Here is a 57,671-nt window from a genome sequence, read left to right on the forward strand (position 1 = left end):
GGTTACTTTTCTGGGCAGCGAATACCTGACGTATCCGATCTGGCAGGACGGAACGCTGGAATCGGGCGATCCGAAAAAACCGATTCCGTGTCAGATTGCCTTCAACATTGCGACCAACGTGGTCAAATGCCGGTTTGAAGGGGACGAGCAGGAATATGAAGTGCAGCCGGAAGCGTTCACCATCCATGACATGCGGTTTACCAGCCAGCTCCGCGACAAAGGCAGCAAGACCAGCCGCGTGTATTACATGGTTTTGTATGCCGGAAAAACCCGGTTATTGAAACAAATTCGCAGCAATCTGAGCGTCGTAAAAAGAGATGCCTACTCCCTGGAGCAATCATTCGACGGGACTTTTATCAACAGCAAAACCTACTTTATTCAGCGGAACAATGAACGACTCCGGGTCGTGAACCTGTCCCGAAAATCCGTCCTCGGCGTTCTGAAAGACCCTACCAGCCAGTTAGATAACTATATTACCCAGCGTAAACTCGATGTCAATCAATTGGTTGATGTGGTAGCGTATTATGATGGGTTTCAAAAGTGAGCACAAAGAGTAGAGCCAAGAGACATAGAGACGGTTTTCGGGTATCAGTGCCTTATTCTGCCATAGCGAGTGCAAAAGCAGGAAAGGCCCGATTTTATTGACGGATCGTTTACGCTTCTGCTTCAAACAACTCCACATTCGTAACGGCCCATTCGCCCGCAATCATGGGCATGCCACGCAGCACCCCCCGGTTATTGGTGCAAATCAGGTACAGATCACCGGATTGGAAAATGGCGACAATCGTTTCGCCGGACGTCTCCGACGGTTTGCCGACGGTTTCGGTCAGGCTGAATCCGTTGTCGTCGAACGTAATCGAATAAATGCGCAGATCCGTGGTTTCGTAGCGGTGTTTCAGCATGGACTTCCGCAAAATGCCATGCACTTTCTCAGCCTCTTCGGGATTTTTGGTAGACGGAACAAAGAATTTCATTGGTTGAAATAAGTTTACAGTTTTCAGTTTACGGTTCTCGGTTTACGGTGGCTAACGCGTCAGTCCTGGCGGGGAACCGCACCGAAAACCGTAAACTGAAAACCGTACACCTTAATTAGGTCTCTTCCACATCAGCGTACTGCGCTCCTGATCGACGAAGCCGATCGATTCGTACAGTCGTTTGGCGCGGGGATTGTATTTTTCCGTTTGTAATAGAATGACCGAAACGCCCAGTTCGTCGGCGGTTTGCTGAATCTGCTGCAAAACCGTGCGTCCCTTCCCTCCTCCCCGGTGGCCTTCTTCAATAAACAATTCATCCACCAGAGCGGTTTTTCCGCCGAACTCCAGGGCAAAACCATACGTCAGCACCACATACCCCACCGGGCGGTTTTCGTCCACCACCAGCCAGAGCGAGCCCAGCGACGGATTTTCCAGCATTTGCCGAATAAGTTGTTGCCGGAGCGGACGGTCGAACGGATAGCTGAAATGGTGGCAAAACGTTTCCATCATCTGCAGTAACGTGTCAACATCGGCGGTTGTGGTGGCCAGTCGAATCAGGTCGGGAATGGGGGTGCGGTTTTCCAATGGCGTCAATAACTGCGGTAAAATACGGCAAAGTTTAAAAAAACTTCATTTTTTTCTTGACTCTCCCCTTACGTCATAGCCTACATTTACAACGTCAACAGCAGTAACGCAATGAGTATGAGAACCTATTCGGTCAAACAACTGGCAAAACTGGCGGGAGTCAGCGTGCGCACGCTGCATCATTACGACCGCCTGGGTTTGCTAAAACCGTCCGTTCGCACGGAAGCCCGGTACCGGCTTTACGGCGAGAAAGAGTTAATCCGACTGCAGCAGATTCTCTTTTACAAGGAACTGGATTTTCCGTTGCTGGAAATCCGGCAGGTTCTCGACGACCCCGATTTCGATCTGGTGGTTGCGCTGAAAAGTCACAAAACCGCCCTGAAAGATCGTCGGGACCGGCTCACAACCTTGCTGAGTACGATTGACAAAACCATTTCAAAACTAAAAGGAGAACAAATCATGGTAACAGACGAAGAATTATACGCCGGTTTCCCGAAAGAAACCGCGGAAGCTTACCGGCAGGAAGCCGTCGCCAAATACGGCGAAAAGGTCGTGGTAGAATCGGAAAACAAGCTCCGTAAATTAAGCAAAGACGAACTGGCGCAGGTCAAAGCCGAGGGCGAGGAAATTGCCGGTACGCTGGCCGGACTCATGCACAAAGATCCAACCGACCCGGCCGTTCAGCAACAGATTGCCCGGCACTATGCTTTCATTCGGAAAATGTGGGGGCCATCCGTCGGCAACGGCGACCCGCTGGCGGCTTACCGCGGACTCGGTCAGTTGTATGTCGATGACCCGCGCTACACCAGCCAGAACGGCGTGCCCAATCCCGACTTCGCCCGGTTTTTGTGCCAGGCGATGCAGCATTTTGTAGACGGGCAATAAGTTATAGTATACGGTTTTCAGTTTACCGAAAACCGTATACCCTCACCCCTTCTTATCAAAATACGCCCGCATGAACAGCAGCTGGTAGTTGATGGCGTTGTTCCAGTAATTCCAGTTGTGGGCGCCAGGGCGGGTGATGAAGTCGTGGGCGATGTTCATGTCCAGCATTTTCTGGTGCAGATTTGAGTTGACCCGAAAGAAAAAATCCTCCGTTCCGCAGTCGATGATCAGTGCCTGGGAGTTGGGCGTCAGCAGATGGAGCAGGTTGATAACGGTATTCTGGTTCCAGCGTTCGGGATTCTGGGCGTAGGTGCCCAGCCATTTCGCCATGTTCCAGTTGTTCGGGAAAGGGCGAATATCGACGCCCCCGCTCATACTGCCCGCGGCCCCAAACACATCCTGATGCCGGAATCCCAGGTACAATGCTCCGTGACCACCCATGCTCAAACCGGTAATCGCCCGGCCCGTGCGGTTTTTGATGGTTTTGTAGTGACTATCCACCCACGACACCAGTTCGCCGGAAACATAGGTTTCGTACCGCGACGACGGATCGACGGGGCTGTCGAAATACCAGCTGGAGACATTGCCATCGGGGCAAACAATGATCGATTGATAGGTGTCGGCGGCTTTGTGAATGGAGGGCGCTTTTTTCACCCAATCGCTGTAGTTACCACCGTGGCCGTGCAGGACATAGACCACCGGAAACTCCTGCCCACTCGAATACGAATCCGGCGTAATTACCACCGCTTTGATGGTTTTCTTCATGGACGCGCTGTACGTTTCCACGGTATCCACTTTGGACGCCCGAACGGTTTGGTGAATCAAAAAGAAAAGGATACAGATTTGGAAGAAGCGAGTCGTAGTCATTGAACGGTCAGGAATGTTTCTCGATTTGTGGGGTAATGGCTGCAAAATAAAACCATTTCCAAACTTTTTGTATCTTCATGGGCTTATTCCTCTTCAAAACAAACCATGAAATCCATTTTCCTCGGCCTGTTCCTGACCGGCTCTGTGCTGGCTCAACCTCCCGTCAAACGCCCGATTCAACCCTCCGACATTCTGAGATTGCAGAACATCGCCGATCCGCAGGTTTCGCCCGAAGGATCGTGGGTGGCGTTTACGCTTTCGACGGTCGATAAAGAGAAAGACAAACGAAATACGGATATCTGGATGGTGAGTTGGGACGGCAAGCAGACGGTTCAACTGACGAGCAGCCCCGACGGCGAGTCGTCGCCCCGCTGGAGTCCGGACGGCCGCTATCTATCGTTTGTGGCCACCCGCAACGGCGATAAAGACGGCCAGTTGTGGCTCCTCGACCGGCGCGGTGGCGAAGGCAAAAAACTGACCGACCTGAAAAGCGATCTGGAAGCTTACGAGTGGGCGCCCAATGGTAAATCCATTGCACTCGTCATCCGCGATAAAGATTATTCAGACTCCGCGAAAACCAAAATCCGAAAACCGTACGTCATCGATCGCTATCATTTCAAGGAAGACACCAAAGGTTACCTCGACCGCCGGGCGGCCCACCTGTATCTGTTCAACGTTGAAACCAAAAAACTCGATACGCTCACGACCGGCAGTTACGACGAAACCTCGCCGGTTTGGTCGCCCGACAGCAGGCAGATTGCGTTTGTCAGCAACCGGACTTCCGATCCGGACAAGAACGAAAATACCGATCTGTACGTGATCGAAGCCCGTGCCAAAGCCCCAATGAAGCAACTGACGACCTGGGGCGGTTCCGATAATAACCCGGTCTGGAGCCCGGATGGTGCCCAAATTGCCTATCTGCGCTCGACGGCTGCGACCAATTTTATCATGTACGACCAGCCGGTTTTGTCGGTGATTTCGGCCAGTGGCGGTGAGCCCAAACTGGTATCCGTTGCCCTGGATCGGCCGGTTCGAAACCCGCGCTGGTCGCCCGATGGCAAATCGATAGCGGTTTTGGTCGACGACGACCGCCGGACTTACGTCGGCGCGTACGATCTGGCATCGGGCAAACTAAACCGCCTGGCCGGTGGCGACCTCGCTTTTGCCGACCTGGAACAAAATTCCAAGGGCGGCTGGGCAACGCTGATGAGCAAACCGCAACTGCCGACGGAAATTTACGCCGTCGAAAACGGTGAAACCCGCCGGTTGACCACCTTTCAGGATGCTTTCGTGGCTCCCTTAACACTGGCTTCGGTTGAAGGATTTACGTCCCGGAGCAAAGACGGCACGCAGGTCGAAAACATGCTGTTCCGCCCCGCCAACGTTCCGGCCGGGCAGAAATCCCCGACGATTCTGTTCATCCACGGCGGTCCGGTTGGGCAGGACAATTTTGGTTTCGATCTTTCCCGGCAGTTGCTGGCCGGTGGCGGGTATGTGGTTGCGGGCGTCAATTACCGGGGCAGCAGTGGACGAGGTCTGGCGTTTTGCAAAGCCATTTATGGCGATTGGGGCAACAAGGAAGTAGCTGATATTCTGGGCGCTACCGACTATCTGGTGGCCAACGGTATTGCCGATCCGGCGAAGCTGGGCATCGGCGGCTGGAGCTACGGCGGCATTCTGACCAATTACACCATCGCCACCGATCAGCGGTTTAAGGCGGCCGCGAGCGGAGCCGGAAGTTCGCTGCAACTGACCATGTACGGTTCCGATCAGTACGTTACACAATACGAAAGCGAACTGGGGCTCCCCTGGAAGAATACCGATAAGTGGCTGAAAGTTTCTTATCCGTTCCTGAAAGCCGACCGCATCAAAACGCCGACGTTGTTTATGGGCGGAGAAAAGGATTTTAACGTGCCGATTGCCGGAAGTGAGCAGATGTATCAGGCACTCAAGTCATTGGGTGTTCCGGCACAACTGATTGTGTATCCCGGCCAGTTTCACGGTCTTTCGGTGCCGAGTTACCAAACCGACCGGTTCGACCGGTATCTGAAGTGGTTCGATCAGTATTTGAAGACGTCGGTAGCGGTTTTGGGAACCGGAAAATAACCAATGAAAATTCCGGTTTCCCGTTCAAAGACGCTAGAAATTGGAACTATACACGTAAAATTAGTACAAATCCAACAAGCTGATCGTGCAATTGTTCCGTTTGCCTAAAAACCCCTAAGTTCGGGCGGATTTTGCCAACTAACAGGAAATCTGTCGTATGAAAACTTTAGATTCTTATAATTTTTCCGGTAAACGCGCCCTGATTCGGGTGGATTTCAATGTTCCACTGAACAGTAAGTTCGAAATTACGGACGACACCCGTATGAAAGCCACTCTGCCGACGATCAACAAAATTCTGAAAGATGGTGGCTCGTGCGTGTTGATGTCGCATTTGGGTCGGCCCAAAGGCGGTCCTGAAGATAAATTTTCACTAAAACACCTGGTTGGCCCCTTATCCATTATGCTGGGCGTTTCGGTGAAATTCGCCGACGATTGCATTGGCGAATCCGCCAAAGAACAGGCCGATGCGTTAAAACCGGGCGAAGTATTGCTGCTCGAAAATTTGCGGTTTTATAAGGAAGAGGAAAAAGGAGACGTTGCCTTTGCCGAAAAATTGTCAAAACTCGGCGATGTCTGGGTAAATGATGCGTTCGGAACGGCCCACCGCGCCCACGCATCCACGGCGGTCATTGCGCAGTTTTTTACGGATAAAGTCTGCGGTTACGTCATGCAGGCCGAACTGGACAACGCCCAGCGCGTTCTGGAAGATGCGGATCGCCCGTTCACGGCCATCATGGGAGGTGCCAAGATTTCGGATAAAATCCTGATCATCGAGAAGTTACTGGATAAAGTCGATAACCTGATCATCGGCGGTGGCATGGCCTACACCTTCACGAAGGCTCAAGGTGGTAAAATCGGTAAATCCCTGCTCGAAGCCGACAAACAGGATCTGGCGCTCGAACTGCTTGAAAAGGCCAAAGCCAAAGGCGTTCAGGTGTATTTGCCGGTCGATAACGTCATTGCCGACGGTTTTTCCAACGATGCAAACCGCCAGACGGTGAAAACCGGTGAGATTCCGGACGACTGGGAAGGGTTGGATATCGGTCCTGAATCCGTTGCCTTATTCAGCGATGTGCTGTCTAAATCGAAAACCATCCTCTGGAACGGACCGATGGGCGTGTTCGAATTCCCGAATTTCGCGATCGGTACCAACGCCATTGCGGATGTGGTGGTAAAAGCGACGGAAGAAAACGATGCATTCTCGCTGATCGGCGGTGGCGACTCGGCATCGGCGGTCAACAACGCCGGTTATGGCGACCGCGTGAGTTACGTTTCTACGGGTGGTGGAGCTTTGCTGGAGTACATGGAAGGCAAAACCTTGCCGGGAGTGGCGGCTTTGGGCTAATCATTGCAATTAGTTGGATACTAAATATCATTTAGATAATCACAAAAAAGGTCACAAAAAGTGACCTTTTTTTATGACTTTTCAATAAATACCCTTCATGTGATGCAAATTTATTAAATGTATCTACACGATGTCACCAAATAGTATTTTGAATTTGGAGAATGTTACCGTATTTTTAAAAATCAAAAAAGCCACTCCTCAATGTGGGAATGGCTTTCTGCTTTCTTAACCTAAACTAATTATCTATTAAAGTAACGGCGGGTGAACGGAAATTCATCCGCCGTTTGCTTTATTTAACTTTTATTTAATTGTTGCCCCCACCGGCCCGGTTTCGCTCGGCCTCCGTGCTGGTGCTCCGCTGACGGGCGGCTTTCACGTTCTGGTTCCCGAACCGATACGTAAACGTCAGTCGGGCAATCCGGCTTTCCCAACGCGCCCGAACCCGGAAATTAATATCCTGATACGTGGCTTTCCCTTCGAATTTATTCAGCCAGAACGGGTCATTTACATTCAGTTTCAAGGTTGCTTTCCGGTTCATCAACGTCTTTTGAACACCGAGACTAAAAGCGCCCATCGGCTGCGTCCGGTAAAAACCGTACACATTTTTTGAATTATACCACCCTGCCAGTTCCGCGCTGAAACCTTTCGGTAACACAAAGTTCTGGGAAGTATACACGTTGTAAGACGCGAAACTAACGTTGTACTGTGCTCCTAAATACGGCGAATCGTACTTGTTGTAATTCACGCCGATATTGTTCTGCATGTTCCACCACTTGGTCACCGTCACCGGGAAACTCATCGTCAGGTTCACATTGTCCTGCGTGGCCAGGTTGTCGGTGGTAACAAACGTGATGTTGTCTTCGGCAATCTGACCCGGCACCTCATTCACAATCACGTCAGTCGTCCGGCTGTACCCCAACGTGGTGGAGAATCTACCTTTGTACACGTGAGTCAACTGAAACGAATTCGTAAACTGCGGTTTCAGGTACGGATTTCCCTGTTGGTACGTATAGGGATCCAGATAAAACCGGAATGGATTCAGATTTTGATAATTCGGGCGATCAATCCGGCGGCTGTAGGACAGGTTCAGCACGTTGTTTGTATCGAGCTGTTGTGATAAGAACAGCGTCGGGAACAGATTAGTATAGTTTCGGTCCACAATTTTATTAAGCGTAACGGAATTACCCCGCGAGTGCGTATTCTCCAGCCGCAGCCCCGCCTGAATAGTGGTTTTTCGGTACAGTTTCCCGGAAAAATTCGCGTAAACCGCGTTGATATTTTCGGTGTATTTAAACTGGTTGCTTTGCTTCGGATTAAAAACCCAGCGACCATCGACGTAATCTTCGTAGGTCAGGTTGTTGTCTGAATTGACAAAGCTGGTTTTGATACCGGTTTCAAACTTCCCGATCTTTGTGGGATGGACATAATCCGACTTGAAGGCCCAGATGTCGATCGTCGAAGGCATGTTGTTGCGAACAATGGCCGTTGGCTGAACTATGCTGTCGTTGGCATTGGTGTAGGTCGTGCTCAGGTTATTATCCGATTGCCCGATAAACCGGGAGTAGTCCAGGTCGCTGGTAAATTCGCGCCCTTTGCCGTCAAAATCATACTTGTAGTTTACGTTCCCCGTCACGTTCGACCACTTGTTTTTTACCGTAACTTCGGTTGTTGGCTTCAGCGTAATCTGGTGTAGCTCATTGCTGATCACCGAGTGATTCACCCCGTTGGGTTGTTCCCAGTCGTTGATAAAACCGGTCGCCAGCACACCGATCGTGCTTTTCTTATTGATGAAATAATCAACACCCGTCCGGAACGTGTGCCCGTCGAAGCGGTTTGGACGGTACGATGACTGATCGAAATAGGTGATTTTTCCGTTGTAGGGAATGATCCGATCCAGGCTGTTTTCCTGAAAACGACGGTTGTGAAAGTAGCTGTAATTGCCAAATGCGTTGATTTTTCCGACGCGGTGGTTCAGGTTCAGGCTGGCGTTGGCTTTCTCAAACCGGCCGTACCCCACCCCGGCAATCGCCGTTCCGTTGGTACCGAAATTCTTGTTCTTCTTCATCCGGATGTTGATGATTCCCACATTGCCAGCTGCGTCGTATTTGGATGATGGATTGGTGATGATCTCGATTTTCTCGATGTTATCACTCGGGGTGTTTTTCAGCAGATTGGCCACTTCCTGACCCGAAAGGTAGGTCTGCTTGCCGTCGATCATGACGATAACACCCCCTTTTCCCTTTAACTGAATGTTGTCGCTCTGGCGATCGATGGTTACACCCGGCGCTTTTTCCAGCACTTCAAGGGCGGTGCTCCCACTCGCTACGATGCTGTTTTCGACATTGACAACCGTTCGGTCGATTTCCTGCTCAATGAACGGTTTTTTAGCCACCACCTTCACCTCGTTCAGGCTTTTAGCTTCCTCGACCATCGTTAACGTTTTCACCTGAACCTCAGCATTTACCGCGTCAACTGCGAACGTTTCGGAGTATACTTTCTTGAAACCAACCAGTGAAGTGGCCACCCGATAACCGCCATCGGCCACGTTGTCGAACTCATATTGCCCCTTGTCGTTGGTGATAACGCCCTTGACCAGGGTCGAGTCTTTGGCCTTCAGCAGCAGGATCGTAACAAATTCCGACGGTTTTTGAGTGGGATCGATAACCAGTCCGCGAATCTTGCCTTTGGGTGGGGTTTGGGCCATGGCTGCAGTCATAACCAGCCACGTACACACTGCGGTGATAAACGTTTTCATGAGATCTATTAGTAGGTTGTTGTTTACTTATTACTGTCAAAATCGTTGTTTACTGTCCGGTTTCGCCTGGAGTACGCAGCAAAATTAAGTAGTATGCATTACATAGAACCTGATCTTACATAGATGGTAATTTTTCCGGGATGACTGGCAGGAAAGGCATGTTTCAGGTGTATAGGTTGTTTACAGTCGGTGATTGGGAGATGCAAAGATGGTTCACAAGGTTGCATGAGTTCAATCAAAAAGGGGTAAATGGGTGTTATAGGGGTTTAAACGGGCGTTCCGATCGCGTGAACCGTTAAAATCCCCGAGACGTTATTTTATTACGGATCGGATTTTATCCTGAACCGAAAAAGTTGTTGTTTGCCGAATGAATTGAAAACCGATCAACCAGACATCCCTTTTACATGAAACTCATAAAAGTTGCCGCCGGTGTTGTCAACCAGATCCCGATGGCCTGGGAACACAACCGCCGGACTATTGTCGATGCCATTGAAGAAGCAAAGAACCAGAATGTCAGCATATTATGCCTGCCTGAATTGTGTATCACCGGTTACGGCTGCGAAGACATGTTCTTCTCGCACGAACTGATCGAGCAGGCCAAGCAAAGTTTGCTGGAAATTGTACCGCACACCGCCGACATTATTGTGGCCGTCAGTTTGCCGCTGCGGCTGGCCAATAACCGCACCTACGACACCGCCTGCCTGATCGCCAACAAACGCATTCTCGGTTTTGTCTGCAAGCAGGTACTCGCCAACAACGGTATTCATTACGAAACCCGCTGGTTTCAACCCTGGACACCCGGTGTTCGCGACGAAATTCAGATCGGTGAATTTTCCTATCCGGTTGGCGACCTCTTGTTCGATGTATCGGGCGTGAAAATCGGTTTTGAGATTTGCGAAGACGCCTGGATTTCGAACCGACCCGGCCGCAGTCTCCACGAACGGGGCGTCGATATTATCCTGAATCCGAGTGCCAGCCATTTTTCTTTTTATAAATCGCACGTTCGCGAACGGTTTGTGATCGATGGTTCCCGGGCATTCGGTGTCAGTTACATTTACTGTAACCTGGTGGGCAACGAATCCGGGCGTGCTATTTTCGACGGGGATGCCATGATTGCGTCCAACGGCCAGTTGCTGGTATCCGGACCGCGTTTCAGTTACGCCGACCAGCTGATCATCACCGCCGTGATCGATATCGACGATACGCGGCTGAGTCAGACCCAGAACAAGGTCAATCTGGCGTATTTGTTTCCCAATCTGCGGGTAGCGGCTCAGTTTGATTTTCCGTTTGTCAAACCGGTCGTGCAAAAAGCCGAACTGGAATACTGGGAAAACGGCAATCACCTGAAAGAAGAGGAATTTGCGCGGGCCGTTGCACTGGCGTTGTTTGATTATTTGCGCAAAAGTCGCTCCCACGGTTTTGTGCTGTCGCTGAGCGGGGGCGCGGATTCGTCGGCCATTGCGGCTCTGGTTTCGCTCATGATCCGAATGGCGGACGAAAGCATTGGGTTGGACGGTTTTAAAAAGAAACTGGGCCACATCAAGTCAATCCAGAAACTAAAAACCGCCGACGAAATCTGCGGAGCTTTGCTGACCACCATCTACCAGGGGACCGAAAACAGCTCCACCGACACCTACGAATCGGCGGAATCGCTGGCGAAATCCATTGGTGCAACGTTTTACAACATCAATATCAACGGTTTGGTGGAGACGTATACCAAACTGATTGAAGACCAGTTAGGTCGTCCATTGAGCTGGGAAACCGACGACGTGGCCCTGCAAAACATTCAGGCACGGGTACGCGCCCCGAGCGCGTGGCTCCTCGCCAACATTCAGAACGCCCTGCTGCTCTCGACCTCGAACCGCTCGGAAGCGTCGGTGGGTTATGCCACGATGGACGGCGACACGGCGGGCAGCATCTCCCCCATTGCCGGCATCGACAAACATTACCTGCGCGGCTGGCTCCGCTGGCTCGAAACCGTGGGCGTGGGTGGCACGATTAAAGTAGCCGGTTTACAAAAAGTGAATAATCTGCAGCCCACCGCCGAACTCCGCCCACTCGACCAAAAGCAGACCGACGAGGAGGATCTGATGCCGTACGATGTCCTGAACGCCATCGAAAAATTCGGCATTCGGGACAAACTGTCGCCGAAAGAAGTCATGCAGCAGGTGGAAGTGGTGTTTGAAAATCAGTATAACCGGGCTCAATTGTACACCTCCGTCGACCGGTTTTTCCGGCTCTGGAGCCGCAACCAGTGGAAGCGCGAGCGGTATGCGCCCTCGTTCCACGTTGACGACGAAAACGTGGACCCCAAAACCTGGTGCCGCTTCCCGATCTTAAGCAGTGGTTTTGAAAAGGAACTGGCCGAGTTGAAGGAATACGTTGATGGCAAAGACGGCCAGGGCCGGAAAGGAAAAATCGGGTTTTAACGTACCCACGGACTTTAGTCCGTGTTTTGATTCACTCAATGAGTAGCTAGAATTCCACGGGCAAAAGTCCGTGGGTACGTTAACCGACAAAAAAACCGCATTAACCTCAAAAATCCGGACCACAGCAACGTTTGCCCGGTTGTCAGCGTATTGCCCAGTAAATAACCGGGTAAACTACGACACCACCATGAATTTCAACCAACCTTTCACGAAGAAGCTGAACCGAACGTCAATTGCCCTGCTCACCATCCAGTTACTGGTAGCGGCTTCCTTGCTTTCCTGTTCCAAAGAAAGCGACGATTTGACGCCGGGCGGCACCACCACGCCCGGCAGTTCAACGACCACCGGCAGCTCCGTTTCCATCGACACCGTGAAGACAACGACCAGCAAAGCCGAAGGCAACACCGGCACAGCAGCCGACACGGAGGACCTTGTCGCCAATTCGACCTTTTCGTCCACAATCACCATTGCCTTCGGCAGTTCTGTCAACATTTCCAATCCGCTGGCGGGCAAGGGCGTTACGGTTACCGAAACCAACGGTGATGTCGTTATTAATGCCACCGTTGCGGAAGTGGCCTATGTGGTGTCGGGTACGACAACAAATGGTTCATTGAAAATCTACAGCGAAAAGAAATTCAAACTAACGCTGAACGGAGTCGCCATCACGAATGCCGACGGCCCCGCCATTAACATTCAATCGGGTAAACGAGCCTTCGTGGTGCTGGCCGATAACACGACCAATTCCCTGACCGATGGTTCGAAATATACGGCCAGTGGCACGGAAGACATGAAAGGTGCTTTCTTCAGCGAAGGGCAACTCATTTTCAGCGGAACCGGAGCACTCAACGTCAAAGGCAATTTCAAACACGCCATTGCTTCCGACGACTACGTCCGGGTGATCAGCGGAACGATCACCGTAACCGGTGCGGTCACCGACGGTATCCATACGAACGACGCCTTCATCGCCGACGGCGGTACAATCAACCTCACCGCCACGGACGACGGTATTCAGTGTGAAGAAGGCTATATTGTGATCAACAACGGGGCATTTACGATCAACGTGGCCGGGAAAGGAATCACGGCTTCGTATGACACCGACGCTACCATTGACCCGTATCTGACCATCAACGGCGGCACTTTTATTGTCAATTCGAGCAAAGGCGAGGGCATCGAGAGCAAAAGTACGCTGACGATCAACAACGGAAACTTCACCATCAAAACCGCCGACGACGGCATCAACGCCGGCAAGGCGATCTACATCAACGGCGGAACCATTTATTCGTACGCAACCTCCAACGACGGCATCGACTCCAACGGTCCCCTCACGGTGACAGGCGGGAAAATCGTGTCCGTTGGGGCGGCTTCTCCCGAAGAAGGCTTTGACTGCGACCGGAATACGTTCAAAATAACCGGTGGTATCATGGTCGGCATTGGCGGGGCCACCAGTGTTCCAACGGCCAGCGTCAGCACGCAGCCATCCGTCGTTCTCGGCGGAGGAACGGCCAATCAGTTGTTCCACATTCAGTCCAACGACGGCGCCGAAGTCCTGACGTTCCTGATTCCGCGGACGTACACCACGATGTTATTTTCCAGTCCGAAACTGAAAACCAGCCAGACCTACAAGATTTTCACGGGCGGCAGCGTCGCCACCGGAACCAACCTGAATGGGTTATACACCGCCGGAACGTACACCGTCGGCACGCAATCGTCCAGTTTCACTGCCAGCAGCATGGTTACCCAGATCGGCGGCAGTTCAGGACCGGGCCGCTAATTCCGGAAATGACTCAATGCAAAAACCGTATTCCGAAAAGGGTGACAGTCCCCTTTTCGGAATACGGTTTTTTTGTATAGCACTGGTTTTCAGATCAATTCCCCAACCCGGCTAAACGCTCCGGCGTGTTCGCGAACGAAGTCGGTATAAGACCGGGGGGCTCTTCCCAATAGGTTGGTTAACAAGTCGAGTTGTTCTGACGACGCTTTTAATCCCTTCGTTTGAAAAAACCGGTACATATGGACCCAGTCGTCGACCATCCAGCCGGGCAGCCACTGTTTCGCATTCGTCGCCCAAACCTCCAGATCATTCCCGGCGTAGCGAACCTCATAGCCCAGTTGTTCCGTCAGGATTTGCGCGGTCGAATCGCCTGTCAACGCATCCGGCCCCGCCAGGGCAACCCGTTGCCCGTCGAATTCGTCGGTCATCAACACCCGGGCGGTGGCCTCAGCAATATCCCGCACATCGACCCGGCTCAACCCTCCGCTACCGATCGGCTGGGTATAAAGCCCGTGGTTCACAATCCCGTCTTTAAACCAGAAATCGTTCTGATAAAAATTATTGGGGCAAATAAACGCATACGTCAGTCCCGACCAGATGACGGCTTTTTCAATTGCTACTTTGGTATGAAAGTGCGGAATGTGATCGCCCGTGTGCACATTGTGAATACTTTGGTATACGATTTTACGGACGCCCGCCCGTTTGGCCGACGCCACGGCAAACGTTCCCTGAGCCACTTCAGCAGGACTCTGGCGATTGAGCAGAAAAACCTGGTCGATGCCTTCAAATGCCTTTGGCAGGGTCCCTGGTTCGTCCATATCGCCGATGGCGGCTTCCACGCCGTCGGGCAATAAAGCGGCCTTTTCGGCGGTTTTTACCAATACCCGCACATCCTGCCGGTGGCGCAGCAATTCCTGAACAATTTGACTTCCAACGGTACCGGTACCGCCAATCACAAGTGTTTTCATGGTTAATCAGATGAGTGTTGTTTACCGGATCAAAATTGAATGAACCCGCCAAGGAACCCAACTTCCACCTCCATGAAACGGAAAAAGCAAGCGGTGAAACGCCACAGACGACCTTCCCGGCGACGAGCGGTTTTTTGGCTCAAAAGCCGAAAATAAGAGGTTCAGCTGGGACAAACGGCTGCTTCGCCGTACCTTTGCGGCATGAAATCCCTCCTCCTCGGCCTACTCTTTGCCGCCTTGTGGGCCTCGGCTTCCGCAGCTACCAAATTTGGTGTTCTGTCGGCAGATCCGCTCGTACTGGCCAACATCCGGTTTTTAATTGCGGGCCCGCTCATGCTGGCCGTAGCCTACGGAATTCAGCGCGGCCCGTTGCCCAACCACACCGAATTCAAACGCCTGACCATTTTTGCCCTGCTCAATACGACCATTTACCTCGGCGCTTTCGTGCTGGCCATCCGGCAGGTGTCCGCCGGAATTGGCAGTTTGTCAACCGCCACCAGCCCGCTTTTCATTACATTATTTTCGGCCTTATGGCTCAAAAGGCCCGTCCGCTGGTACGAATTGGCTGGAATCAGCATCGGGATGCTGGGTGTTCTGGTGGCCACCTACCCGCTGCTTCAACAAAGTTTTGCCACGATCCCCGGTTTGCTCATTCTGTTGGGCGGCATGATTTCCGTCTCGCTCGCAACCGTTTATTACACGCGGTTCCGGTGGAAACTGCCGAATCTGGTCATCAACGGCTGGCAGGTGTTGATCGGCGGTTTTCTGTTGATGCCCATTACGTTCCTCTTCGGCAATTTTGAACAGACTCATTTCGACGCCCGGTTCTGGGGATCGGTTTTCTGGCTTATTATTCCCGTTTCCGTCATCTCGCTGCAAATCTGGTTCTACCTCGTTCGCCAGGACGCGGTCAAGGCGTCGCTCTGGCTATTCCTTTGCCCGATTTTTGGCTTCACCTACTCTTCCATTCTGCTGGACGAACCGCTCTCGGTTTACACCTTTTTAGGCACGGCGCTGGTTCTGGTCGGATTATACTTAGGGCAACGGGATAAGTTCAAACGCAAGTCCTGACAGCGCCGGGCCGTCGGTCGATACGGTTGAAAACCCAGCCAGTCGATTGTTGCTTATTTTTCAACCAGCACGTATTCCAGATCAACGGTTTTAGCTTGATGATTCGGAATCGGATTAATCCCAACTTTTGTCGGATTAAATGGCCCCATTTCGGCAAGAATCTGCTGCGATTTAATCAGCTTGGAGCGGCTAAATAAATCGCCCGGCTGGATGGGAAGGGCTGCGAGAATTTTAGCGGCAGATATTTTTTTATTGCCTTTCACAGTCACTTTCCCGATGGTGGCCGGGGCGCCTTCAAAAACCGTCAGCTTCAGATTTACCAGTTTGCCCATCCGGTTTTCTTTCACTTCGACGTTGAAGTACAAATACCCTTTGTCCATGTAAAGCGAAGCAACATCCGTCCCGACGTGATTATAAAGGCGATCAGTAAAATCTTTTTTATTGTACAAATCACCCGGTTTTACGTCCAGCGCTTTGTTTAGCTCCGTTGTCGAATAAACCGTATTGCCTTTCCAGCTAATGCTGCCAATAGGTATGCCATTAAGGGGTTTTCCCGTGCGGGATTGACTGCCAAGCCGGTTTTCGGCGGGTTGTAAGAAAGAACATAAAACCGTTACAAGGGCCAGAACGGGCAAAATCAGCAGAAAAATTAGCTTGTGCATGGGTTTGGAAGGATTTTGGGTGAGCATGTGAATACGCAGAAAAATGGGTTTCGTCGAGAAGGAATGCACCAGCGAATTCGGGCCTTGTTGCCGGGTTAATTTCACTAACAAATACCCGTACGTCCGGACATTTTTCCCGCTACGCGTCATCAGGGCATCGACGACATATTCGTGTACCAGCCGAATCGATCGGCTGAGATAACCCACCAATGGATTGAACCAGAAGACGATGCCAAGGATTTCAAAAAAAAGCAGATCCAGTGTATGCCGATGCCGGACATGAAACCGCTCATGCTGCAGGACCTGCGCCCGTTCTTCCTCCGTCAAAGAGTGCTCATCGAAGTTGAGAAAAATGCCGTTCAGAAAAGAGAAGGTCGTTAACCGCGACTGGCAGTAAACGGAATAACAATGTCCCGATTCTATTTTCCGGCTGGTTCGAATGACGTTGAAAATTGCCCTCAGATTCTGGCCGAAACGTGCGGCCTTATACAGGCAGCCAATCCCATACAAAACCAGCAGAATCGTGCCCATATCACTTGCAGAAAACCCCGTCGGCGCGGTGGTTTCCGATAGGAGCAGTTCCCCGACTGCCTGGCTGGCCCCAACCCGACTTAGGCCAAAAACCGCTCCTGTGGCTACGCCGGAATTCACCAGTTCGGGCATCGAAACGAAGGGAATCAACAGGCTCAGCAGGGCGCTACCCACCAAATAGAAGCGGTTCCACTGAAAGGTGGTCAGGCGGCTGAAGAAAAACCGGTAAGGCAGGGCAAAAACCGTCAGAGAAACCGTTCCCTGAGCCAGATAGGTGAATAGATCAGTCAGCATGGCCGGTTTGGGTCGGATCGGTTTTTTCCTTATCCAGCATGTCCACGATTCGCTGAATGTCCGAAGGGCTCAGTTTTTCTTCGTTCACCATAAACGACACGACCTTTTCCGGCGACCCTTCGAAGTAATTCGTCAGAAAATGGGTGAAGGTAAACCGCCGGTACGCCAGCTTCGAAACCGTCGGAAAATACTCGTGGGTTTTGCCGTAGGCTTTATGCCCCACAAATCCCTTCTTCTCCAGAATCCGGATGAGCGAGGAAATCGTGTTGTAGGGCGGTTTGGGGTCAGGCATGCCATCGATGACGTCCTTAACAAATCCTTTTTTGATAGCCCAAAGAATCTGCATTACTTTTTCCTCCGTTTTGGTCAACTGTTCCATGAAACAAAGCTATAACGTATTTTTCAGTTAAACAACGTATTTTACAGTTAAATAACGTTAAAATACGTTAAAGGATCAAAAACCGGGTTAGACGGAGCTGAAAACCGCATCGGCAAAAGCTATTTATATCGAATAAGAAGCGACTTCTCAGGCACCATTTCCACAAGCCTGGATGTAGTCAAAAAATAGATCATAAACTACTGAATTTCAGCACAATAACTTCGCAAAATAATTCTGCTTTTTTGAACAAACCGGACGGTATTTTCGTTCTAATTGTATGAACGAGAACACAGAAAAGTCGACAACTCAAGAGGGTAAACTGGTACCGTTTTCACCGGCCCAACCCGTGGACGAAACATGGCGGAAATCCATTCCGGCGCAGGTGTTTCTGAATCACTTCTTCGCTATTGATTTTCACCTTCAACGGCAGGACGACCTGTTCGATCTGCGCCGTTTTCCGTTGTTCCAGGATTTTGCGCCCGCCGTTTCCGACGAGCAGCGCAAGGCATTGGAAAAGTTGTTGCTGAATAGCTGGAGTGCCGAGTATGCCCTTCGGATTACGCCGGTGGTCAACGATAACCAGTATTTGCAAAGTTCGTTGCACTGGACGTTCCCGCAGGCGTATTACAGCGTATTGTTCAGTGTGCGGGCTTTTCTGCACACGATGGGCGAACCGGTGAGTAATGAAGAGATCATTCGCCGGCGAATCGGCAACATGGTCGTGCGCGGGTATTACCCGGCTTCGATCGGTTTTTACGCGTCCGGACCCTTGAACGGATACCGCACGATGCGGCTTCCGTTGGCGAAATTCGATATTGCCAAACCGGATCTGACCTTGCCTTCGCGGGAATCAGCCGCGCAGATTGAGATTGCTCAGTTTCTGAAAACTTCCCGCGACCGGCGAATCAAAGCCTTGCGGCAGGCGATTCAAAACAACCCGAAGACGGCATTGCGAAGCGCCAAAACCGGCAAAGTTCTGCAGAAGTTCGGCCTTGACCAATACAAGCAACTGGGCAAACAGATCGGTTATACGACTTATTTCGACGCCCTGAGTCGTCTGCGGATTTCGTCGACCAATCGCGAGATCGAGCGGTTTGTGGAGTCGGAGATCGACGTTCGGTTGTTCCACGAGAGTCTGGTCAATATTGTGTCGCACATCAATGCCGTTCATGAAGCCTATATTGCCAAAGCGTTGGGGATTCAGGGCTATAAACAGCTGATTGCCAAACTGCCCTCGTATTTGCAGGAAGGTTTTCTCCGCGAACGGCTGAACAAAGTCATTGAGCCGATGCTGCTTCCTGAACAATCAGAACTGCGGATTGCAGCGTAATGGAAGGTGAATATCGAAGGCCTGTGATTTCACTATTCGCAGTTACTTCTTTATAAACGAAAGGCCCCGGTGATGAAGCCGGGGCTTTTCTTATTTGCTACGTTCCAGGTAGTTTCGGGTTATTTCCAGGTACTTCCCAACCGGCGGCATTTTCAGATCGGTTTCCTTCGCCAGTTCATCCCAGCCACGTACCTGCAAAATGCCCCGGAAATACGGATTATTCTCAAACGCCTGCGCTTCGTTGGCCGACATCGGCCCGCCCTGAAATTCCAGTGTTTTCAGACTTGCTTCCGACAATTTGTCGAAATACGCCGGATGCTTGAACGTCAAATACCGTTTGGCATTCACATGGTGTTCAATAAGTTGCGCCACTTTTTCCGAAAAACCGCGTTCGCGCAGCCAGTCGGCCCCCAGCTTTTCGTGATCGACCCGACCGTAATCATCCATGTGATCCTCTGCCAGATCCGACGGCAGCAAATGCCCAATGTCGTGCAGAAAAGCCGCAATGATCGTTTCATCATCGGCCCCGGCGCGTTCGGCCAGCATGGCCGACTGCAACATGTGTTCCAGTTGCGACACGGGTTCGCCGTAGTAATCATCGGACCCATGCTGCTCAAACAGCTCGGTTAGTTCGGAAATAATTTGCTCAGTTGTCATACTTATAGGAGTGATTGTGTGAATGAGTGATTGAGTAAATAGAAAATAAGGCATCCGTTTTTATTCACTCAATCACTCATTCACACAATCACTAATTATTACTTGTCCCACCAAACCAGGGTGTTGATGTCATTGGCGCCCTGGCGGGTGATGGCTTCTTCGGTGGCGGCTTTGTTCAGGCTGAGTTCTGAACTCGGGTATTGGAACCGCACCGGAATGCGGTTTTGGTTCAGGTTCGAAACGCCCGGTTTGAGGGCGGGATAGCCCGTCCGGCGCCAGTCGAACCACCCTTCCAGACCACTGTAAAATAACGCAATCCATTTCTGAGTTCCAATCAGCTCCAGCGCTTTTGTGTCGGAAAACGCCACATCGGGCTGCGTCAGGTAACCCGCCGGAACATCCAGTCCGTAAAAGCCAAACGAAGCCGTGATGCCTTTTTCGTAATAGCTTTTAGCATCACCGGTAATGAGCTTTTTCTGAGCGGCTTCAGCCAGCAGGAACTGCAACTCGGCGTAGTTCATGATAATTCCTTTCGCAATGTTCAGGTTGGCGTCCGTCGGCGTACCAAAACCGTCAATATAATAGGTTGCGCCCACGCGGGACACGTTCTGAGCCCCCCCGTTGTAGGTCAATGCCGAGACGTCATCCAACCCGTTCGGAACACCCACATACGCCGGTTTTCCGGCCGCAACCGATGCCACTGTCGGGCGGGCGAAGATCATCAGACGCGGGTCGTTCAATTGAGCCAGTTTGTCACCCAGGGTTTTACCCAGCCGGAACTCGTCGAACGAACCCACCCGCGAGGTATACAACGGAAACTGGTTTGGGACCGTCGGCAAATAACGCAAGGCCGCGTTGTCGGCGTTCGCGGTGAAAACCGGCGTTGCCGTCGCATTGCTGACGATCGCCTGCAAATCTGCCTTCACATCGCGCCGGTTCGAAATCCGCATCAGATACCGCACCCGGAGTGAATTGGCCATTTTTTTCCACTTCGACACATCGCCACCGTACAGAATATCGCCGTTTACCACCCCATTTTCGGGCGCCAGCAGCGCATTGGCATCTGTCAGATCTTTCAGAATTCCGTTGTAAATGGCTTCCTGCGTATCGTATTTCGGAAAGAAATTTTTATCCTTTCCTTTGGTTGCTTCCGAATACGGTGCATCACCGTAGGCATCCGTCACCAGCGACATCATCCACGACTTCATGACCAGCGCAATTCCCTGGTAATTCTTCTGAACCGGATTGGTCGACGACGCGATGTTGTACATGTTCTGCACTTCACGGAGCGTCGAGTACGTCGTGCCCCAGATACCGTTTTGCTCTCCCCACAAATACCGGTCTTCGTTAACGAACTGAATTTTAGCCGTATACTGCATAACAATGTTGCCGATGCCCCAGGCCGTTCCCATGTTTTCGTTCACCGTCGACCGGATGATGTTCGGCAAAAGCAGATCCGGCGTCACGGTATTCGGGACGTTCGGATTGGTGTTGACTTCCTCAAAATTATTGTCGCAGGACGTACTGGCTGCGATCAAAAGTGCCAGACAGGCGATGAGTTGGATGTATGTTTTTTTCATTAGAATGCTATGATTTGATGATCAGAGGCTTACTGGGCAAATGGTTTTATTGATCAGTTGGGTGAATTATACCGGCGTACCCGGCCATTCAACCATCGATAACCATCCAATCCTTAAAGCCATCCAACAATTATAAGTTAAACGACAGGTTGACACCGTAGTTACGCGCCGACGGAATGGCCACTGACTCCGAACCCGGAATGACCGTTCCGCCCGAAACGGAGGAAGTTTCGGGATCGATGTGCGGCACTTTGGTCCACAAAAACAGGTTGCGGCCCACCAGCGAAACCGTTACGTTGCGGAAGGGCAGTTTCTTACCCAGCACCGAATTGGGCAGTGAATACCCAAACTTCACTTCCCGAAGCTTGGTGAATGAGGCATCGAAAATGGCGTCTTCCAATACCCGGCGACCAAGCGTAAAGGCCGTGTGCCACTCCCGGGCCGAAATCCGGCGGCTATTGGCAACAAACTGTCCCTCACCGGTTTTTACCACCCCCGGAACCACATAGTACGTTCCGGCTGGTGCATTTTTGAACTCCTTATCAACCGAGTTATCGTAGTACCCATTTTCGCGGCCCTGCAACGTTTCAACCAATTGACCACCTTCACGTCCTACGACATACGTGTGCGAATAAACTTCTCCGCCTTTCCGGATATCAAACAGGAAACTGAGGTTAAATCCTTTGTATTTGAAGGAATTACTGATACCGGCCAACCAGTCGGGGTTGTAATTCCCGAGTTTCTTCAGGTCATTGGTCGACACCGGCCGACCGTCCGTCGTGATCACCAGCTTACCCACATTCTGGCCCGTTGGGTCGTAATAAGCACTTTTCGGATCGCTGCTCACCCGCTCATACGCATAGCCGTACATGTCGCCCATCCGCTCGTTGACCCGCGCCTGAACCGAGAAATACCGGTTAGCCAGTTCGTAGGTCGAAACCCCATTGGCCAGTTCCAGCACCTTGCTGCGGTTGCGCGAGAAGTTGACATTCACATCCCAACGGAAACCGGTATTGTCCCACCGGATCGGCGTCAGGTTCAGCATCACTTCGATACCGCTGTTCTGAATTCGACCGGCATTCTGAACAATCTGGCTATAACCTGTTGTTCCCGATAACGGCAAAAAGATAATCTGGTTTCTACTGACCGTGTTGTAATAGGTAACATCCAAACCGACCCGGTTTTTCAGAAAACGAAGATCAAACCCGTATTCCTGCGAACTGCTGATCTCCGGTTTCAGAGCCAGGTTCGGAATCCGGGTCGATTCGCTGAATGTTGGCGTCGTTCCCCAGGGCGTTCCCGGATTATACGGCTGCGAGAACTGGTACGGTTCGGTGTCATTTCCGACCTGGGCGTAACCCGCCCGAAGTTTGGCAAACGAAACCCACTCCGGCAGTTTTACCCAGTCGCTCACCACGGCGCTGAGCGTTCCCGACCAATAGAAATACGAATTATCGGCGGTTCCGGCAACGCCCTGTGGCAACGTCAGCGTACTCGACCAGTCGTTCCGACCGGTCATTTCCAGCGTCAGTTTGTCTTTGTAGGTCAATTGTCCCGACGCAAACGCGCTGTTGATCCGGCGGTTGGAGATGTTCTGCGAATATTCCAGCGGCACCCGGCTGTTGTTCAGGCTATAAACGCCCGGAACCGTCAATTGAGGGGCAAAATTGTCGATGTAATCGTATTTGTTCAACCGTTGGTTACCACCCAGTGTACCGCTGAGGGTAAAGGCATCGTTCAGTCGCTTGTCGACCAAAAACAGCAAATCCGTGTTGCGTTCCAGGGTTTTTACGGCTTCCCGACGGTATGAACCGTACGGATACCGCTGCGTACTGAACGCCCGCTGGCGCACCCGCAGTTCGTCCTGGTAATCGACCTGCGTCCGGCCTTGCACCGACAGCCAATCCGTCAACTGATACGACAGCGTGACGTTCCCGATCACCCGGTTGATGTCCTGTCCGTTCGTGTTTTCGTACAGGTTAAAATACGGGTTGTCGTGGTAGTTATAGTTGAAGTTAAACTGCTGAATGCCTTCCAGACCCGGCTGCCAGTAGTTTTTCATCGACGCCATGTCGATCTGGCGGCCCCACCAGCAATTGAGCAGATACATGATATTTTCGGTTCCGTAGCTCAGGTTGGGGCGGTTATCGCTGTGGTTTCGGATATAGCTCACGTTGGTCCGCGCGGTAAACCGGTCGGTTAGTTTGTAACCGGCATTCACATTGAATGTATTCCGGGTTAAATCCGTGTTCGGAACGTAGCCTTTCTGTTCCAGATTGGTATACGACAGCCGGAAATCACCCTTATCGTTGCTTCCAGTCACGGCGACGTTATTCGTAACAATCCGGCCGGTTTCAAAGAAATCGCGAACACTGTTGGGATGGGCGATAAACGGCGTTGGCGTGGCAACGCCGGGGCCGCCTGGCACTTTCGAATCGCCCGCCCGGTAACCTTTGTCCGTCGGTGAATCGTGCTGAACGAGCAGGCGGCCATCCATTTTTGGCCCCCAGCTTTCATCCACACCGTCGCGCAAACCGCCCCCGGAACCGTCTTTAAACGTAAATTCACCGTTCAAGCCCTGACCGTAAACATTCTGGTAATCAGGCAGTCGCAACACGGATTCAAACGTCAGGTTTGAGTTGATACTTACGCCAATACCTTTGGTGGCTTTGCCGGTTTTGGTTGTGATGACCACCACGCCGTTGGCCGCCCGCGAACCATACAAAGCCGTGGCACTGGCTCCTTTCAAAACCGTCATCGTTTCCACGTCGTCCGGGTTGATAAAACCGGCGCCGTTTCCGTAATCCGCATCCTGGTTGTTCCGACCCGACGAACCGACAAAATTGTTGTTGATCGGCAAACCGTCGATCACAAACAGCGGCTGATTTCCGTTGATATTCAGTGACTTTTCGCCCCGAATGGTAATCCGCGACGAGCCGCCGATTCCGGACGGACTGTTGACGACCGTTACCCCCGCGATTTTTCCCGCCAGCTGGCTCACCAGGTTGGTTTCCCGTGCCTGCGACAATGCCGAATTGTCGATTTTCTGGGTGACATACCCCAGATTGCGCTGTTGCTTGGAAATACCCAGCGCCGTCACAACTACTTCGTTCAGGGCCTGGGTCGAAGCCGCCAGGGTTACGTTAATCATGGTTTTTGAGCCCACCGAAACTTCCTGGGCTTCAAAACCAATAAACGAATAGATCAAAACCGCCGACGGATTCGGGACCGTCAGCGAATAAGTACCGTCATTGCGCGTTGTGGTCCCCGTCGTCGTTCCTTTCACAACAATGGAAACGCCCGGCAAAGCCTGCCCGGCTTCGGATGAAACCACTTTCCCGGTTATGGTCTGCGCCAATAGGGGAAAACCAATCAAAACGATGGCCACGGTCAGTATAAACCGACAATACCTAAGCCTCCCCACGATTAGTGATGGTAGTTTTTCTTTCATAATGAAGTTAGCGTTGTTCCGACGTGCGGAAAAGTTGAACAATGGATACTGGATAAGATAAACGTTGTACTCACTTTACGAAGCCGCAAAAGTACAGATTGGTTATTGTGTGATTATTAAGGAATTATGAACTTTGTACGACCTGACCTACAAATAGTATAATATTTGCTATTTCTCAAAGTATTCAATATAAATAATCATATTGACTAGTAAAGTAAAAATAAAATACCTAAATAATATAATATCATGGTTAAGTAATTCTGATAAGTAGTTACAAAAAATCAACCTTACTCGAAACCGTTCGGATACAATACAGAATCCCTGGTCAGACTGGATGGAGAAGAATTTTCGACCGGTTCAGACCCAGTCCCGACTTTTCGGCTACCGAAATTGGCAGATACCTCTTCTCAATTTTCCGGATTTACTGGACAGACGGTCAATCAGCCACGCCGGATTGAAGCGGTTTTCTTCATTCCGCCCGAACCGGATTGCATTCCTTCAGGTATATCCATGAACTCCAAAATGGTTGTGTAGCCTATAACAAATGTCCAAAGGCTATCCTGCCGGAAAAATAGAATCCTTCAAAACTGCTCATCCGGTCATCGGCCAAATTAGTGGCTTTCGAGATTACTCATACGTTACTATTTTAATTCCACTATTTTCATTCAAGCTCCATTTACCGTTTAATAAGAAGAATAGGGATAAAACAAACGATATTTTTAGCTTTGATCATTCGGTATAAATTCAATTTAGTATTACAAAATTAAGGATTGAAAATCGCAATCCAAGCGTTTATTATGTTGAATACCGCACTTCTATTTCTGAAAAAATACCTGAAAAACAACCCATCTCTTGAGCAGGTTGATATTGACCTTAAATACCTGCCTAGCAAAACAACCGATTTAGAAGATGCCAGTAGTAATATCTTTATTACGTTATTAAGCATTGAAGAAGAACGATCGACTAAATCCCCGTACCGATACGAACGCAAAACCGATGTAAGCCCAGCCCGAATTAATATTATAAATTCAGAGTTAGCACTGAATTTATATTTAATGATCAGTAGTAGCGGAGATTATGTAGAAGCGCTGAAAAATATTTCCAAAGTAATAGCAACATTTGCCAACAAGAATTCATTCGAGAAAGCAGATTTTGAAGCTGTTTTATTGGAAGGTGATGACATCGATCCACTTTCCCAATTGTCGCTGGATATACAGAATTTTTCACTGGATCAGACCAATAATCTTTGGCAGGCATTAGCCAATAATATTATACCTCATATCATTTACAAAGTTCGAATCGTAGCAATTACGCCAACCTTACCTCAAGCCACAACCCGGGAGGTCAGGGAAATTAATGTGGAGACCAAAACGCTATGAATGCGGCTACCAAGAAACTTTTGAAGCTGACAATCAAATCACCAACGGGTGCGAAGGCCGTTTTTGCACCGTCCATAGAAACCGCTTCTTTGTTTACCAGCAGCGGTTTATTGGTCAATAAAAAGGCTCTGCTAGCCGAACTGGAAGTGTATTTTCAAGGTAGCGTTCTGAACAAAAAAATCATCCCGTTCCCTAAATTAAAACCAGGAAACGATCTGTATTTTTTACTGAATAGTGCTCAGGATAAACTTGTTTTCAGGGGAAATGTAACCCCTAAGTCAAATCAGGTAGGTTTCGTGGAACTCATCCGGGAAACCAACGAGGTTAACAAAGTGTATACCTGGGCGTTTGTTGAAGCAATCAACGTAAGACCCTGTAAAACAACATTTACCAAGGAAGACAATCAGTTTTTGGGATCCTACGAAGGGGTCATCAAACGCGCCGACGGAACGGAAATTTTTCGGCAAAACCTGACTACGGTTTTATCCGGCAGCCAAAAAAAGGCACTCAATCTATCCTTTGATTTTTCCAGCTTTCCTTCCGGTGTTTATGAGTTCACACTAGCCGACAGTAATCTTTGGAGCGAGCGGTTTCTAGTTGATAAAACCGGCGAATATAAGACAAGATCCACTATAGTTATCCGGATACCTTATTCTAATGTTCTGCAAGGCTATACGGAATCTTTTGAGTTGGAAGATGGAACGCTTAAGGAAGACGAATTTATAACTTGTACAATTGAATTCAAATAAATTCCCCGGCAATTCATTCCTTACATTTCAGCAAAAAATCAACTTAGTAAGGTAAGTAATCGTTTTTATTTAACGGTTATTAATTGTAAATCATTCCTTTTACATTTGACTCATCCAAGTAATTAAAGTATCTCTTCTAGAAAAATTAAATTCACTATTTATATATGTAATAATAGTGAATTGATGAACATTCCGCTTCATCGATCTAACCTACTTTGCACATATGATCTCATTTAACTAATTAAGTATCCAATGGCACTCGCGACAAAAATACCCGGAGTTTACGTAGAAGAAATTTCAAAATTTCCACCTTCTATTGCCGAAGTTGAAACCGCTATTCCGGCATTTATTGGTCACACCGAAAAAGCAAAACAATATACACCGGATGATTTACGGATGATACCGAAAAAAATCAGTTCGATGCTTGATTTTGAGGTATTTTTTGGAGGAGCGAATAAACCGGTTGTCAATTCAGTTACGATTAATCCCGAAACCCGGGAAGTTACCGACGCCAGCATCACGTATAAAAACTATCTTTACGACAGCCTTCAACTATTTTATACCAATGGTGGTGGTGTCTGCTATATCGTTTCCATCGGAAGTTTTAACGACGACTTTGATAAAGGCAAATTTCTGGATGGGCTTACGAAAATAAAAGAGGAAGATGAGCCAACCATTTTGCTTTTTCCGGATGCGGTAAATTTGAGCCAGGCTGACTTTAAGGATGTGCAGCAGGCCGCTTTGATGCAATGTGGCGAACTCATGGACCGGGTAACGATTCTGGACATCAAGGAAGGTGACGAGTTGGGTGAGCGTTTTCGGGACGACATTGGCATGACCTACCTGAAATATGGAGCGGCTTACACCCCCTGGCTCAAGGCCAATCTCACCGAAAGCCTGGACTTCTCGGATGTATTTGACAAACTGAGGGATAGCGAGGGAAAGAAAGTTCTATTCACCGATTTTGTTTCTGCCGACGAAGCCGCTGGACTGAGCAAACGACTGGAAGATATTGCTTTTGATAATCAAGCCCTTACTACTCTTTCGGATACGATAGCGGCTCTTAACAAAGCGTACAGTGATCAGCGGAAAGCCTACCTGGCCGCCGTAAACACGCATAAAACGGCGGCCAATCCCGGAACAACCGATGTAAATATCGTAAAGGCTTTTAGGAACCTACTGGGAACCGTTTACAAGGCGGCCAGTGCGCTGGAAGGAGCAGCTGAGACGATCAAGGACAGCACACTTCAGACCTCCCTGATTACCCGAATTACCAACTCCCTTGTCGGCAAGTATACAGAACTGATACAGTGGGAGTTCGCCCTGGCTAAAACGGCGGCATTTGAGAATGCGGCTGAATTGAACGATTATGAGTCACTTTTTGGGGTTGATGCAACGTATGCGCCGAACACCGTGCCAAAGGCCGAATACTGGGGTAAAGATAACGAGTCGATTTTCAAGACCGCCGACAGTAACACGGTGATTGTGGCCGATGCCACGTACGAAGAACTACTTACCCCAACCGTTACGACGAACTTAAAGGATATCGATGCGGCACTGGGCAAGCTGGGTGCGGAGATCGTGGCGGAAGGCTTAAACAGTGCCAAAACAATCAACGAAGCACTGGAAGCGAAATCAAACGCCTACAAAATTCTGCTGAAATCCATCGAATCGCAATCCGGGGTGATTCCGCCGTCGGGAGCCATTGCCGGACTTTATTGCCTGACCGACAACACCCGCGGAGTCTGGAAAGCGCCGGCCAACATCAGCATCGGCGGGATCAATGGCGTCAGCCGACGGTTCCGGAACGACGAGCTGGAGAACCTGAATATCGATGTCAACGCCGGAAAATCCATCAACGCCATACGCCCCATTACGGGGCAGGGCACGATGGTCATGGGCGCGCGGACCCTGGCCGGAAACGACAAAGAATGGCGGTATGTCCCGGTCCGGCGGTTTTATAATTTCGTCGAAGAAAGCACCAAAAAATCGACCCAGTGGGCCGTTTTCGAGCCCAATGATGCCAACCTGTGGCTCAAAGTAAAAACAATGGTCGAAAACTTCCTCTACAACTTATGGCGGCAGGGCGCTTTGGCCGGGGCTAAACCCGAGCACGCTTATTACGTAGCCTGCGGCCTGGGCCAAACCATGACTTCCCAGGATATTCTGGATGGGAAACTGAACATTGAAATTGGCATGGCCGTTGTCCGCCCGGCGGAATTTATTGTGCTGCGGTTCTTCCATAAACTACAGGAATCGTGAGGGAGGTATTCGTGACGACAGCGATTGATTTTCCATAAACACCTTTAACCACCATGGCAACGAAATATCCCTTACCAAAATCGCATTTCCGGGTTGATTGGGGCGGCACAAACATTGGCTTCAGCGAAGTAACCGGGCTAACGGTTGAACACCAGGTCATCGAATACCGCGAAGGCTCAAGTCCGGATTTTTCAATGATCAAAATGCCGGGGCTCCGTAAATACAACAACATTACGCTCAAACGCGGCATTACGCAGACGGACAGCGATTTTTTCAAATGGCTCAATTCTTCCGCCCTGAATACCATTGACCGGCGGGACCTGACGATTTCACTGCTCAATCAGGCTCACGAACCGGTGGTGGTCTGGAAGGTCAAAAACGCCTGGCCGTCGAAAATGGACTCCGGTTCGCTCGATGCCAAAAGCAACGATGTTGCCATTGAGTCGCTGGAACTCGTTAACGAAGGCATTACGGTCGAGTTTCTGTAACGTAAAAACCGGCCGTTCTTGCTATGCTGAGCCCTTATCCTGCCGTTGGTTTTCATTTTCTGGTCAATTTCATGGGCATCCCCGGTTTTTTGTTCGATACCAAATTCATGGAGGTAACGGGCCTGACCGCCGAACTGGAGCACGAACCCCTCATTGAAGCCGGAAATAACCGCTTTACCCATAAGTTACCGACCCGGACCAAGTTTGGCAATCTGGTGCTGAAACGGGGGGTGCCCGCACTGGGCCTGTCGCCCCTGGTGGCCTGGGCAACGGCGGCCATTTATTTCATGGAATTTCTCCCGATCGAAGTCCAGGTGATTCTGCTGAATGAAAACCACATTCCCCTGAAAGCCTGGAATTTCACGAAAGCGTACCCCGTAAAAATCGATTACACCGGTTTGAATGCGCGGGAAAACCAGATCGTCATCGAAACACTGGAACTGGCTTACCAATTCGCCACACCCCTGTCGCTCTGATATTTGCCGTTTCAAAAAAACTAAATCCGTTCTGAACCATGCCCGTCGAAATTAGAGAACTGATTATCAAAGCCCAGGTCGAGAACAAGGCCCCGGTTCAGTCCGACAACCGATCGATCGAGTTGCAGCGAACCAATGCGGAATTGCTGCTTCGTCAACTGAATCAAAAAATCAAAAACCGGAACGAACGATGAGCTTTTTGGATACGGTTTGGGGCGAAACGAAAAAGCTGAAATTTGAGGCTTATCCGGACAATACGTTCGAGGAAAAGAAGAAATCGGGTGAGTTTACGGTGCAGTATAACCCGGCGTCTTTTGCCAACAGCTTTCAGATTTCGCGCGAAGACCGGGTCGCCGGTGAAACCACAACTCCCATCTACAAGTTTGTCACCCTGCCCGAAGTAAGCATTGAATTTACGCTCGATGCGTCGGGAGTCGACGCCAGTTTGTTGAATCTGTTCAAAACGAAAACCATCAAAGAACAGATCGACACGTATCTCAAGGTGGTTTACCACGTCAATTCGGATACGCACGAACCCAGTTTTATCAAGATCATTTATGGCGAACTGATTTACAAAACCGTTTTAAAGTCCTGCGACGTTACCTACACGCTTTTCAAAGCCGACGGAACTCCGCTGCGGGCCAGGGTAACGTCCAAATTTCAGAGTGTTCAGAACAGCCAGGAACTGGCCCGCACGCTGAGCCTGGAGTCGCCGGATGTAACCCATCAGAAGATTATGAAAGACCACGACAACCTGGTGTCCCTTTCCAACGATACGTACGACCGAAACGACCTCTACCAGCGTGTGGCCCGCTTCAACGACCTGAATACATTCCGGCGGATTCCGGCCGGCACTGTCCTTTTTTTCCCTTCCCTTAAAAAGTAGCGGGATTGTTTAACCCGAAGCAATCCGGAAAAATACACGCACATGGCCCAGCCCAACGCCGACCTTCCACACACAACGGTTCCCAGTTTCAGTATTCTGAGCGACGGAACGGCTTTGGATGTTTCGCAGGTGGTTAGCCTTTCGATTTCGACGGAGATCGGTAAAATACCGCAGGCCGAGGTGGTGTTAAACGACGGCAGTATGGCCAAACGAACGTTCGAAATCAGCAGCACCAACCGGTTCATTCCGGGGTCGGTGCTGGAAATCAAGGCAGGCTATCAGCAAACGAATAAGAGTATTTTTAAGGGCGTCGTGGTCAAACACGGAATCCGGACGACCTTAAGCCAGAACTCCACGCTGACCATCGAGCTGAAGCACGCACTTTACAAAGCCGCGCTTACCCGAAAAAGCGGAATTTTCATGAAACAGAAGGACAGCGACACGCTGGATTCCATTCTCGGAACGTATGCCGTTGAAAAATCCGTCGAGGATACGCAAACGGAGCACCTACAGATGGTTCAGATGAACTGCACCGACTGGGATTTTGTCAACCTGCGGGCCGAAGCAAACAACCTGTTGGTGCTCCCCAAACCGGAGAAAACCGAAATTAAAAAACCGGAAACTTCGGCCCCCGAAAAAGTGACCCTGGAATTCGGCGTTTCGCTGATCGAAGCCGACCTGGAACTGGACAATCGGGTGGCATTTGAAAATTTCGAAGGCCAAACCTGGGACAGTGCCGAGCAGGAAATCAGTTCGGCCAGCTCGACCCTGACCGGGCTTTCCGAAACCGGTAACCTCCCGGCCAGTGAGTTAGCATCGAAAGCCAACCACCACTCGTACGTAGTTCGGAACGGGGCAAGTCTGGCCGAAAACGAACTCATTGAGGTGCTCAATACGCAAAAAAGCCGGAGCCTGCTCAGTAAAATCCGGGGCATCGTCAAATGCGAGGGCACCAGTGACGTGCAGATTGGGGATATGGTGAAGCTGGCGGGCCTGGGCGACCGGTTCAACGGGAAGGCGTTGGTAACGGGCGTCATGCACGATATCGGCCCCGGTCGCTGGTTCACCACCCTCCAGATCGGGTTGAATGCCGAAAGTTTTCTGGACCGGTTTTCGGACGTGAATGAAAAACCGGCCGGAGGCTTACTCCCGGCGGTCAATGGGTTGCAGGTCGGGATTGTATCGACCATTATTCCGGAACAGGACGAACCGAATATTCTGGTCAGGATTCCGATCACAACCGCCCGGGAAGAAGGCGTTTGGGCCCGGGTTGCCCGGCTGGATGCGGGCTCGAACCGGGGAGCGGTTTTTCATCCGGAAGAAAACGACGAGGTTATTCTGGGATTTGTCAACGACGATCCGCGCCAGGCGGTGATCCTCGGAATGCTCAACAGCAGCAAAAACAACGTACCCGACGAACTCAAAGCAGCTCAGGACAATCCCGTGAAGGGATTTATTACCCGAAGTGAACTGAAATTGCTGTTCGACGACAAAAAGGGAATCATCACGCTTGAAACCCCGCAGGGCAAAGTAGTGATTGACGACGACCGGAAATCCATTACGATCAACGACGATTCCAACCAAAACAGCATTACGCTCTCGGACAAGGGCATAACGATCGAATGCGGCAAAGACCTGACGATTTCGGCCCGGGGAAACGTAAAAATAGAAGGTAAAAAAGTGGAAATAAAAGCCTCCGGCAGCCTGTCGGCCGAAGGCTCGGGAGGAGTCAGTCTGAAGTCAAACGGGATTACCGAAATAAAAGGATCGATGGTCAACATCAATTAAACGACTATGCCAGCAGCAGTACGGGTCGGCGATTTAACCAACCACGGCGGCACGGTGGTGGGCCCCGGCTGCCCGACCGTGATGATCGGCAAAATGCCGGCCGCCGTCGTGGGCGACATCCACGTCTGCGTGATTCCGTCGCCCCCTCCGCACCCGCCCTCCTCGCCTTTTCCGGCGGGCAGTGCAACGGTTAACATTGGCGGAAAACCGGCCTTGCGAACGGTCGATGCCTGTGTGTGCGGGGCCATGGCTGCGGTGGGCGAACCGACCGTGAACATTGGCTAGCGGGCCAGACAAGGGCCGATTTTCAGAAAACAACCTTATTCTTAACGCAATGGACCCGTTCGAACAAACCTTTTTGGGCCGGGGATGGGCTTTTCCGCCCGAATTTAATCCGGTTAGTGGTCAGGCAAAAATGCTTTCCAACGAAGAAGACATTCAAAGCAGCCTGAAAATCCTGCTGGCGACCCGGGTGGGTGAGCGGATCATGCAGCCTTCGTTCGGCTGTAACCTGGATATTATGTTATTTGAACCGATCAGTACGACGCTCAAAGCCCGCGTCAAAGACCTGGTTTTTACGGCCATTTACAACTATGAGCCCCGGATTCGACCGCTGTCGGTTTCCTTGATCGGTAAAGACGAGGACGGCATTGTGGAAGTCGAGGTTGAGTACGAAGTCAAAGCGACGAATTCACGGTACAACCTGGTTTATCCATTCTACCTCAACGAAGGCGTCTGAAAAACGAACCGACGGTTTTGTATTCGTTTAAAAAGTTTATGTCAATCAAAGTCCGTAACCGATGTCAACGCTTTGCCATACGCCCCACCCGCTGACCCGACAAGGCACGGCCCAAACCGACAGGCTACCCGAAGGTCTGAAGAGCGGTTTTGTGGATTTGGATGAACGAACGTTGACCAATCTGGTTCGGCAAAGTGCGGAGTACAGTCGTTACATTGGATTTTATGACGGGGTACATGCCGATCCGTCGGCCCGGGCTGACTGGACGGTATTTTTTGAACAGATTTACGATTTCTCGACCAAACGCTGCCGGTTTTCCAGCATCGACGAATTGAAAACCGGTGAAATCAGTCCGCATCTGGGTTTATTTCTGGCGTTTCTGCAACTCTTCCAGATCAACCAGTCGAACCTCAACGAACTGACCGACAAGCACATCAGCCTCTTTTACGAAGATGTTCTGCAACTGGCTTACAAACCGACCCTACCAGACAAGGCGGTTATTTTTACTACCCTGGCCAAAAGTCAGGAAAGTCTGCTGCTGAAAAGCGGTACCCGGCTGCTGGCGGGAAAAGATGGTCAGGGCAATCCGCGCGTATACAAAACCACCGAAGAGGTTGTTGTCAACCAGGCGCAGGTGACGGATTTAAAAACCGTCTTCGTCCAGAAAAACGGGGGTGAAATCCAGCACATTGCGCTTACGCAAAAAGCCGATACGGCCGATGGTATTTCCAAACCCATTGAAAGCGAACCCGCGTCCTGGGACCCGTTTGGGAACGGAAATCAACCGAAGGCCGAAATTGGTTGTCTGATTGCTTCCCCGATTTTTTATTTGAGCGAAGGCAACCGGACGATTACGTTGTCGGCAGGAAACTTTCCGGCCGAACTGGCGGATCAACTCACGATTCAATACACGGCGCCAAAGGGTTGGCAGGAGGTCAGCAGCTGGGAACTTCCCGGGGGCAAACTGGTGATCACCCTTGCACCGGCCTTACCGGCCTGGGTTGGTTTCGACCCCGAAAAGCACGGCGACCGGTTTTTTGATACGGTGTTGCCGCTCCTCAAAATTTCCCTGAAAGACCATGCGCAGTATCGCTTATTGCAGCAAAACAAGCCGGATATTACCATCGATGTCAGCGTTACCGGTTGCAAGAATCTGCTGCTTTACAATGACTTGGGGGAAATCGATCCATCCAAATCGTTTTTGCCATTCGGAACCCGGCCCGTTCCCAATTCCTCCAAACTGATCATCGGTTATCCTTCGGCGTTCAACAAATACCTGAAAAATTTCGCGCTTGTCGTCAATGAGAACCCGGCTCTCTCCAATTCGGTCGTGAATTTCAGTCAGGCATTTCCTTTGGTGGGTGGCGTCTGGCAAGCGGCTTTTCCCGGTGATCGAAATAACTACAATGCCGTCGGTGTTTTCAAAAACGACTATTCGCAGGACGAAGCCGATTTAAGTTACTCGACCCAAACCAAAAATAACTTTATCCGGGTCATCAACCAGTACGATTATGCCAAAGCGCTGGCCAGCTACACCCAATTCATTGCCGAAACCGCCGGGGGTGGTTCGACCAGTTCGAAGGCGACAACCACTGCCAGTACTGTCAAAATAAAGGACAAGATTGCCGAACGTGCAACCGATGTATCCAAAGAAGCCATACTGATCGGCACATACATCGAAGTCAACCCACCGGTTATTCCGGAATACGAATCGTTGACGCTGCATTACAACGCCAGCGTTTCCCTCAAAAACGATGCGGCTTCGTTTTTTTACCAGATCCATCCGTTTGGTTACCAGAAATTTAACAAAACCGTACCACCGAATCTAATGCCGGAATTTGGCAGCGAAGGCACCCTTTACATCGGCATTTCCAGGCTGCTCAAAGGGCAGTCGCTTTCCCTCCATTTTCAGCTTCTCGAAAGCAGCGGAAATCCCGACCTCAAAATCAACGGCATCACCTGGTTTACGGCCAGCAACAACAGCCTGGTTCGGATGGCGCCCCACGAAATCATCAAGGACACTACCGGTCAGCTGACCACTTCCGGCATCATCCGGTTTTCACTGCCACCGGAGGCTTTTGAAAACCGCAATACGGTTTTGGATTCGAACAAAGTCTGGCTGGTCGCCCGCTGTGAGCAGGATTGTGCCGCGTATCCACGGGTGATCGCCATCAAAAGTCAGGCGGTGGAAAGTACTTTTTTCAACCAGAACAACGAAACCGCTCATTTAACCACAGGACTGGAAGCCGGAACAATTACTAAAGTCGAACTGCCGCTTTCCGGATTAAAAAAAATTGAACAACCCTACGTCTCCACCGGCGGCCGGTCTGCGGAGTCCGTTTCCGCTTACCGAACCCGGGTTAGCGAACTGCTGCGGCACAAAAGCAGAGCCTGGAATATCTGGGATTATGAGCGGATGGTGCTGGAAGAATTTCCCGAAATCTATAAAGTAAAGTGTATTTCGCACAGCAAAAGTACGACCGAATACGCCCCCGGAAACGTCCTTCTGGTTGTTCTTCCGCACCTCGAAGACGTACAAACCCAGGATTTGCTGCAACCCAAAGTAAGCATCGGAAAGCGGGAGGAAATCCGGGCATACCTGCAAAAATTCGTGAGTCCTTTCGTAAAAATCGAGGTCATCAATCCGGTTTACGAAGCCCTGGAAGTAACCGCACACGTCACCTTAATCGATGGTTTTGACAAAGCCTATTACGCCGATCAGGTCAGCAAAGCGCTCAAAGCCTGGCTGTCGCCGTGGCTGAAAAGCCGGGAAGAAGGCCTGACGTTCAGGGGAGAACTCTACCAATCGGATCTGATCAACTTTATCGAGCAGTTAGCGTACGTTGATTACATCGGTTTTTTGGAAGTTCGAACCTATGTCAACGGTGCCCCCGTGCTGTGTGGTGAGCACATTAAAACGTCCAGCCAGTCGGTCATTCTGACCTCCTCGGCGACCCACGTAATCGATACCGACAAGCCATGCTGAACCCGGACAATTACACGCTTCCCGCCCAACCCGACTTACCCGCGTCACAGGATTATGCGGCACTGCGGGCGCAGGGAATAGCCCATATACAGCGCCTTTCCGGCCAGCTCTGGACCGATTACAACGTGCATGATCCGGGGGTTACCATCCTCGAACTGCTTTGTTACGCCCTGACGGATTTGGGGTATCGCACCAATTTCGACATCAGGGACCTGCTCACCAAACCGCAGTCGTTTACACCGAATCTGGGCGAATCGGTTTTTACGGCCCGGGAGATTCTGACATTTCATCCGGTGACCCTCAACGATTACCGGAAATTGTTGCTCGATCACTTTCTTTCTTTACGGAACGTGTGGCTGAAACCGATTCAGTCCCACTTTACGCCCCACATTTTTGTGGCTAAAAATCACGCCGAACTGACGTACGAAGATACCGGCACGAATCCGGCCTTAACGGTGGGCGGTTTTTACACCGTTCAACTGGAATTGCAGGACAGTGATTCGTTCGACTTTCGGGTCACCACCGCGGCCGAAGCCGACGACATCAAAAGTGCCGTTCACCGGTTTCTGCTGAATCACCGCAATTTATGCGAAGATTTTGTCGGTGTCGACCTCGTTCAGTACGAATACGTTGGCGTCTGTGCCGATTTTGAACTCGATCAACAGGCAGATCCGGTGGCGATCAAAAAACAGATTTATCAGCTCATTTACGCGTACATCACGCCATCGCTGCATTTTTACACGATTGCTGAACTGCTGGCCAAAGGCCGATCGATTGAGGAGATATTTCAGGGGAGTGTGGCCGAAAACGGCTTCATCGACTATGCCGAACTGGAAGCTTTTGAAAGCCGGAAAGTGTTGTATACCTCCGATCTGATCCATCTTTTGATCAGCTCGATCAAAGGGATTCGGAGCATTCGTAAAATCCACCTGAGTTCCTACCAACTGGATGCGACGGGGCAACGGATCGATCTCAAAAATCCCCTGAAAACCGGTGAGAAATATTGCCTTCACCTAACCGATCCGAACCGGGTTTTCCGGCTCCGGCTCGACCTCCTGGATGATCCGACGGATAAAAACCGCATCAATAAATTCAGTTTTTTCTTCAATGAACTCCAGGTTCCGATCCGGATCAAACCGGGCGAGGTAACGCTGGACGAAATCGTTCCCAAACGACGGGGAATAACCGATCTGGCCAATGATTTACCGGCGCTGAGGGGAAAAAACCGGGATCTGGAGCACTACTATTCCATCCAGAACGAGTTTCCGAAAGTGTATTTACTGGGTCAGGAATCGATTTCGGAACAATTCCCCGATGCGCGCAAAGCCCAGCGATTACAGCTCAAAGGGTATTTGCTGTTTTTCGAGCAACTGCTGGCGGATTATCTTTCCCAACTGAACAACGCATCGGAGCTGCTTTCGTGGAGCGACAAACCGGACGACCGGAGTTATTTTTATCAGGCCCTATCCGGCGAGGAAATCGTGGATCTGAACGAACTCAAGTTACCGGATTACGACGACCTGTTCGACCACAATACGTATTCGGAAACGGTTTTGGGGCAAACTCCGATTGAAAATTTTAACCGGCGAAACCGGTTTTTGAACCACCTGATCAGTCGGTTCAACGACAGCTTCGTTGAGTTCAGCATTGCCCAGTTCATTCGCTATTCGTCGGCGCACCGCTACACACCCGCTGCCATCGTAGCCGATAAAAAGTCCTTTTTGCGGAGCTATCCGAAACTCAGCGGTGAACGATCGCACGCGTTCAATTACGAGCATCCGGTCTGGAATACCCCCAACCTGTCCGGTTTTGAGTTGCGAATAGCGAAAAAACTGGGTTTGTCGAACACGCTGACGGCGGATTCGGACGCGTTGCTCCAGCATTCGCTGATCCATCCTTTTTTCCAGATCGATGACACCGGAGCGCTGGTCTGGCCGGAACCTCGGAAATACCGGGATAACCGGGACCTTTCCTTCGACGAAATTTTCGGCCTTCACATCATCGAACATCAGTTGCTGGTGCCCCGCTGGGGGGTCGAAAAGCTGCTGGACATCTGCGAGGAGCCCGACAATTTCGGGCGCGACTGTTTTTGCCGCGACCCTTATTCATTCCGGGTGACGGCGGTTTTGCCGGGTTGGCTGCCCATTTCGATGGACATGAGTTTCCGGAAATACGTCGAAAACCTGATTCGCGAAGAACTGCCCGCCCATCTAAGCCTGAAAATCTGCTGGATTGGTCCCGACGAGATGTTCGAATTCGAGCAGAACTACTTCGCGTTTGCAAACTGCCTGAGCGGTTTTGCCGCCAATCATACCTGTTACCAGGTAAAAGAGGAAGCACCGAATCCGGACTATGTGGACTCGCTGAACCGGTTCATCACCACCATCAACGGGCTAAATAACATGTATCCACCTTCGTACCTGGTTGATTGTGACGACATTGAGCTGGACGAAAACAACACGATCAAAAAACATCCGGTCATTCTGAACCGGACGGCCCTCCGGGAATATGAACCCCGGAACATCTGGCAAAAACCGGAACCGGATCCGCTCAACCCGGCCCGAAGCCAGACCGCCCGTAAGATAGTCTGGAAAAATGCCGATGAAAAGCGACCCATTCCGCTGGATTTGGGGCAGGATTCGACGGCCAAACTGCACCTGACCATCGACCGGGAAACCTACACGGTTTTTGTTTTTCCGGATCGGGATGAGAACCGGCGAATCACGGGTGGCCGTTGGGTCCTGAATGACGAAGTATCCTATCCGTTGAACGTGCAGCTCCCTGGAGCGGACGGCAGTCGTCCGGCGTTTTACGTGGAGATCGACAACACGGTTTTGGTCATTGATTTCGCCAACGCACAACCGCTGTTTTCGCAATCGAAAGCCGAACAACAGTACTTTGAATCTCGCAGCACCTGCCCTCCCACGCAACAACCGGAGCGATCGGCGCAGCAACGATTCGAAGCCATTTTTACAAGGTAGTGAGTGATTACAAGGTCATTGTATTTCCATTGATGAGAAATGCATCCCGGTTTCTGGGGAGAATCGAAGGTTGTTAGCATTACACCGAACAAAAACGTCATTGTCATGGAATCCGTCCTGAATACCACTTTTCCTGTTTATAAGGAGGACCAGGTGTTGAGTCATTACCAGCTCAACGGTTCGTTCAATTATCTGGAGGAACAAATTCGTATTACCCGAACCGGGCTGATTGCAACCGGTATTGTCGACGGACTGGAGCTGGAATTTACGAACAATTCGGTCACCCTTAAAAAAGGCGTGGCCGTGACTTCGCTGGGTTTCCAGATCGAATGGCGTGAAAAAACATTCACCCATATCCGTTCGCTGGAACTCTCAAAAGACTTTCTGGAACCCATCCTTGACGACGACAATTCCCTGAAAAATATACTGGCGAAATCAGCCCGGTACCAGGCCATCAAAGCATCCACCGAATTAGTGGATGATTCGTTCACCGAAGCCAAAACACCGCTTTCCTCGGCCATTTTAGCGGGCAAAGTGGTGCTGGTGCTCTTCGAAATGGGCGTTAAACAGGCCGACCAGTGCGATGCCAACTCCTGCGACGAAAATAGCGCCAATGTCATCATTACCATCCGTCCGCTATTGATTTCGCAGGCCGAAGCCGATACCACCAACGCCAACCAAAGCGCCCAGGCTTATTTTCAACTGACCGGAGATCCGGTTTTTATCCCCCGCTTCGACATTCCCAAAACCGCCCTGTCTACCCGTACGGATGTGGTGGCGGCCTTTCAGAAGGTGAATAGTGGCGCAGTGCCAACCGCCATTAACGCTGCGTTGAAGGCCCTTTATGAAACCACCAAAACCGTATTCGGGCATCTGAAAGGATTCAACCTCCTGAATGCGGATCGGATTGAACCGCAGGTTTCCAAATACAAAAACACGGATAACGGGCAATACCTGTACAATTGGCTACAGGACCTTGTTCAGGCGTATCACGAAATTCTGGAAGTCGGCAAAGCCTATCACCGAGATGGTGTAACGGACCAATTTCCTTTCCACGTGCTGGCGGGTCCGACGGATAATGCGCTCAGCAACACCCAGTACCGAACGGGCTATTTTCCGGCTCCACCGCTGGCCAGAGACGAACTGGAAAACTTTAACCGACTGGAATTTCTGTTCAAGCGGCTCATTCACCTACTCAACAATTTTGACGTTTCAAAAACCGCTATCAAAGTCACTCCCTCTATGTATGGCAACAAGCTGCTCGAAAAAAAAGCGGTTCCTTACTACTATACGGGCGAAAAAGAACTGAGCCGGCTGTGGAAGCCCAAAGGCCTGCCGCTGGGTTACAAAGCCGACCAATACGCGCCGGATAAAAATCACCTGGTCAAGCCCTTGCTGTATGACCTCGAAGCGCATGATTTTTACCGGATTGAAGGGCATATCGGAACGAATTATCAGGATGCGATCCGGTCGATCGAGCTGATTCGGGAGGCCCACCGTCTGCCGTTTAAAGTGATTGCGTTAAATGCCATCGACATCAGGGATCGGGAACTGGCCATCAACGACGCCGAATTTGATTACAGCGATCTGGAAGTCGACTACGACATTGCGCGCACGCGGGTTACCAAAATAACCGGTAAGATTACCGACTGGCTCACCGATCATAGAGCCGACCTGGTTCCTAAAATCATGGCCGACTCGGCCGTCACCAATTTGATCAATCTGGTTAACTCCTGTTCTAATTTATTTACGGAAGATCTCACCGAATTTCTGGACAATTACGACGATTTAAAAACCGCCTTTGACAACATCCACTACATCTACCTGGTTCACCGGGCCTGTATTAAGGTGACGGATTTTCAATCGGAGGATTTAATGGATCACCTTGACCAACTGAATGACCTGGTTCTGGAAGATCCGTTTACGGTTCTCTTTACCGAAGCCCGGCGACGCTACACAGAATCCGTCAAGAAAACGCTTTTCAGTAATTTCTATCAGTCCCACACGGGAATTGAACCGCTGAACGGAACGATCCGGGGCGGTACGTTTTTGCTGGTTTACTCGGATAGTTCCATTCTGGTCAAAACCAAACCGCCCGTGGTCAAAACCGGGTCGCTGGAAGCCACGCTGGAGATTCGAAATTACAAAAAGGCCCTGTCGGTGACGGCCGAAGACAATGCCAGGTTCGTCAAGCAGATTGAAAAATCGAATCCGGTTATTAAATCGAAGCAGGTTCTTCTGCAACGGGACGCCGTCATTGCCGCCAATCCCGACGAAACCAAAAAAATCCAGAAGGCGGCTTATGACCAGATGAGCGAAATGCTGGCGGAAAAACTGCCGCTCGAATACAAATTTGTGGTGACCGATCTGTGGAAATCACTCGAGAATAAATTAGGGATTCTGGACGTGATTCCGCCCGCCAGCACCGATGGCATTGTCTTTGCCGATTTCTGTTTGCCGTACATCTGCTGCGGAGAAGGCGATGCGATCAATCTCGTTTTGCCAACTGTGACGGTCCTGCCCCAGATCGCAATCAGCAAAACCGCCTTTTGTGCCAATAATCCGGAGAAAGTGGAGGTAACGCTCACGCCATCCGATTTGGAGGGGACTTTCACGGAAAATATCACCAGCGAAGTCGGGAAATACTTTTTCAAGAGTTCGGCAACCGAGGGTGATCAGAAAATCTCCTTTACGTCGAAAGCCAATCAGAAAAGCAACGAACTGACGGTCACGATTTTACCGGCCCGCACCATACCGCTTGAGCTGACAACGAAACAAAAAGCCAACGATCCCCGTGAATGTGTTCTGACGATCAACAATCCGATGGCCGGTGAGCAGTACGACGTTGATTTTGGGGACGGTACCACGCTCAAAAATCAAACAAAAACCACGCTTGAACATACGTATCCGGCTGAAGCCCAATCCTACCCCATCAAGGTGACTGCGACCATCGGCACTCTGTGTCCGGTGGAAGGAAATTCCAAGTATGAAGTCGTACCGTTACCCGCCCCACCCCCGCAACCGGTTTTCAAGCTTGATGCAACGGAATTCTGCATAAGCAATAATCAGCCTGTTGAAATTCAGGTCGATGCCGATTTTAAGCTAACGGCGGTTCAGAATCAGGGCAATTTAAAATTCGAAGGCAATAAACCCGTATTTCTTCCCAACAAGCAGGTTATAACACAAACCACGGTTTTCCCGTTGACGTATAAAGGCATTTCGCTGACCATTACCATTATCCGACCTTCGGCTGATTTTGAATTGACGAATGATGCAGAAAATAAACTAATCATCTTATCTCCCAAAAACGCAACGAGGGTAATCGGCTTTCTCTGGAAGTGGGATCCACAGTCGGAATTTGTGAATCGAGCGTTAAAAGAGCAGGAAAAAAATAAAGAGCTCAAAGTTCCCTACAGTATCATTCTGGAAATGGGAAATATTCCCTTTAGCCTGACTGTTGTAACCGAATTATGCGGCAAGGACAGCGTGCAGAAAAGGCTGGTCGCCAATCGTCAACTCGGTACATTTATTTTAGAATAAACCTAGTGTTTGATCGATGGCTGCTCCGGTTCCCGCTCCACCCCAGGCCAAACCCACGGCGAAAGCTCCGGCGGTGATCAATCCGCCCGGGCAGCGACCGCCCTATTGGCAGGAAAACCGGGAGCGGCAGGCCGCCCAAACCAATAACACACCCGGCGGGATTCTGTCCGGCTTGACCACGACTCCGGCTTCCCAGCTTGGAGCGGCATTTACGCAGGCAACCGTTCACAGCAAAACCGCTCTCAATAAGCAGAAAGACGAAGCGACCAAACAACTGCCGGTCGTTGATGAGTCCAGCGGAAGCGCCTTTTCGCAGTCGCAGGCAGCCACGGCCCGGTTTCGGGCCCGAAACCGGGTAGCGAACAGTCGACCGGTTTCACCCGCTAATCCGGGCGTTCAACCACCGGTTTTTACCCTTCCGGACATTCCGCAACAGGCCACCATCGTTAGCCCCAACATTAACTTTCGGAGTGCGGGAAATGCCGCCGAAGTAGATCCCCATCGGGCGCAGGAAGCCCTGGACGGCGTTGAACTGGACATATCCGATATTCCGACAACCGCCGAAGCACCGGTTCTCGATTTGCAAGGCGAGGCCGATCCTGCTCAACTAACCACCGACCAACAGCAGCAGGGGCAGGAAGTTACCGATGCAAAGAACGAAGCCGCGCTGGAAATCAATAATGACTTTGGCGAAAACGGGGTAATCAAACGGCCTGGTCACACGAAGCTGAAGGCCAGCCACGTCATTCAATCGAAGCTACCCAAGGCAAAACCGGTCGCTCCGGGTAAAGTACCGACTGGCCAGACCCAGCTTACTTTAAACGCCCAGTTTGCGCCGGTTATTCAGGAAAAAATTGGAGCCGAAAGTGCCCGCTACGATGCCGGTCAAGCCGATTATGAAGCGAAAAGTACGGCAGAGCGCCAAAAAGCCGATGGAAACATCGATGCCGAACGGCGGAAATCACAGCGTGACCAGCTCAGCGCCCAATCCGACGCGCAGGGGCAGGTCAGCCAATCGCGGCAGGAATGGCACACCGAACTGAATACTGTTGAAACCAATTTCAACACCAGCGCCAACGCCGAAGCTATCCGACAAAACCGGCAGATTCAAACCAAACAAACGGAGGGCAACGCGGAAGCCCAGCGGCACATTGCCGACGGCAATCGCGAAGCCGAAGCCAAGCGAAACGAAGCGAAGGAAGAAGGTCGCCAGAAGCAGGAAAGCAGCAAACGCGAAAGCAAGGGCTTTTTCGGTTGGCTGGGCGATAAGGTATCCTCGTTAATCAATGCCTTAAAAAGTGCGCTCAACTTTATTTTCGATAAGCTGCGAAAAGCGGTCACGTGGATTTTCGATAAAGTAAAACGCCTGGCCCTGGCAGCCCTTGAATTAGCCCGGAAAGCCATCGTCGGGTTCATCAAAGCATTTGGGGAATTTTTAAAAGGACTGGTAGAGGTTGCTTTTGCGGCCTTCCCCACCCTCCGCGACCGCATCAAGGCCAAAATCGACGGGGCCGTTCAGCGGGCCGAAGCCGCCGTCAATGCCGCATTTGAATTTTTCAAGAAAGCCGTTTCGGCGATCATCGATGCGCTGGCGGCAGTGGTCGATTCGATTCTGGGGGCTTTGCAGTTTCTGTATAATGCTGCCTTAACAGTAATCGAATTTGTAACGGTTGGAATATTGCGCGTTATGGATTTGCTGACCGACATCGATCGGTTGTACAATTTGTTTAAAACCATGGTTGATGGTTTCCGAAAAATCTGGAATAATCCAGAGATACTGGAAAAGGAAGCAAAAAAATACTTACAGCCCTATATCGATAAAATTCCGGGAGAGACCCAAAGTGAAGTAAAAAAAGCGTTGGCCGTTTTAGGCCTTGCCACCGCTAAGCACCTAACCGGTATTTTAAAATACCTGACTCCGACGGTCAACAAGCTAATCGCAAACTGGTGGGGTGAAGCTAAGAAAATGATTTGGTTCTTAATTTGGCCATTTGCCGAAGGTAGTCCGCTATGGGAGGATGCGCCCAAATTATGGCACCTAATACCGCAGATATATAAGGATGCCAGAGCTGGCGAATTCAGTAAAGCGATCGATGGGGGTTTGGAGTGGATGCAGGCACTCAACATGACTGTTGGAGCCTTTGCTGGCTGGATCGCAATTGGTGGAGCCATCATAGGTGCAATTGTGGGCGGAATAATGGGAGCCGGAGTTGGAGCCATACCTGGGGCTGGTGCCGGTTTTGAAATTGGAGTTGCGATTGGTGAAGGAATTCTGGTATCAATGATTGCTACCGAAGGACTTGTCATTACCAAAGCTGTATACGATTTATCTGTTACGGATGACGATGAACAGACTGAACCCGAAAGCAATGAATCTTCAGATCCAGAAGCTATTCCATCCGACGGAGAGCAACTCCCTGTCACGTATACCAGTGGAAGTGTTAAAACCAATCATGACCGAATTCAGTATGCTTATCAGCGGATTGCCAACAGTGGGCTAACACTTGGAATCATGGTGGCACTTATGATCCTGGGTGCAATCGGAGGTAAAATTGCACAGGCATTATTGGCAGGTGTGAAAAAACTCGGCGGTCTGGTAGCTGACCTGTTGCCCAATGTCGCCAAGGGAGTTCGGGGAGCCCTGGGTGCCATCAAGGAAACAAAAGCTTTCGGCAATTTAGCTGATGCCGCCAGGCGTTTCAATGCAGGCAGAAAGGCAATGAGGCAACGGATGCGTCCGGGTAAATACAAAGCATCACATGAACCACGGCCTTTTGAGTCGAAAGCAGATCCGGTTCGGGATTATTTGGGCCCTGGACATCAGTCTCATCCGGTCGAATGGGAAGCCATGCTACAGGATATGCGGGAAGCAGGTGTAGAAATCCAATTCACAGAACCCGGAAATGAACAGTTTGCTTATGGACCAGGCTTGAGAAAGGGCGAACCGGGTACTATCAAACTAGACCCTGATGCATCCATTTCAGCCTTAAGACACGAATATCAACATTTTCTGGACGACCGCGCTGGGGGCTACCGAGGGATGGCGTCATTATTTGATGATAACTACCGATACAGCACGGAGTTCCGGGCGTACATGGAAGAAATAAAGTTGATGCGGAAACATCGGCGATTTGATATTGCAAGAGAACTTTTAGAAAATTTACGAGCCGAAAAAGCGCGAATATTTCGGCTCGATGAATTGCCAACTCCAGAACCGGGAGGTATTATTAGCCCGGAAACAAGACGGGCTATCAGTACAGAAATAACGCAATCCGTTCAAGCTGAGATAGCTTTAACGAAAAGCACGTTTGGCCACACATTCACTACGCACGGCGAAGAAATGACCACCTTTTTAACAAATAGGGCAAGGGGTTCAGGCATTGCGCAAGGACAGTTTTTAGATAATCAGGCAGCTGCCCGCTTTATTAAGGATAATTTAGGGGCAACCACGCAGGGAGCCACATCCCTGCCAATGCCCGAAGGATTTCCGGCAAGAATGATTAATCCGGATGGCACATTCGGAATACCAACTAAAATCAAGCTGGTTCCCGGGGGAAAAGGAGTAAAAACGGCTTACCCAGAGTACTAAAATTTATGCCTAATGATCACTAAAGACACTATAAGGAAGGTCAGCAAACTTCTGAAACTTTCTTCAACAGGAGATGAGCAAGACTGGGCCATTGAATATGCAGACGAAACCCGAATTGCAGATTTCTTGAAAACCTTGCAAACCTATACGTTGTCATCTGCGGAAAAAATTGCTATTGTTTCATTAATACTCGCATCTTATGATGAGTATTTAGCCACTAATATTGATCATAGCAATGAAATATGGAATCAGATAAAACCTATATTGGATAGCGACAAATTACAGTACCAAAACTTATTAATCTATTGGGCAGTTTTTGATGAGAAAAATGAAGGTAATTTATTCAATATAACTCCATTGGTCAGGGATTACTTAATCGCATAATTCTTTAAAATCATCTATTACATGAACACCATTTTCCCAAGGGACAATACCCTTTCCAATCAGGACGTCAGTTACCTCACCGGTAATTTAAATCAAAAATCACCGCTTGAAAGAGCAAAAATCTATACTGAATTAGTTTACAGGATTAATGAATCGCAAGACGTAGAGCCCATTTTATTCGATGCGATTCGTAACGAAAATAACCGCCAAGAAAATTTCTGGGGATTTATTAAGGTTGCATGGATACCTGTGATCGGAATTCTGGACTCAAAAAACCAAACTTTAATTGATAAAACTAAAGAAATATTACTAAAGAACTGGAGCAGTATCGAAAGAAAAAACTTACATGAGTACGTAAAAAAAGAGTTTGATCTTTCCAACATTTTATAAATTTTCAATCACAATCAAGCGGTTTTTATAAATCCCAAACTCTTTAGACAAATCGCTAAATAAATTAAAGGCACTAATTTTAAGTCCATTCGTACAACCATTTATCATGCCGCTCCCCGCTCTCCTCGCCCACCTTCTGACCAATCTCAGCCAGCACTTCGGAGTGGAGATCAAAAGCCATTTATCTGAAAAAATAACCGATAATTCCCATTTCAATCAGTTCGTTGAAACACACCAGCTTTCCGACAAAGAACAACTGTTGCTGACGGTAGCGGTTTTGCCGTACCTCGATCCATCGTTTTTCAATGAACTCAATGAGCAGGTTGGCGGTAGTCTGGTCAAACCGTCGCTGTTGTTTTATCAGGAACCCACCACCGGGGTTTTGCTCCCCCTGTTGCAGGTGGCTCTGCTGATTGTATATCCCGATGCGGGTTGGCAATATGCGTTGAAAACCACCGAAACGATCGCTGGTAAACTGTTTAAAACCGGTATCCTGAACCTGCAAACGCTTAGCAACAACGAACAGAAAAACAACCCGCTTTTGCAGCTGCTGGAAGTAGACAGCCATTATTTCGCCCAGCTTTTCAACGGACAAACCGTTGACTACCAGCTTTCCAGCCAGTTTCCGGCCCGGAAGATCAGCACAGTGCTCACCTGGGATCACCTCATTCTGGAACCCGATACCCGCGAACAGGTGGACGATATCGTGGACTGGCACCGGCACCAAAAAGAGCTTTTGAAAAACTGGGGGCTGGGCTCGATCGTCAAACCGGGTTACCGGGTTTTGTTCTACGGCCCTTCCGGTACCGGAAAAACGCTCACGGCTTCCCTGATGGGGCAACGGCTAGGTTTGGATGTTTACCGGGTGGATTTGTCGCTGGTCATCTCCAAATACATTGGCGAAACCGAAAAGAACCTGTCGCAGCTGTTTGCCAAAGCCGAGAACAAAGACTGGATCCTGTTTTTTGACGAAGCCGACGCCCTTTTTGGCTCCCGAACGGGGGTTCGCGATGCCCACGATCGCTACGCCAATCAGGAAGTCTCATACTTGCTCCAGCGAATCGAGGAGTTTGAAGGGATTGTCATTCTGGCCTCTAACCTCAAACACAACATCGACAAAGCCTTTGCCCGGCGGTTTCAGGCCATGGTTGAATTCCGGATTCCCAAGGTTGCGGAACGCGAACGACTGTGGCGTCAGGCATTGGTAAAAGCGTACGATTTTATTCCGGAAATTGCCCGCAAATACGAGGTTACCGGCGGAACGATCGTGAACGTGGTGCAATACGCTACCTTGAAAGCCCGGCAACGCGAAAACCGTGACATTCTTCTGACCGACATTCAACGGGGGATCGCCCGCGAGCTTTGGAAGGAAGGAAAAACGCCATGAACCACCTTGTCCACAAACTGGTTCTCGACCTCCATTTTCCGTCCGATGAAAAAAACCTGTCGGCGATCAACCACCGGATTGATCAGGAATTTCGGGATAAAATCGTCCGGGTAGTGCAGGAAGTACTGGAAAACGTCCCGCTGCACATCAATGTGTTCATTGAAAAAATCGAACTGGACCACCGCGGGTCGGACGCAGAAAGCCTGATCCGGGAAATTAAAGATCAACTGAACGCCCAGATACAGCAAGCCCTCGAAAGGGACCGACTCAAGTTTCCGGAATCCGAATGGAAATACGCGAATTCGCCCGCGGACGGAGCAGACCTAAAAACCGGAGACTTTAGCCCGCAGGATGCCGAAACGGTTTGGACATTCGAAAGTCTCCGGTATTTTCTGGAAACGGGGCGGTTTCGGTGGGAAACGCAAAAGCTGATTTTACAGCAAAATCCCGATTTTGTGTTTGAGTTGGTCCGGCGTTTTCAGGCCCCAAACCGTACCCAATGGATCCGCTTGTTCAGCGAAAAACCGGTAGCCTTTGTCCGGTTTCTGCTTTATTTCAGGACTAATCGGGACGAGGTATTACCAATCATCGCCGACCATTTTACATTTTTCAAATCGGATATCCTTGCGTTACTTCAACACCTCGCTCGGTTTGATTCAGCTCGTTTAGCGGTTGTAGCCAGTCAGGATTTCGGCCGGTTTTTTGATTTCCTGAAAATAGAATCCCCTTCGCGGCTCCAATCCGGACAAGCCGCAGCCGTTTTGGTGAATTTACTGCTGAAAGTGGATGCGCCACGCTTGAAAAGACGCCAGCCATCGGCTGTTCTGATCGATCGGAAGGCGATTGAAAAAATAACCGCAAAAGGGATTTTGCTGTCGCCCGATTTGGTGCGAATGGCCGAAGAACTCGCTCTTTCGACACCTGAAATCAAGGTGTATAGCGAAACAACGACTTCGGAAACACCGGCTACCCTACCCATAACGAATGCCGGCGTCTTGCTCCTTCATCCCTTCCTGCTGCCGTTTTTTGACGAATTCAAGTTGTTATCCAAGTCCCGGTTTGTGGATAGATTCAGCCAGTTCAAAGCCGTCCAGCTCCTGCATTACCTGACGACTTCCCGGCTTCTGTTCAACGAAGATGAAACCGCTTTCTATAAAATTCTGTGCGGCATTCCCCTCGACGAAGCGGTTTTTCCGGTCTGGAAGCTAACCCGAAAAGCAAAAAAAGCATGCCGGGAATTAGTTCATGCCCTGATCGGTCACTGGGAAGTGCTGAAAAATACATCACCGGAGGTTGCCCAGACCGAATTTCTCCAGCGAAGCGGCATCCTGTCTTCGGAAAAAACGCATTTTGTCGTGACAATGGATAAAAAATCGATTGATGTTCTATTGCAACGTCTACCCTGGGGCATTGGCATGATTAAGCTGCCCTGGGCCGAAAAATTAATCGTGGTGCAATGGGACTAACACAACGCCATTCCGTGGGATCCATTCAGTTGAGATCATGCTCTCCCAGGCTGGTCGAACCGCGCACGATCAGCTTCGTGGGCAAAACCACCAGTTCGGGTTCCGGACGCTCGTCCTCAGCACCTAACTGATTGAGCAACAGCCGGGCGGCCTGGCGGCCAATCTCATCGACCGGTTGGGAAACCGTCGTCAAACCGGGTTCGATGAGGGCCGAAATCGGGTCGTCGCTAAAGCCCACAATCGCAATATCTTCCGGTACACGCAGCCCCCGGCTTTTGATCACTTTCAGGGCTTCAATCGCCGTCGGGTCGTTGATGGCAAACAGCGCGTCGGGCGGCTGGGGCAGATTCAGCAGGTGATTGACGTAAATATTCGCCTTGTCAAGCGTCAGATCGTAGGAAATAATCAGCGACGGATCGATTGGAATCCGGTAATGGGTCAGGGCGTCCCGGTAGCCATTCAAACGTGAACGGCTGTTTTGCAGTGAATCGGGTCCCGAAAGATGGGCAATCCGCCGTTTACCGGTTTTGATCAGGTGCTCAACCGCCTGATAAGCGCCTTCATAATCGTCGACGGCTACCTTCGAAACGCTCATTTCGTCGACAATCCGGTTGAAAAAAACCACCGGAATGCCTTTCCGGTCGAAGATTTTGAAGTGTTCAAAATTGCGGGTTTCTTTCGTATGGGACACCAGAATACCGTCTACGCGACTGGCTAACAGCAACTTCGTATTGACAATTTCCGTTTCGTACGATTCGTTCGAGTGACAGATGACGATGTTATAGCCCGCTTTCGCCAGCACCTCCTGCGCACCAATGATCACCTTGGGAAAGAACGGGCTCAGAAACTCCGGCACCATAATGCCGATGGTTTGCGTGCGGTTAGTCAGCAGCGAAATCGCCAGCTGGTTGCGCTGGTAATCGAGCTGCGCGGCCAGTTCAAGCACCCGTTCGCGGGTTTTGGCTTTTACGTTCGGGTGACCCGTTAGTGCGCGCGAAACGGTCGATTTGGAGAGGTCCAGGGTTTTGGCAATATCGACGATGGTAGCCTGATGGTTTTTCATTAAATAGTACTATTCTAATTTTATCGGTTTTTCTGCAACAAAATCCGTGTTCATTTCCCACTGAATGACTTCTTTTTTGGGAATGTTCCCAAAATTTTGGGAACATTCCCAAAAATATAATTCAATTTTTTCTTTTCAAAATTACCATTCCGTCGTAATATCAATCAGGAAAAGCAAAAAAAACGGATTTAGTAGGTTTTAACCCAGTTAAAGACTTATCCAACGGGATATCTGCCTGCTGAATTTCTAAAAGCCACTCTTTTCCTTGAAATAGTAAATTTTCAATACCAACCATTAACCGCAAGGACAATGTCCAGATTTACGTATGCAGCTTCCTAAACCAAACCGGTTAGCGAGCGGACTTCTCTGTCTCCTTTGGCTAGCCCTCTCTTTCTCATCATTCGCCCAGTCTGGCCGCACCACGTCTATCCGCGGCCGGGTCACTTCCGGCACCGACGCGCTGCCCGGAGTCAACGTCATTCTGAAAGGCACGACCCAAGGCACGACAACCGATGTCAACGGTCAGTATACCCTTACCATACCGGAGGCCAGCGCCGGATCGGCGGTTCTCACGTTCTCGTATATCGGGTACGTTTCGCAGGAAATCAGCGTCGGCAGTCGCACCAGCATCGATGTTTCGCTGGTGTCGGACGACCGGTCGCTGAATGAAGTTGTCGTGGTTGGCTACGGAACCCAGCGGAAAGTCGAAACCACCGGTGCCATTGCGTCGGTCAAAGCCGCTGACCTGGTGCAAACGCCGGTTGCCAACGTCGCCCAGGGGCTGCAATCGCGGGTTGCCGGGGTGCAGGTAAACCAGAACACGGGCGCACCGGGTGGTAACATCAGCGTCCGGATTCGCGGGACCAACTCGATCAACGGGAGCTCCGAACCACTGTACGTTGTCGACGGGATTCAGATTTCAAACAGTGGCGGCATCAACGATGTCAGCCCGCTGTCAACCATCAACCCGAACGACATCGAATCGGTGGAAATTCTGAAAGATGCCTCGGCATCAGCGATTTACGGCTCACGGGCGGCCAACGGGGTTGTCCTGATCACGACCAAGCGCGGTAAAACCGGTGCCACCCGCGTCACGTTCGATAGTTATTACGGCGTTCAGAAAGTCAACAAAACCTTACCGGTTTTGAACGCGGCCCAATTTGCCCAGCTGGAGAATGAAGTTTTCAAGAACAATTTCTACCCCAATCCGTCTTCCCTGGGCGAAGGGACCAACTGGCAAGATCTGATTTTCCGCCAGGCTCCGATCCAGAACCACCAGTTGTCGATCAACGGCGGAACCGAAAAAACGCAGGTGGCGCTGTCGGCCAACTACTTCGACCAACAAGGAATCATTATCAATTCGGCTTTCAAACGCTATTCCTACCGACTGAACGTCGATCATAAAATCAGTGATCGCGTCAAGATAGGAACCAGTATCTTAGGCAGTTACGCGATCAACTCCGGAATTACAACCGGTTCACAAACCATTGGCGACGCGGGCGTGGTCACGGCGTCCATCCTCGGCGCGGCCATTGGTGCTCCGCCAACGCTGGTGCCATACCGGGCCGACGGGTCGGTTTTCCCATTTGGTGAACAGGCCGGTGGTCAATACCGGGAAGTGACCAATCCGTTGAACTTCGCCAGTGTTTTGAACCGGAACGCCATCAAGCGAACCCTCGTGAATGCCTACGCTGATTTCACCATTCTGAAAGGGCTCACTTACCGGGCTTCGTTCAATGCCGACATCCAGAGCAGCTTGCGCGATGGGTACTCCCCCCGCTCGATCGTCAATAAATCGGACTTGAACGACAATTCGGGGTCCGGGTTCAAAGTCAACGGCAATAATCTGAATTTGCTGCATGAAAGCATTTTGACCTACAGTACAAGTTTCGCTACCGACCACACCTTCAAAGCCACGGCGGTGGTCGCGTCGCAATCGGAACAATACAATCAGAACCAGATCAACGTCAACGGTTTTCCGAACGATGCGACCCAGAACGAAGCCCTGCAACTGGCACTAAACCGCACGGTGACCAGTACGCGGGATCGTCAGCGGCTGGATTCCTACCTGGCGCGTGTCAATTACGGATACAAAGACAAATACTTCCTGGATTTAACGGCTCGGGTCGATGGATCGAGCAAATTCGGAGCCAACCACAAATACGGGTTGTTTCCAGCGATTTCGGCTGCCTGGCGGATCATTGAAGAACCGTTTGCCAAAGATCTTTCCTGGCTGTCGGATCTCAAACTTCGGGGTAGCTACGGGATTACCGGAAATGCCGCCGGTATAACTCCCTATCAATCGCTGGCGACGGTTGCGGCCCTGGGCAGTGACTACAACCTCAATCATGCTTTTGTAACGGGCATCAACCCGTCGGGCATTGCAAACCCCGATTTGCGGTGGGAACGTTCAACCCAATCCGACATTGGTCTCGACATTGGGATTTTGAACAACCGCATTAGTTTCATTATCGATGCGTACCAGAAAACCACGAAGGATCTGCTGTACGTGAAAGGCTTGCCGCTGAGTTCGGGTTATAGCACCATCACCGGAAACTTTGCCTCGATGCAAAACAAAGGTCTGGAGTTCGCTGTCAACGCCCGGATTCTGGATGGTGCGCTGAAGTGGAATGTCAACGGTAACCTGACCATGAACCGCAACAAAGTGCTGGATCTGGACGGCGGCACCACGCAGGAACGGTTTATCACGGCCTATTCGGTCCTGAAAGTAGGTCAGCCACTGGGTGTTTTCAAGACGTATGTGTACGACGGCATCAACCAGACCGGCGAAACGATCCTGCCCGGCTACGACGGTCGGTTGGGTGGCCTGAAAGTGAAAGATATCAACGGCGACGGTGCCATCTCGGCGGCCGATCAGGTAATCAGCGGAAATCCAAATCCGAAGTTTATATACGGTTTTTCGACGAACCTGTCGTTTAAAGGGTTTGATCTGAGCATGTTCCTGTCGGGTTCGCAGGGCAATGATATTTATAATGCGGCCCGCCTGTCGTTCGAAATGCCGCTGGGTCAGCGCAACCAGTTTGCCGGACTCGCTAACCGCTGGTCGGCCACCAACCCGAGCAACGAGTACGTGAGCGGTTTTCAGGCCGGTCGTTTGCCCGTAACCAGTCAGGTGGTAGAAGATGGCTCATACCTGCGTTGCAAGAACCTGACGCTGGGTTATACGCTGCCGCGCATCAAAGGACTCCAGTCCATCCGGGTGTATGTGAGCACCAACAACCTGTTCACGATCACCAAGTACAGCGGTTTTGATCCGGAGGTGAACACGTACGCGGGACAAAATACTGCCATCGGTATCGACAACCTGGTGTATCCCCAAGCCAAATCATTCCTGGGCGGTTTGCAGGTCACATTCTAATTAGAACTGGGATTACAGGGATTAAAGGATTAATGGGATTTCAAATACATACTAATTAATCCGCAGAATGTCCTCTTAATCCTTTAATCCCCGTAATCCCAGTTCAAGAACCTTTCAACATGAAAAAGATACTCATTCCCATATTCACTGTTTTCTGTTTGACCAGCTGTGAGCTGGACGAAACGATTTATTCGTCCATTTACACCGAAGCGTTTTACAAAACCGCTGCCGATGCGGAGAAAGGGCTCGTGGCGGCTTACGATCCGTTTGCGGATATGTACAGCGGCCCGGCCGGAACGCTGGTGCCGGACTTTAGCGACGACCAGACCTATCCGCGGGGCGTAGTAGGCCGTAACACGCTGACACTCTTCACCTACGACGTTAATTACACGACCCAGAAAAGTAACTCACGGATCAACGAAGCGCCCCAGCAAATCTGGTCGTCGGGCTACGACGGCATCGAAAAAGCCAACTGGATCATCGCCAAAGTTCCGGCAGCGGTGATGGACGAAACCCGTAAAAAGCAGATCATCGGGGAAGCTTATTTCCTGCGGGCGTTCTACTACTGGATGCTGGTGAAAAACTTCGGTGATGTGCCCATCAAAACCACGCCGAGCTATTCGGAAGCGGATGCGATCGTTGGCAAAAGCCCGAAAGCGGACGTTTACAAACAGATTTACGCGGATCTGGATCAGGCCCTGGCGGCCGGTTTGCCCTCTTATCCGGCAGTTGACAAAGGCCGCCCGGCCAAGGAAGTAGCGAATGCCCTGTACGCCAAAGCGGCTCTGTATAACGAAGAATGGCAGAAAGCGCTCGAAAAAGCGCAGGCAGTGATTACGTCGGGTAAATATTCCCTGATGCCGGATGTGCGGGACGTTTACAAATACGACAAGGAAGATGCCGCGCGCATCGAAAACATGTGGGCGTACGAAGTGGACCCGATTTCGCCGGGCCGTTCGCACCAGCTGACCGGTTTGTGCGGACCTGCCGCCAGCGGTGGACCGGAATACGGCAAAACTACGTTCGGGTCGATGTTTGCCTACCAGTCATTCTACAACTCGTTCAATCCGCAGGACAAACGTCGGCTTTTGCTGGATACGACGTACGTGGACAAGAATGGCAAAACCGTACCACAGCGGAGCGTAACGCCGATCACCACCGATGGCGTGCTGATCAAAAAATACCAGGACCCGGTTTCGACGCAGGGATTGATCCCGAATATTCCGATCTTACGGCTGGCCGATATGTACCTGATTGCGGCCGAAGCCGAAGCGCGTCTGAACGGACCGACGGCTACCGCTTACGGGTACATCAACACCATTCGGAAACGGGCCGGATTGGCCGATCTGGCAACCGGGCTGTCGAAAGACGCGTTTATCGAAGCGGTTTTGCAGGAGCGCGCGTGGGAGTTTTTCGCCGAAGGCGACCGCTGGTATGACCTGACCCGGACGGGCAAGTTCCTGACGGTTATTCCCAAAGCGGTGAATGCGGTGTATCCCGTTCGGAACGTAACGGCGAAAAACCGGTATTTCCCGATTCCCCAGGACGAACTGAACGCCAATCCGAAACTGGAGCAGAATCCGGATTGGAAATAGTTGAACGTACCCACGGACTTTAGTCCGTGTTTTGTTGAAATTCTTGACTAAATAGGGTTTCAAGACACGGACTAAAGTCCGTGGGTACGTAATCAAATCAACGTTGTAGATGAAAAATTTCAGTGGTTTTCTTTTTCTGATCATGGTGATTCTGGCGTTTCCCCTGCGTTCGGATGCCGCATCGACGCAACCGAAAATGCCGGGCGAAGTGCGGGAGTTTACCATTATTGAAAACGATACCACGACCTATATTCTGAAGCTGGCCTTCGATGACGCCGGACATCCCGCTTATTTCTTTCGGAACATTTTCACCCCGGTTTGTCTGACGGGCGAGTGTAAACCGGTGTACATCAACTTCTATTGGGATCTGGTGGGAAACTACCTCCGCTACGATTTTCCGCCGGGCGAGGTGTTGACTAAAATGGATCACAAGGAATTCAAACAGGAAGATTACGACAAGTTGCAGGATATTCTGAGCCGCCCCAATTCGTTGCTGAAAGACGTTGCGATGAACGACCTGGTTGGAAAAGGGACCGAAAACCTGGCCGATTCCGTCGATGCCAAAGCCGGAGCGACCCTGAAAACTGTGAAAAACGAGGTGATCGACGGGGCGGTTTACACCTGTTACACGCTCTGGCACATTGCCAATGGCTATGTCATCGACGAAATCCGGCGGATTATGGAAACGTACCGGGATGAATCGCTGCTGCACCGGTTTTTGTCCAGCACCAACCATTACTACCAATACTGGGCGATGGAACGGGTGATCGACCAGAACGGAAATCTGGATGCCACGTTTAACGCCGATGTGCAGAAAATCATGCGGGGAACCAATGTTTACACGGCTCGATTTGCCCTGCAACGCATTGCCGATCCGTATTTTTTCGATTCGAACCGGCAGCTTTGGTTGTGGGAAACATTCCGAAAAGCGCCCTATCCGATCCAGATTGTGATTCTGAAAAAGCTGGCCAAAATTCCGTTTGGTGCTCCCCTGGCCGACCTGACTACCAAAGAACTGACCAGCGCCAACCCGGAGCAGTTCAGGCTGATGCTTAAGCTACTGGCCACTCAGCCGAAATTACCTGAGAAAGCGCTGCAAAATCTGGCGTCTCATCTGACCCATTCCAACCCGGATTATACGGCTGAAATTTACCGTGTTCTGACGGCCTTTCATCCCAAAAACCGGGATATTGTGACCCGAATGAACAGTTACAAAGCAAAAAATCCCTAAGCCTAACGTTGATTCATCCTAAACCCAATACCTGACTTTACAACCTGACTGTTCCCATGAAAAACGCACTCAAAACCCTCTTTTTCCTGCTGCTTGCACTACGGCTGTCGGCTCAGGACCACGTGTTTGTGGAAACCGAATCGTTCGAAAACAAGGGCGGGTGGGTGATCGATCAGCAATCGTTCGTGGTCATCGGTTCGTCTTACCTCATGGCGCACGGCATGGGACGGCCGGTGAAAGATGCCACAACGACTGTCAGTTTTCCCAAAAAAG

General features: G+C 50.6%; 41 protein-coding genes (2 of these 41 only partly in view). 30 read left to right on the forward strand and 11 right to left on the reverse strand.

Translation table 11 applies throughout. The annotated features are described in order from the left end of the window. On the forward strand, nt 1–544 hold the 3' portion of the coding sequence (locus EHT25_RS08180; RefSeq protein ID WP_124873118.1) for a hypothetical protein. Its footprint begins 176 nt before the window's first position; 544 of the gene's 720 nt are visible here — the last part of the coding sequence; the start codon falls outside the window, past its left edge; the stop codon is at nt 542–544. Nucleotides 545–653: 109 nt separating this feature from the next. Here the strand turns inward: EHT25_RS08180 and EHT25_RS08185 are convergent, their stop codons facing one another. Beyond that, the gene (locus tag EHT25_RS08185; protein WP_124873120.1) at nt 654–974 is read right to left on the reverse strand and encodes a hypothetical protein; all 321 of its coding nucleotides are present in this window, start codon (nt 972–974) and stop codon (nt 654–656) included. A gap of 111 nt (nt 975–1,085) precedes the next feature. After that, nucleotides 1,086–1,559, reverse strand: coding sequence for a GNAT family N-acetyltransferase (locus EHT25_RS08190; RefSeq protein WP_124873122.1), 474 nt, complete (start codon nt 1,557–1,559; stop codon nt 1,086–1,088). Between the two features lie 117 nt (nt 1,560–1,676). On the opposite strand from EHT25_RS08190, the gene EHT25_RS08195 reads away from it, so the two are divergent. Next, nucleotides 1,677–2,444 carry a MerR family transcriptional regulator gene (locus EHT25_RS08195; RefSeq protein WP_124873575.1) on the forward strand — a complete coding sequence of 256 codons (768 nt, stop codon included), beginning with the start codon at nt 1,677–1,679 and terminating at the stop codon, nt 2,442–2,444. Between the two features lie 42 nt (nt 2,445–2,486). Here the strand turns inward: EHT25_RS08195 and EHT25_RS08200 are convergent, their stop codons facing one another. Further along, nucleotides 2,487–3,311, reverse strand: coding sequence for an alpha/beta hydrolase (locus EHT25_RS08200; RefSeq protein ID WP_124873124.1), 825 nt, complete (start codon nt 3,309–3,311; stop codon nt 2,487–2,489). Between the two features lie 105 nt (nt 3,312–3,416). Here EHT25_RS08200 and EHT25_RS08205 point away from each other — a divergent pair, with 105 nt between their 5' ends. Together EHT25_RS08205 and EHT25_RS08210 are read left to right on the forward strand one after the other, a co-directional pair. Beyond that, entirely contained in the window at nt 3,417–5,417 is a 2,001-nt protein-coding gene (locus tag EHT25_RS08205; RefSeq protein WP_124873126.1) for a S9 family peptidase, read from the forward strand. 157 nt (nt 5,418–5,574) lie between these two features. Then, on the forward strand, nt 5,575–6,762 hold the full coding sequence (locus EHT25_RS08210; RefSeq protein WP_124873128.1) for a phosphoglycerate kinase: 1,188 nt from the start codon (nt 5,575–5,577) through the stop codon (nt 6,760–6,762). A 304-nt stretch (nt 6,763–7,066) separates the two neighbouring features. Here EHT25_RS08210 and EHT25_RS08215 read toward each other — a convergent pair whose 3' ends face one another. Next, nucleotides 7,067–9,517, reverse strand: a complete 2,451-nt coding sequence (locus EHT25_RS08215) for a TonB-dependent receptor (protein WP_124873130.1) — start codon at nt 9,515–9,517, stop codon at nt 7,067–7,069. Between the two features lie 404 nt (nt 9,518–9,921). Here EHT25_RS08215 and nadE point away from each other — a divergent pair, with 404 nt between their 5' ends. Then, complete coding sequence (gene nadE / locus EHT25_RS08220) at nt 9,922–11,946, forward strand: NAD(+) synthase (RefSeq protein ID WP_124873132.1); 2,025 nt, start codon at nt 9,922–9,924, stop codon at nt 11,944–11,946. 187 nt (nt 11,947–12,133) lie between these two features. Continuing rightward, the gene (locus EHT25_RS08225; protein WP_124873135.1) at nt 12,134–13,717 is read left to right on the forward strand and encodes a carbohydrate-binding domain-containing protein; all 1,584 of its coding nucleotides are present in this window, start codon (nt 12,134–12,136) and stop codon (nt 13,715–13,717) included. An 89-nt stretch (nt 13,718–13,806) separates the two neighbouring features. Here the strand turns inward: EHT25_RS08225 and EHT25_RS08230 are convergent, their stop codons facing one another. Beyond that, entirely contained in the window at nt 13,807–14,685 is an 879-nt protein-coding gene (locus tag EHT25_RS08230) for an NmrA family NAD(P)-binding protein (protein WP_124873137.1), read from the reverse strand. A 201-nt stretch (nt 14,686–14,886) separates the two neighbouring features. Here EHT25_RS08230 and EHT25_RS08235 point away from each other — a divergent pair, with 201 nt between their 5' ends. Further along, nucleotides 14,887–15,756 carry a DMT family transporter gene (locus EHT25_RS08235; RefSeq protein WP_124873139.1) on the forward strand — a complete coding sequence of 290 codons (870 nt, stop codon included), beginning with the start codon at nt 14,887–14,889 and terminating at the stop codon, nt 15,754–15,756. Nucleotides 15,757–15,809: 53 nt separating this feature from the next. Here EHT25_RS08235 and EHT25_RS08240 read toward each other — a convergent pair whose 3' ends face one another. Further along, entirely contained in the window at nt 15,810–17,243 is a 1,434-nt protein-coding gene (locus tag EHT25_RS08240) for a M56 family metallopeptidase (RefSeq protein WP_124873142.1), read from the reverse strand. Beyond that, nucleotides 17,233–17,622, reverse strand: a complete 390-nt coding sequence (locus EHT25_RS08245) for a BlaI/MecI/CopY family transcriptional regulator (protein WP_124873144.1) — start codon at nt 17,620–17,622, stop codon at nt 17,233–17,235. Before EHT25_RS08245 ends, EHT25_RS08240 begins: the two co-directional genes overlap by 11 nt. 277 nt (nt 17,623–17,899) lie before the next feature. Between EHT25_RS08245 and EHT25_RS08250 the strand changes: the two genes are divergently transcribed. Further along, on the forward strand, nt 17,900–18,952 hold the full coding sequence (locus EHT25_RS08250) for a hypothetical protein (RefSeq protein ID WP_229311469.1): 1,053 nt from the start codon (nt 17,900–17,902) through the stop codon (nt 18,950–18,952). A 90-nt stretch (nt 18,953–19,042) separates the two neighbouring features. On the opposite strand, the gene EHT25_RS08255 is transcribed toward EHT25_RS08250, so the two are convergent. The 3 genes from EHT25_RS08255 to EHT25_RS08265 form a co-directional block, all read right to left on the reverse strand. After that, complete coding sequence (locus EHT25_RS08255) at nt 19,043–19,609, reverse strand: phosphonate degradation HD-domain oxygenase (protein WP_124873147.1); 567 nt, start codon at nt 19,607–19,609, stop codon at nt 19,043–19,045. A 98-nt stretch (nt 19,610–19,707) separates the two neighbouring features. Next, nucleotides 19,708–21,189, reverse strand: a complete 1,482-nt coding sequence (locus tag EHT25_RS08260) for a SusD/RagB family nutrient-binding outer membrane lipoprotein (protein WP_124873149.1) — start codon at nt 21,187–21,189, stop codon at nt 19,708–19,710. A 130-nt stretch (nt 21,190–21,319) separates the two neighbouring features. Next, nucleotides 21,320–24,640 (reverse strand): SusC/RagA family TonB-linked outer membrane protein, encoded by a 3,321-nt coding sequence (locus EHT25_RS08265; protein ID WP_124873151.1) that lies wholly within the window; start codon nt 24,638–24,640, stop codon nt 21,320–21,322. A gap of 770 nt (nt 24,641–25,410) precedes the next feature. On the opposite strand from EHT25_RS08265, the gene EHT25_RS08270 reads away from it, so the two are divergent. The 18 genes from EHT25_RS08270 to EHT25_RS08350 all read left to right on the forward strand — a co-directional run bounded on the left by EHT25_RS08270 (nt 25,411) and on the right by EHT25_RS08350 (nt 50,130). Then, complete coding sequence (locus EHT25_RS08270; protein WP_124873153.1) at nt 25,411–26,019, forward strand: Pvc16 family protein; 609 nt, start codon at nt 25,411–25,413, stop codon at nt 26,017–26,019. Then, nucleotides 26,016–26,768: a hypothetical protein gene (locus tag EHT25_RS08275; RefSeq protein ID WP_124873155.1), complete on the forward strand. Its 753-nt coding sequence runs from the start codon at nt 26,016–26,018 to the stop codon at nt 26,766–26,768. Before EHT25_RS08270 ends, EHT25_RS08275 begins: the two co-directional genes overlap by 4 nt. A 252-nt stretch (nt 26,769–27,020) precedes the next feature. After that, nucleotides 27,021–29,030: a phage tail sheath family protein gene (locus EHT25_RS08280; RefSeq protein WP_124873157.1), complete on the forward strand. Its 2,010-nt coding sequence runs from the start codon at nt 27,021–27,023 to the stop codon at nt 29,028–29,030. 53 nt (nt 29,031–29,083) lie between these two features. Beyond that, a complete protein-coding gene (locus tag EHT25_RS08285) occupies nt 29,084–29,518 on the forward strand; it encodes a phage tail protein (protein ID WP_124873159.1) in 435 nt (144 codons plus the stop codon). A gap of 23 nt (nt 29,519–29,541) precedes the next feature. Beyond that, nucleotides 29,542–29,994 (forward strand): phage tail protein, encoded by a 453-nt coding sequence (locus EHT25_RS08290; protein WP_124873162.1) that lies wholly within the window; start codon nt 29,542–29,544, stop codon nt 29,992–29,994. A 38-nt stretch (nt 29,995–30,032) separates the two neighbouring features. Further along, nucleotides 30,033–30,188: a DUF5908 family protein gene (locus EHT25_RS32620; RefSeq protein ID WP_185731299.1), complete on the forward strand. Its 156-nt coding sequence runs from the start codon at nt 30,033–30,035 to the stop codon at nt 30,186–30,188. Further along, the gene (locus EHT25_RS08295; RefSeq protein ID WP_124873164.1) at nt 30,185–30,880 is read left to right on the forward strand and encodes a CIS tube protein; all 696 of its coding nucleotides are present in this window, start codon (nt 30,185–30,187) and stop codon (nt 30,878–30,880) included. Before EHT25_RS32620 ends, EHT25_RS08295 begins: the two co-directional genes overlap by 4 nt. 42 nt (nt 30,881–30,922) lie before the next feature. Then, nucleotides 30,923–32,668 carry a type VI secretion system tip protein VgrG gene (gene vgrG / locus EHT25_RS08300; protein WP_124873167.1) on the forward strand — a complete coding sequence of 582 codons (1,746 nt, stop codon included), beginning with the start codon at nt 30,923–30,925 and terminating at the stop codon, nt 32,666–32,668. A gap of 6 nt (nt 32,669–32,674) precedes the next feature. Continuing rightward, nucleotides 32,675–32,953: a PAAR domain-containing contractile injection system baseplate protein gene (locus EHT25_RS08305; RefSeq protein ID WP_124873169.1), complete on the forward strand. Its 279-nt coding sequence runs from the start codon at nt 32,675–32,677 to the stop codon at nt 32,951–32,953. A 49-nt stretch (nt 32,954–33,002) separates the two neighbouring features. After that, on the forward strand, nt 33,003–33,407 hold the full coding sequence (locus EHT25_RS08310) for a gp25 family contractile injection system sheath assembly initiator (protein ID WP_124873171.1): 405 nt from the start codon (nt 33,003–33,005) through the stop codon (nt 33,405–33,407). Between the two features lie 61 nt (nt 33,408–33,468). Then, complete coding sequence (locus tag EHT25_RS08315) at nt 33,469–36,393, forward strand: baseplate J/gp47 family protein (RefSeq protein ID WP_124873173.1); 2,925 nt, start codon at nt 33,469–33,471, stop codon at nt 36,391–36,393. Next, complete coding sequence (locus EHT25_RS08320; RefSeq protein ID WP_124873176.1) at nt 36,387–39,374, forward strand: contractile injection system baseplate wedge protein; 2,988 nt, start codon at nt 36,387–36,389, stop codon at nt 39,372–39,374. The genes EHT25_RS08315 and EHT25_RS08320 overlap by 7 nt, the downstream gene beginning before the upstream one ends. A gap of 105 nt (nt 39,375–39,479) precedes the next feature. Then, on the forward strand, nt 39,480–42,914 hold the full coding sequence (locus EHT25_RS08325) for a hypothetical protein (protein ID WP_124873178.1): 3,435 nt from the start codon (nt 39,480–39,482) through the stop codon (nt 42,912–42,914). 16 nt (nt 42,915–42,930) lie between these two features. After that, nucleotides 42,931–46,503, forward strand: a complete 3,573-nt coding sequence (locus EHT25_RS08330) for a hypothetical protein (RefSeq protein WP_124873180.1) — start codon at nt 42,931–42,933, stop codon at nt 46,501–46,503. A 12-nt stretch (nt 46,504–46,515) separates the two neighbouring features. Then, nucleotides 46,516–46,887, forward strand: a complete 372-nt coding sequence (locus tag EHT25_RS08335) for a hypothetical protein (RefSeq protein ID WP_124873183.1) — start codon at nt 46,516–46,518, stop codon at nt 46,885–46,887. A gap of 21 nt (nt 46,888–46,908) precedes the next feature. Then, the gene (locus EHT25_RS08340; protein ID WP_124873185.1) at nt 46,909–47,277 is read left to right on the forward strand and encodes a hypothetical protein; all 369 of its coding nucleotides are present in this window, start codon (nt 46,909–46,911) and stop codon (nt 47,275–47,277) included. A 106-nt stretch (nt 47,278–47,383) separates the two neighbouring features. Beyond that, nucleotides 47,384–48,664, forward strand: coding sequence for an ATP-binding protein (locus EHT25_RS08345; protein ID WP_124873187.1), 1,281 nt, complete (start codon nt 47,384–47,386; stop codon nt 48,662–48,664). Next, a complete protein-coding gene (locus tag EHT25_RS08350; RefSeq protein ID WP_124873189.1) occupies nt 48,661–50,130 on the forward strand; it encodes a contractile injection system tape measure protein in 1,470 nt (489 codons plus the stop codon). Before EHT25_RS08345 ends, EHT25_RS08350 begins: the two co-directional genes overlap by 4 nt. A gap of 25 nt (nt 50,131–50,155) precedes the next feature. Here EHT25_RS08350 and EHT25_RS08355 read toward each other — a convergent pair whose 3' ends face one another. Then, nucleotides 50,156–51,193: a LacI family DNA-binding transcriptional regulator gene (locus EHT25_RS08355; RefSeq protein WP_124873191.1), complete on the reverse strand. Its 1,038-nt coding sequence runs from the start codon at nt 51,191–51,193 to the stop codon at nt 50,156–50,158. Between the two features lie 325 nt (nt 51,194–51,518). On the opposite strand from EHT25_RS08355, the gene EHT25_RS08360 reads away from it, so the two are divergent. From EHT25_RS08360 to EHT25_RS08375, 4 genes are all read left to right on the forward strand, one after another. Beyond that, nucleotides 51,519–54,572: a SusC/RagA family TonB-linked outer membrane protein gene (locus tag EHT25_RS08360; RefSeq protein WP_124873193.1), complete on the forward strand. Its 3,054-nt coding sequence runs from the start codon at nt 51,519–51,521 to the stop codon at nt 54,570–54,572. A gap of 119 nt (nt 54,573–54,691) precedes the next feature. Beyond that, nucleotides 54,692–56,167 carry a RagB/SusD family nutrient uptake outer membrane protein gene (locus EHT25_RS08365; protein WP_124873195.1) on the forward strand — a complete coding sequence of 492 codons (1,476 nt, stop codon included), beginning with the start codon at nt 54,692–54,694 and terminating at the stop codon, nt 56,165–56,167. A gap of 109 nt (nt 56,168–56,276) precedes the next feature. Then, complete coding sequence (locus EHT25_RS08370; protein WP_124873197.1) at nt 56,277–57,398, forward strand: hypothetical protein; 1,122 nt, start codon at nt 56,277–56,279, stop codon at nt 57,396–57,398. Between the two features lie 56 nt (nt 57,399–57,454). Beyond that, nucleotides 57,455–57,671 carry the 5' portion of an FAD-dependent oxidoreductase gene (locus EHT25_RS08375; RefSeq protein ID WP_124873199.1) on the forward strand. The gene runs 1,586 nt beyond the window's last position, so only the first 217 of its 1,803 coding nucleotides appear in the window; the start codon lies at nt 57,455–57,457; its stop codon lies beyond the right edge, outside the window.

It is taken from the genome of Larkinella rosea (assembly GCF_003858635.1).
Taxonomy (GTDB): Bacteria; Bacteroidota; Bacteroidia; order Cytophagales; family Spirosomataceae; genus Larkinella; species Larkinella rosea.

Excerpts from the sequence above, each read along its gene's own strand:
- EHT25_RS08295 (WP_124873164.1), top strand. The coding sequence starts at position 30,185 with ATGAGCTTTTTGGATACGGTTTGGGGCGAAACGAAAAAGCTGAAATTT.
- EHT25_RS08245 (WP_124873144.1), bottom strand. The coding sequence starts at position 17,622 with ATGGAACAGTTGACCAAAACGGAGGAAAAAGTAATGCAGATTCTTTGG.
- EHT25_RS08200 (WP_124873124.1), bottom strand. The coding sequence starts at position 3,311 with ATGACTACGACTCGCTTCTTCCAAATCTGTATCCTTTTCTTTTTGATT.
- EHT25_RS08370 (WP_124873197.1), top strand. The coding sequence starts at position 56,277 with ATGAAAAATTTCAGTGGTTTTCTTTTTCTGATCATGGTGATTCTGGCG.
- EHT25_RS08320 (WP_124873176.1), top strand. The coding sequence starts at position 36,387 with ATGCTGAACCCGGACAATTACACGCTTCCCGCCCAACCCGACTTACCC.
- EHT25_RS08330 (WP_124873180.1), top strand. The coding sequence starts at position 42,931 with ATGGCTGCTCCGGTTCCCGCTCCACCCCAGGCCAAACCCACGGCGAAA.
- EHT25_RS08185 (WP_124873120.1), bottom strand. The coding sequence starts at position 974 with ATGAAATTCTTTGTTCCGTCTACCAAAAATCCCGAAGAGGCTGAGAAA.
- EHT25_RS08365 (WP_124873195.1), top strand. The coding sequence starts at position 54,692 with ATGAAAAAGATACTCATTCCCATATTCACTGTTTTCTGTTTGACCAGC.
- EHT25_RS08335 (WP_124873183.1), top strand. The coding sequence starts at position 46,516 with ATGATCACTAAAGACACTATAAGGAAGGTCAGCAAACTTCTGAAACTT.
- EHT25_RS08360 (WP_124873193.1), top strand. The coding sequence starts at position 51,519 with ATGCAGCTTCCTAAACCAAACCGGTTAGCGAGCGGACTTCTCTGTCTC.
- EHT25_RS32620 (WP_185731299.1), top strand. The coding sequence starts at position 30,033 with ATGCCCGTCGAAATTAGAGAACTGATTATCAAAGCCCAGGTCGAGAAC.
- EHT25_RS08250 (WP_229311469.1), top strand. The coding sequence starts at position 17,900 with ATGAACGAGAACACAGAAAAGTCGACAACTCAAGAGGGTAAACTGGTA.
- EHT25_RS08275 (WP_124873155.1), top strand. The coding sequence starts at position 26,016 with ATGAATGCGGCTACCAAGAAACTTTTGAAGCTGACAATCAAATCACCA.
- EHT25_RS08325 (WP_124873178.1), top strand. The coding sequence starts at position 39,480 with ATGGAATCCGTCCTGAATACCACTTTTCCTGTTTATAAGGAGGACCAG.
- EHT25_RS08305 (WP_124873169.1), top strand. The coding sequence starts at position 32,675 with ATGCCAGCAGCAGTACGGGTCGGCGATTTAACCAACCACGGCGGCACG.
- EHT25_RS08265 (WP_124873151.1), bottom strand. The coding sequence starts at position 24,640 with ATGAAAGAAAAACTACCATCACTAATCGTGGGGAGGCTTAGGTATTGT.
- EHT25_RS08225 (WP_124873135.1), top strand. The coding sequence starts at position 12,134 with ATGAATTTCAACCAACCTTTCACGAAGAAGCTGAACCGAACGTCAATT.
- EHT25_RS08280 (WP_124873157.1), top strand. The coding sequence starts at position 27,021 with ATGGCACTCGCGACAAAAATACCCGGAGTTTACGTAGAAGAAATTTCA.
- EHT25_RS08235 (WP_124873139.1), top strand. The coding sequence starts at position 14,887 with ATGAAATCCCTCCTCCTCGGCCTACTCTTTGCCGCCTTGTGGGCCTCG.
- EHT25_RS08205 (WP_124873126.1), top strand. The coding sequence starts at position 3,417 with ATGAAATCCATTTTCCTCGGCCTGTTCCTGACCGGCTCTGTGCTGGCT.
- EHT25_RS08255 (WP_124873147.1), bottom strand. The coding sequence starts at position 19,609 with ATGACAACTGAGCAAATTATTTCCGAACTAACCGAGCTGTTTGAGCAG.
- nadE (WP_124873132.1), top strand. The coding sequence starts at position 9,922 with ATGAAACTCATAAAAGTTGCCGCCGGTGTTGTCAACCAGATCCCGATG.
- EHT25_RS08350 (WP_124873189.1), top strand. The coding sequence starts at position 48,661 with ATGAACCACCTTGTCCACAAACTGGTTCTCGACCTCCATTTTCCGTCC.
- EHT25_RS08195 (WP_124873575.1), top strand. The coding sequence starts at position 1,677 with ATGAGAACCTATTCGGTCAAACAACTGGCAAAACTGGCGGGAGTCAGC.
- EHT25_RS08240 (WP_124873142.1), bottom strand. The coding sequence starts at position 17,243 with ATGCTGACTGATCTATTCACCTATCTGGCTCAGGGAACGGTTTCTCTG.
- EHT25_RS08210 (WP_124873128.1), top strand. The coding sequence starts at position 5,575 with ATGAAAACTTTAGATTCTTATAATTTTTCCGGTAAACGCGCCCTGATT.
- EHT25_RS08285 (WP_124873159.1), top strand. The coding sequence starts at position 29,084 with ATGGCAACGAAATATCCCTTACCAAAATCGCATTTCCGGGTTGATTGG.
- EHT25_RS08340 (WP_124873185.1), top strand. The coding sequence starts at position 46,909 with ATGAACACCATTTTCCCAAGGGACAATACCCTTTCCAATCAGGACGTC.
- vgrG (WP_124873167.1), top strand. The coding sequence starts at position 30,923 with ATGGCCCAGCCCAACGCCGACCTTCCACACACAACGGTTCCCAGTTTC.
- EHT25_RS08215 (WP_124873130.1), bottom strand. The coding sequence starts at position 9,517 with ATGAAAACGTTTATCACCGCAGTGTGTACGTGGCTGGTTATGACTGCA.
- EHT25_RS08315 (WP_124873173.1), top strand. The coding sequence starts at position 33,469 with ATGTCAACGCTTTGCCATACGCCCCACCCGCTGACCCGACAAGGCACG.
- EHT25_RS08290 (WP_124873162.1), top strand. The coding sequence starts at position 29,542 with ATGCTGAGCCCTTATCCTGCCGTTGGTTTTCATTTTCTGGTCAATTTC.
- EHT25_RS08260 (WP_124873149.1), bottom strand. The coding sequence starts at position 21,189 with ATGAAAAAAACATACATCCAACTCATCGCCTGTCTGGCACTTTTGATC.
- EHT25_RS08310 (WP_124873171.1), top strand. The coding sequence starts at position 33,003 with ATGGACCCGTTCGAACAAACCTTTTTGGGCCGGGGATGGGCTTTTCCG.
- EHT25_RS08355 (WP_124873191.1), bottom strand. The coding sequence starts at position 51,193 with ATGAAAAACCATCAGGCTACCATCGTCGATATTGCCAAAACCCTGGAC.
- EHT25_RS08345 (WP_124873187.1), top strand. The coding sequence starts at position 47,384 with ATGCCGCTCCCCGCTCTCCTCGCCCACCTTCTGACCAATCTCAGCCAG.
- EHT25_RS08230 (WP_124873137.1), bottom strand. The coding sequence starts at position 14,685 with ATGAAAACACTTGTGATTGGCGGTACCGGTACCGTTGGAAGTCAAATT.